This is a genomic window from Phenylobacterium sp. (assembly GCF_030693805.1).
Taxonomy (GTDB): Bacteria; Pseudomonadota; Alphaproteobacteria; order Caulobacterales; family Caulobacteraceae; genus Phenylobacterium.
Genome location: NZ_JAUXZW010000115.1, coordinates 1 through 54,203, shown reverse-complemented (window position 1 = coordinate 54,203; position 54,203 = coordinate 1). Strand labels below are relative to the sequence as shown.

The following is a 54,203-nucleotide window of genomic DNA, read 5'->3' as shown; positions in this document are numbered from 1 at the left end:
TGCGCCCGCCGCATAGGGATCGGTTCGTGCGCCGGTGATCCGCATGGAATCAGCCTTGGTTTTAAGGACCTCGGGAATCTTAGCGGTCCTGGTTGCGGGCGCAAAGCCCCGCCCTATACTCCGCGCCTTTCGTCGCAGGGGCGTAGTTTAGATGGGCGAGACCATCCCCGATCGGGCCGCGCCGGTCGCGATCATCATGGGCAGCCGGTCCGACTGGCCGACGATGCGTGCGGCGGCGGAATCCCTGGACAGCCTGGGCGTCGCCTATGACGCCAGGGTGGTGTCCGCCCACCGCACGCCGCAGCGGATGTACGAGTTCGCCACCACCGCCAAGGCGCGAGGCGTGAAGGTGATCATCGCCGGGGCCGGAGGCGCCGCGCACCTGCCCGGCATGACCGCCTCCCTGACCGAGCTTCCTGTGCTAGGCGTGCCCATCGAGAGCAAGGCGCTCAAGGGCATGGACAGCCTGTTGTCGATCGTCCAGATGCCCGGCGGCGTGCCGGTCGGCGCCCTGGCGATCGGCGAGGCCGGCGCACGCAACGCGGGCCTGCTGGCGGCCCAGATCCTGGCGCTGTCGGACCCGGCGCTCAGCGAGCGGCTGGTCGAACTGCGTCGCCGCCAGACCGCGGCCGTGTCCCACACCGTCGAAGACGCCTGAGCCGCATGGCGTTCGAACCTCTCGCCCCCGGCGCCGTTCTGGGGATCCTCGGCGGGGGCCAGCTCGGCCGCATGCTGGCGTTGGCCGCCGGCAGGCTGGGCTTCGACGTGGCGATCCTCGATCCCGATCCCGACGCGCCGGCCGGCCGGGTCGCCGCCCACCTGATCACCGCCGCCTACGACGACGCCGAGGCGCTGCGCACCCTGGCCGGCCTCGCCCAGGTGGTCACCTTCGAGTTCGAGAACGTGCCCGCCGCGTCGGTGGAAAGCCTGATCGCGCTGGGCGTCGCCGTGGCTCCCGGCCCCAAGGCGCTGGCCGTGGCCCAGGACCGCGTCGACGAGAAGACCTTCCTCAACGCCGCGGGCGTGCGCACCGTCGCCTTCGCCGCCGCCGACAGCGCCGAGGAAGCGAGCGAGGGCGTCGCCCGCCTGGGCGCGCCGGTGCTGATGAAGACCCGCCGAGACGGCTACGACGGCAAGGGCCAGCGCTGGGTGGAGCACGCCGCCGACGCCGCCCGCGTGTTCGCCGAACTGGGCGCGCGGCCAGTGATCCTGGAGGCGCCGGCCGACTTCGTGCGCGAGCTGTCGATCATCGCCGCGCGGGGCCGCGACGGCGCGATCGCCACCTATCCGCTGGGCGAGAACCATCATGAGCACGGCGTGCTGCGCCGCACGATCGCGCCGGCCCGCGCCACCGCCGCCACCCGCGCCAAGGCCGAGCGCATCGCCGTCCAGATCCTCACCGGCCTCGACTACGTCGGCGTGCTGGGGGTCGAGCTGTTCGATCTGAAGGACGGCGAACTGCTGGTCAACGAGATCGCGCCCCGCGTCCACAACACCGGCCATTGGACCCAGGACGGTTGCGAGGTCGACCAGTTCGAGCAGCACGTACGCGCCGTGGCCGGCTGGCCGCTCGGGCCCACGCGCGCGGTGGCGCAGGTGGAGATGCTGAACCTGCTGGGCGAGGAGGCCAACGGCTGGGCGCGGTTCGCGGGCGAGCCCGAGACCCGCATCCACCTCTACGGCAAGCGGGAAGCCAAGGCGGGGCGCAAGATGGGCCACGTCAACCGGGTCAAGCCCCTCGCCTGAATCACCTTCAGGATTGGACGCGTCCGCGGGCCACCACCGCTTCGCGCCGCGCTCCCAGGTCGCCGGACGACAGGGCGTTGTTGTGTTCGTCGGCGCGGGCCGCCTCCAGCGCCAGGGCCTCGCCGAACGGCAGGGCGTAGCCGTCGTCGATCAGCGCCTTGTATTTCGGCAGCATCGCCGGATCGAGCGACAGCATGTCGTCGGCCAGGGCCAGCGCCTCGCTCCTCAGCTCTTCGCCTGAGACCACCCGGTTCACCAGGCCCCAGGCCTCGGCCTTGACGGCCGGTACGAAGTTGCCGGTGAACGCCATCTCCTTGGCGCGCGGCAGGCCGATCATCCGGCTCAGCTTCTGCGACAGGCCCCAGCCCGGCATCACCCCCACGCGGCCGTGGGTGTCGGCGAAACGCGCGGTCTCGCTGGCGATGCGCACATCGCAGGCCAGGGCCAGCTCCAGGCCGCCGGTGATCGCCACGCCGTTGATCGCCCCGATCACCGGGCCGGTGAAAGCCAGCACGGCGGCCACCGGGTCGTCGGCGGCCTCCGACACCACCTTGCTCGAGTCGGCCCCGATCTCGCGCAGGTCGAGCCCGGCGCAGAAACCCCTGCCCGCACCGGTGAGCACCACCACGCGAGCCGTCGGATCGGCGCACAAAGCCTGGAACGCCGCCACGATCTCGCGGCGCAGGGCCGTCGAGAGCGCATTCATCGCCTCGGGGCGGTTCAGGGTGACGACGGCGAGCCCGTCACGGGGGCGTTCGACGAGGACCAGGGCGGCGGTCATTTTACGATTCTCCTGCTTGCCAGCGTGGCTTGCGCTCCCTCAGGGTGTAGGCCGCGAGGTCGCCGCTGTCAGCTTCGCGGCGCCGGGCCGAGGCGCCGCCATCGCGGCGATCCGCCAGAAGAAACCGACAACTCCGCCGATCAGACGGAACGAACCATAAGGGAGACGCCCGATGGACTATGTGCGGCTTGGGAACACCGGACTGAAGGTCTCGCGCCTTTGCCTGGGATGCATGACCTACGGAACCAGCCAGTGGCGGAGCTGGGTGCTGGACGAGGCCGAGGCCATGCCCTTCTTCAAGCTGGCGATCGAGCGCGGGATCAATTTCTTCGACACCGCCGACGTCTATTCGCAGGGCGTCAGCGAAGAAGTCACCGGCAAGGCGCTGCGCACCTACGCCAAGCGCGAAGAGGTCGTGCTGGCCACCAAGGTGCACGGCGAGATGGGCCCGGGCGCCAACCAGCGGGGCCTGTCGCGCAAGCATATCCTGGAAGCCATCGACGCCAGCCTGAAGCGGCTGGGGACCGACTATGTCGACCTCTATCAGATCCACCGCTTCGACTACGACACGCCGATCGAAGAGACGATGGAGGCGCTGAACGACGTCGTGCGCGCCGGCAAGGCCCGCTATATCGGCGCCTCGTCCATGTACGCCTGGCAGTTCGCCAAGATGCTGTCGGTGTCGGAGAAGAACGGCTGGGCGAGGTTCGTCTCGATGCAGCCGCAGTACAACCTCGTCTACCGCGAGGAGGAGCGCGAGATGCTGCCGTTGTGCAAGGCGGAGGGCGTCGGCGTCATCCCCTGGTCGCCGCTGGCGCGCGGGTTCCTGGCCGGGGGCCGCGCCGGTCCAAGACAGGGCAACACCGAGCGGGCGCGCACCGACGCCTTCGCCGATCGCCTGTATTTCCGCGACGCCGACTACGCGGTGGTCGAGGCGGTTAGCAAGGTCGCGCAGGACCGCGGCGCGACCAACATGCAGGTGGCGCTCGCCTGGGTGCTGAACAATCCGGCGATCACTTCGCCGATCGTCGGCGCCTCGAAACTCGGCCAGCTCGACGAAGTGATCACCGCGTCGGACTTCAAGCTGACGCCCGAAGAGGTCGCCGCACTCGAGGCGCCCTACGCGTCCAAGCCGGTGCTCGACCACGCGTGAGCGGTGAAGGAGTCCTGAGCGCGCGCGAAGCCCGCCGGATCGCTCTGGCCGCGCAGGGCTTCGCCGCGCCGCGCCCGAGCGGGCCGGTGGGTCCTGCGCGCCTGCGCCGAGCGATCGACGCGCTGGGCGTGGTGCAGATCGACTCGGTCAATGTGGTGACGCGCACCCACTACATGCCGCTGTTCTCGCGGCTGGGCGCCTATCCGCGCGAGGCGTTGGAGACGCTGGCCTGGGGCAAGCGCCCGGCGTTGTTCGAGTACTGGGGGCACGAGGCCTCGCTGCTGCCGCTGGCCACCCAGCCGTTGCTGCGCTGGCGGATGCAGGATGCGCGAGAAGGGGTCGGCGCCTGGAAGGGGATCGCCCGCTTCATGCGCGAACACCCCGCGCTGCTCGCCGACGCGCTGGCCCAGATCGAAGCGCGCGGGCCGCTGTCGGCCGGCGAACTGGAGCTGGGGACCAAGGGTCGCGGCGGCTGGTGGGGCTGGAGCGACGCCAAGCGCGCCGTGGAATGCCTGTTCTGGTCGGGGGCTCTGACCACCCAGACCCGGCGCAGGACCTTCGAGCGGGTCTATGGCCTACCCGACAAGGTCCTGCCCAAGGCCATCTCAGCCGTCGCCACGCCGCCGCGCGAGGAGGCTCAGCGCGCGCTGATCCGCATCGCGGCGGCGGCGCAAGGCGTCGCCACCGCCCGCGACCTCGGCGATTACTTCCGCATGGGTCCGCAGGAGACCCGCGCACGGATCGCCGAGCTGGTCGAGGCCGGCGAACTGCAACCGGTCGCCGTGGACGGTTGGGGCCAGCCTGCGTTCCTCCACCCAGACGCCAGGCGGCCAAGGCGCATCACCGCCAACGCCCTGCTGTCCCCGTTCGACAACCTGATCTGGTTTCGCGAACGCACCGAGCGGCTGTTCGGCGTGCGTGTTCGGCTGGAAATCTACACGCCTGCGCACAAGCGCACGCACGGCTACTACGTCCTGCCGTTCCTGCAGGGCGAGGCGATCACCGCGCGCGTCGACCTGAAAGCCGACAGGCAGGCGGGCGTGCTGCTTGTGCAGGCCGCGCACGCGGAGCCCGACGCCACGACAGCCACCCCGGAGCTGTTGGCCGCGGAGCTTCGGCTGATGGCTGAATGGCTGGGGCTGGCCGACGTCCGAGCCCAGCCTTCCGGCGATCTCGCGCCGACGCTGTCGCTCGCGCTCAGCGCCGCTTAGGCGTCATCACCAGCCAGGGCGTGGCGAGCGCCCGCCACTCCCAGACCGCCAGAAGCTGGTCGAGATGCGCCGCGCCGCGCAGCCAGGGCGGCAGGGCGTGGCCCTTGCCCTCCTGGTCCAGCCGCAGGACGTCGTGGGTGGCGGCGAAACGCTCGGTGATCCGTTCCAGCACGCCGGGCCGATAGACGTCGTGGGTCTCGACGATGATGTCCATGGCCGCCATCGCGGGCGCGAGTTCGGGGCGCAGCAGATCGTCCTCCGCGCCCTCCACGTCCATCATCAGCAGCACGCGGCGGCCCGCGAACTCGGCCAGTCCCTGCGGCTCGAACAATTCGCGCACCACCACCCGGTCGCCCACGCCGTTCCGCGCGGCGAGCTCGACACAGGCCGCGCGGGCCTTGGCGTTGATGTCATAGGCGTAGACGGTGGCGTTCGGCATGCGCCGCGCCAAGCCGACGGCGTAGTAACCCTCGGCGCACCCCACATCGACGACGCAGTCCAGGTCGGCGGCGATCAGGCGTTCCAGGTGCGGATGCAGCTCCGACTCGTATGAGCCGATCAGCCGGGGTGCGATCGCCCCTTCCGTCGCCTCGCGCACATACTCCATGCCCTCGAACGGGCCCTGGTAGACGATCAGGCCATGGTGGCGGACATAGGCGTCGACCACCACCGAGGCGCGCCACAGCGCCAGCACCCGCAGCGCCTGGCTCAGCTCGCGCGGGTCGGCCAGCGGCGGCTCGCGGTCCAGCCGCTGGCGCAGCCACTGGACCACCTTCTCCATGTAGGTCATGGCCGCAGCGTATAGCCGCTCGCTGCGCCCTTCCACATCACAGGACGACGTGCGTTGAAGGGGGCGTTCCGCAACGCACGTCCACCTCAAGCCCCCTCCGCCACCGCGTGCAGACGCGCGTAGGCGCCGCCCTTTCGCACGAGGTCGGCGTGGCGGCCTTCCTCGACGATGCGGCCTTGGTCGAACACCAGGATGCGGTCGGCGCTGCGGATGGTCGACAGCCGGTGGGCGATGACGATCGTCGTGCGGCCGCTCATCAGCTCCTCGGTGGCCGCCTGCACATGGCGCTCGGTCTCCACGTCCAGCGAGGAGGTCGCCTCGTCCAGCACCAGGATCGGCGCGTCGGCCAGGAAGGCGCGCGCGATCGCCACCCGCTGCCGCTCGCCGCCCGACAGCTTCACCCCGCGCTCGCCGACCAGGGTGTCGTAGCCCTTGGGCAGGTTGGCGATGAAGTCGTGGGCCCGGGCGCGGCGCGCCGCCAGCACCACCTCCTCGTGCGTCGCATCAGGGCGCGCATAGGCGATGTTCTCCGCGATCGTGCGGTGGAACAGCGCCGGGTCCTGCGGCACTACGGCGATCGCGGCGCGCAGGCTCTCCTGGCTGACCTGCGACACGTCCTGGCCGTCGATCAGGATGCGGCCTTCCTGCAGGTCGTAGAGGCGCTGCACCAGCTTCACGAACGTCGACTTGCCCGACCCCGTGGGGCCTACCAGGGCGACGCGCTCGCCGGGCGCGATCACCAGGCTGAAGTCGCGGTACAGCGGCGTCTCCGCGCCTTTGTAGCGGAAGGTGACATGATCCAGCACCACCGCACCCAACCGTCCGCGGAAGGCCTGGGCCTGCGGATGGTCGGCGACCTGCGGCTCGGTTCGGGCGAAGCGGGCCACGTCCTCAACATCGGTCAGGCCCTTCTGCATCATGCGGATGTTCTCGCCGATGTTGCGAAGGTAGCCGCTCATCAGCATGAACGCGGTGATCGCGAAGGCCACGTCGCCGGCGCTGGCCTCGCCCTTGGCCCACAGGCGCAGCAGCAAGCCGGTGAGGCCCGCCTGCAGGCCGACCAGGATCATGTTGTGCCAGAGCCAGACGTTCATGTAGCGCGTCCAGGTGATCAGCGTCGCCTCGCGCCACATGCGCGTGACGCCGCCGATGCGGGCCTCCTCGCGAGCCTCCGCGCCGAACGCCTTGACCGTCGGGTTCGAGGTGATCGAGTCGGCGAGCGCTCCGCCGATGCGCGAGTCCAGCGCCACCGATCGCTGGTTCGCCGGCCGCACGTAGCGCGCCGCCAGGATCAGGTTCGAGGCGATGTAGCCGGTGACCACCACCAGGGCGAAGATCCCGACGCTGGGCCAGCGCAGCACCATGAAGCCTGACAGCCCGAACAGCACCAGTAGGGCCGGCCCCAGCCACAGGACCAGGGCGTCGGACACCGTGTCGTAGCCCCACATCGCCCGGTCAGCCGGCGCACGGTGGCCCCGGCGAAGGTGTCGGCGTGCCAGTCGGCGGCGAACGACTGGACCCGCTTGAAGCCCTCGTTGGTCATCTGCTCCATGTTGCTGGCCGCCAGAGGGTTCCAGAACCGCATGCCGACATTGCGGATCAGCGAATAGACCAGGTAGACGCCGACGAACGCCGCCCAGGCGCGCCAGGCGCCCGAAGGGTTGTTCGGCCCCGCCGCCAGGGCGTCGACCAGCCGCCCCGCCGCCCAAGGCAACGCCAGGTCGAAGCAGACGGCCACGAGCGTCAGGCCGACGGCCGCCCACAGCAGACCGCGCCGCCGCAGCCAGTACCTGGCGATGAAGCGCAGCACCTGGTCGTTCGACAGCACCCGCTGGCGCGTAACGCCGTCTTCGTCCTCGTCTTCGTAGTGGTCCGTCATATCCAGACTTCCGACGGCAGGTTCATGGGCGTGCGCGGGATGGCGCGGGATTTCGCGACGCCCCGGTGGTGGGCTCGGCGGCGTCTTGGTCATGACCATCTCTCCCTGGCCTTCTTGCCGGCGCGGTAGTCCTTGGCGCGCCGGATCCACACCTGGCGGGCCTCGGCCTCGGCGCGCGCGTCCCCACGGCGTTCATGGTGGGCGTTCTCGCGCTGGAGCTTCTGGTAGTTCCGCCAACGCGCGTCGGACAACTCACCGCTGGTCAGCGCCGCCCGCACCGCGCAACCCGGCTCGTCGTGATGTCCGCAGTCGCGGAACCGGCAGCGGGCGGCCAGGGCCTCGACGTCCTGGAACGCTGATACGAGACCTTCGCCGGCGTTCCACAGGCCGAGCTCGCGCATCCCCGGCGTGTCCAGCAGCAAACCGCCGGACGGCAGGCGAACCAGCTCGCGGTGCGTGGTGGTGTGGCGGCCGCGGGCGTCGTCCTCACGGATCGCCTGGGTGGCCATCAGCTCCGAGCCCGCCAGCGCATTCACCAGGGTCGACTTGCCGACACCCGAACTGCCCAGCAACACGGCGGTGCGGCCGGCGCCCAGCAGGGCCGTGAGCGCATCGAGCCCGTCGCCGTTCGCCGATGAAACGGCCAGCACCTCGGCCCCAGGCGCGACCGAGCGCACCTCGCCCAAGGCTGTGGCGACGTCGGCGCATAGGTCTGCCTTGGTCAGCACCACCACAGGCGCGGCCCCGCTCTCCCAGGCCAGCGCCAGGTAGCGTTCGATGCGGCGCAGGTTCAGGTCGTCGTTCAGCGAGGCGACCAGGAAAGCCAGGTCCGCGTTGGCGGCCACCACCTGACCGGCGGCCGCGTCGCCGGCCGTCTTGCGCACGAAGGCGCTGCTGCGTGGCAGCAGGTGGTGGATGGTCGCCGCGCCCTCGGAGGCGCGGGCGGCGGCGGCCACCCAGTCGCCGGCCACGGGGAAGTCGCCGTCCGCCGCGGTATGGGCGAAGCGGCCGGAAAGCTCGGCGTCGAGCTCGCCCACGGGCGTGGCCAGCCGGTAGCGGCCTCGCTGTTGAACGGTCACGCGGCCTGGAACCATGTCGCGGGCCGCGAAGGGTTGGAAGTGTTGCTGGAGCCTCTCGCTCCAGCCGTAGCTGTCGAGCACTTGGAATGTCCTTCGGTCGGAAAGCCTGATCAGGCGCCGGCCGGGGACTACTCGGGTGAGTTAATCGAACCCGGCGGCGACGCAGCGAGGGGCTGTGCGAACAAGATCGATCATGCGGCCCCTCCTTTCCGAGGTTGCGTGGACGTTGGGTAAAGCTAAGCGCCAGCGCAGCGGCGGTCAACCACCGGCGTTTGCGGGGACATCCGGTGCGTGAATGCGCTAGGAGGGCGCCATGAGCGCCCACTTGCCCGACGCCGCCCCCGCCAACTGGGTCGACCGCCGGGCGCCCGTGCGCCTACGGCCTTGGCTGAAGCTCGGACGCTTCGATCGGCCGGCGGGGATCTGGCTGCTGATGCTGCCCGGTTGGCAGGGCGTGGCGCTGGCCGCGGCGATGGGGGGCGGCTGGCCCGACCCCGTGCTGCTCGCCAAGGTGTTCGCCGGCGCCGCCCTGATGCGCGCGGCCGGCTGCGCCTACAACGACATCGTCGACCGCGACATCGACGCCAAGGTCGCGCGCACCGCGGCCAGGCCCGTGGCCTCGGGTCAGATCAGCGTGCGCCAGGCCTGGGGCTTCACGGTAGGCTGCAGTCTGCTGGCGCTGCTGATCCTGCTGACCCTTCCACCCCTGGCGATCGCCCTGGGCGCGGGCTCGCTGGCTCTGGTCGCGGCCTACCCGTTCATGAAGCGGATCACCTGGTGGCCGCAGGCGTGGCTGGGCCTGACCTTCAACTGGGGGGCCCTGCTGGGATTCGCCGCCGCCACGGGCCGCATCGAGACGCCGGCGCTGCTGCTTTACGCCGGCGGCGTGTTCTGGACGCTCGGCTACGACACCATCTACGCGATCCAGGACCTGGAGGACGACGCCCTGGCGGGCGTGAAGTCGTCCGCCCGCCGCCTGGGCGCGTCCGCCCCGAGCGCGGTCGCAGGTTTCTACGCAGTAAGCTTCGCCCTGACTCTGGCCGCGGCCTGGACCGCGGCGCTGTCGCCGTGGTTCCTCATTCCAGCCCTGATCGCCGCTGCGCATTTGGCCTGGCAGGCGGCTCGGGTGCGGGTCAACGACCCACGCGGCGCGCTGCGCCTGTTCAAGTCGAACAGCCTGACCGGCCTGATCGTCTTCGCCGCCTTCGTGGCCGGCCGCTGAACCCATGGACACGCCCGAGAGCCGACGCGCCTTCATCATCGAAAACACGCGCCTGCAGGCGCCGCCCCACACGCCGGAGCTGCGACTGCACCTGGCCGACGAGGTGACGCCGATCTGGCGGATGACCGAGGAGGCGCTGGCCGAGATCGGCCTGCCGCCGCCGTTCTGGGCCTTCGCCTGGGCCGGTGGTCAGGCGCTCGCCCGCTACGTTCTGGACAAGCCGGAGCTGGCGCGGGGTTTGCGCGTGCTCGACTTCGCCGCCGGCTCCGGCATCGTCGGCATCGCGTCGGCCAAGGCCGGCGCGGCCAGCGTGCTGTGCGCCGACATCGACGGCTATTGCGCCATGGCCATCGAGCTGAACGCCGCCGCCAACGCCGTGACCGTCGACTTCACCGACCGCGACCTGCTGGACGCGCCGGCCCCCGACGTCGACGTGATCCTGGCCGGCGACATCTGCTATGAGAAGCCGCTAGCCGAGCGCGTCATGGCTTGGCTGACCGAAGCCCGTCACCGCGGCGCGACCGTGCTGATCGGCGATCCAGGCCGCAGCTACTTCCCTCGCACCGGCCTCACCAAGCTCGCCGAATACCAGGTCCAGACCACCCGCGAACTCGAGGACTACGAGGTCAAGCGCACCGCGGTGTGGACGCTGGCGGAGTGAGGCGGCCTACGACTTCTTCTTCTGCGCATCGTGCGCCGACCTGATCTCGTCGGCGACCGGACACTTCTTCTGGATCGCAGCTTCGGTCAGGGCGTCGTACTGCCCCTTGAGGTTTCCCAGCTCCTCCTTGCGGTCGTTGCCGCCTGCCAGGAAGAACAGCGCAGGCCAGAACAACACCAGTCCGACACCCATGGCGACGGCGTCGTTGCTAGCCTGGTTGCGTTGCGCGCCGGAGACCTCGCGGACCTTGGCGGACAGTCGAACCATCTCGAGACGGATCTGGTCGCAATCGTAGCTGCTGTACTGGATCGGCGAGACGTAGGTCGCACCGATCTTATCGGGCGATGACGCACAAGCAGCTACCGACAGCGCCGCCATCAAGGCGATCGTCTTCTTCATGATGTTCCCCCCCGAGGTTTTGCAGCCTCAGAGGGATATTATCCCGACAACTACAATAAGGCGAGTCGACCGTCCGAAAGAGGCGCGGCCGACGGGTTTAGGGTTTACATTCCACACGCCGCTGTGGAACAAATAACGAACAAAAGAGGGCGGCACATGCGCGACGACGGCAAGCTCGACTATCTGGAGATGCCCGGCGGCGAGCTGCCGGCGACGAAGCGGTTCTACGGGGACGCCTTCGGATGGACGTTCACAGACTACGGTCCGGCCTATGCGGCCTTCGAACAGGGCCTGGACGGCGGCTTCGACGCCGGCGCCCCCTCCGGCCAGGCGCCGCTGCCGGTGCTGTACGCGAGCGACCTGGAGGTCATGGCGGCGAAGGTCGTGGCGGCCGGCGGCAAGATCCTGCGGCCGATCTTCGCCTTCCCCGGCGGTCGCCGCTTCCACTTCCGCGATCCCGCCGGCAACGAACTGGCGGTATGGTCGGAAGGCTGACGCCCCGGAGACCATCCATGACCTACGAGGAGATGCACGCCGTGGTCATGGGCTTTCCGGGGGTCGAGGAAGGCCAGTCGTACGGCGCGCCGGCGTTCAAGGTGGCCGGCAAGTTCCTCACCCGACTGCGCCGCGAGGACCAGAGCCTGGTGCTGGTGGACGTCAGCTTCGACGAGCGTGAGATGCTGATGGAGGCCGAGCCCGCGACCTTCCACATCACCGCGCACTATAAGGATTATTCCAGCGTGCTGGCGCGGATGGAGAGCCTGCACCCGGGCTCGTTCCGCAACTTTATCGAACGCCGCTGGCGCCGCGTCGCGCCGAAGAAGCTGGTCAAGGCCTATGACGCCGAGCGGGCGTGACACGCCGCGGCCCGCGCCCTAGCTTCCGCCCGCACTGAGCTGCGGAGCGCGGAGATCACATGGCCTATCGGTCGTTGCGGGAGTTCATCGGCAAGCTGGAGGCCGCCGGCGAGCTGGTGCGCGTGACCGAGCCGGTGTCGTCCGTGCTGGAGATGACCGAGATCCAGCGGCGCCTGCTGGCTCAGGGCGGCCCGGCGGTGATCTTCGAAAACGTGATCCGAGCCGACGGCGAGCGGTCCTCTATGCCGGCGATGGTCAACCTGTTCGGCACGGTAAAGCGGGTCGCCATGGGCGTGACCCTGGGCGGCGAGGAACGCACCACGGCGGCGGACCTGCGCGAGGTCGGCGAACTGCTGGCCTTCCTGCGCGCGCCTGAGCCGCCGCGCGGGTTGAAGGACGCCTTCGAGATGCTGCCGCTGGCCCGCACGGTGATGGCCATGCGCCCGCAGGTGGTGAAGAAGGCGCCCGTGCAGGACGTGGTGCTGACCGGCGCAGACATCGACCTGACCAAGCTGCCGATCCAGACCTGCTGGCCGGGCGAGCCGGCGCCGCTGATCACCTGGCCGCTGGTGGTCACCAAGGGGCCGTCGGACAGCCGCGAGGACGATTTCAACCTGGGCATCTACCGCATGCAGGTGCTGGGCAAGGATCGCACCATCATGCGTTGGCTTGCGCATCGCGGAGGCGCCCAGCATCACCGGCGCTGGAAGGCGGCCGGTCGGCCCGAGCCGCTGCCGGCCTGCGTGGTGATCGGCGCTGACCCCGGCGTCATCTTGGCCGCCGTGACCCCGGTGCCCGACACCTTGTCGGAGTACCAGTTCGCCGGCCTGCTGCGCGGGGCCAAGGTCGAGCTGGTGGCCGCCAAGACGGTGCCGCTGATGGTGCCCGCCGAAGCCGAGATCGTCATCGAGGGCCACGTCCTGCTGGACGAGTACGCCGACGAAGGGCCGTACGGCGACCACACCGGCTACTACAACTCGGTCGAGCAGTTCCCGGTCTTCCAGGTCAGCGCCATCACCATGCGCCGCGACCCGATCTACCTGACCACCTTCACCGGCCGCCCGCCGGACGAGCCCAGCATCCTTGGCGAAGCGCTGAACGAGGTGTTCATCCCGCTGCTGCGCCAGCAGTTTCCCGAGATCATCGACTTCTGGCTGCCGCCCGAGGGCTGCAGCTACCGCATCGCCGTGGTGTCGATGAAGAAGGCCTACCCCGGCCACGCCAAGCGCGTGATGATGGGCGTCTGGAGTTACCTTCGGCAGTTCATGTACACCAAGTGGGTGATCGTCGTGGACGACGACATCGACGCCCGCGACTGGAAGGACGTCATGTGGGCGATCGCCACCCGCATGGACCCGGCCCGCGACGTGACCCTGATCGAGAACACCCCCATCGACTACCTGGACTTCGCTTCGCCGGAGTCGGGCCTGGGCTCGAAGATCGGCCTCGACGCCACCAACAAATGGCCGCCCGAGACCAGGCGCGAATGGGGCGTCGAACTCGGCATGGACGAAGGCGTGATCGCCGCGGTCACCGAGAAATGGGCCCGCCTGGGCCTGCCCGGCGACGGCGCGCCGCTGAAACGCTGAACCGGCCGCAAGGCTTGCGCTTGAGCGGCGATCGCGCACAACTGCGCGCGGGCGCGGGGGCGAATTGAGGACACCAGGTTGATGGATCCGGCGACATCGGCCAATGCGGCCGCCCTTTGGGTGGGCCTGCACCTCTTCCTGCTCCTGACGCTCTCGGTGCTGGCGGTGCGCCAGCGCAGGCTGCATCACGTGGAGATCGGCGATGGCGCCGGCGAAGCCCCGTCGCTGGCGCGCGCGATCCGCGCATTCGGCAACGCCGCCGAATACATACCCGCCGCGCTGATCGCCCTGGTCGTGCTGGCTGCGGTCGGCGCAGCGCCCCTGGCCATCCACATCACCGGCGTGATCCTGTTCGGCGGCCGCGTCACCCACGCGGTCGGGGTTTCGATCTCCTCGGCGGCGACGCCCGCCCGATCGGTCGGGATGCTGGCGACCTGGATCGCCTACGTCTTCGCCGGTGTCGCGCTGATCTTCTACGCGATCCTTTGAACGTGCTCGCGCGCTTGTGCCGGCATGCGCGCTCCGCCATATGGCGCTGATGGATGAAAACCTGCTTGAAGACGTGGTGAAGGCGGCGCTGGCCGCCGGCGCCGACGCGGCCGAGGCCGTCGGCGCCGATCGCCGCGCCCTGTCGGTGACCGTGCGGCTGGGTAAACTTGAGGAGGTGGAGCGCGAGGAATCCCGCGACCTCGGCCTGCGGGTCTTCGTCGGCCGCCGCCACGCCACCGTCTCCGGCTCCGACATCTCCGCCGAGGCGCGCGCCAAGCTCGTCGAGCGCGCCGTGGCCATGGCCAGGCTTGCGCCGGAGGATCCCTACTCCGGCCTCGCCGACCCGGCACTGCTGGCCCGCGGACCGCTGCCCGACCTCGACCTGTTCGACGCCGAAGAGCCCTCGCCGGAGGACCTGGAGGCCCGCGCCCGCATCGCCGAGGACGCCGCGCGCACCGTCGAGGGCGTGGTCAACTCCGACGGGGCCAGCGGATCATGGTCGTCCAACCAATGGCGGCTGGTGACCAGCGGCGGGTTTTCCGCCCCCCACCGGGCGTCGGCCTTCTCGCTGGGCGCCTCGGCGATCGCCGGCGATGGCCAGGTGATGGAGACCGGCCACGACTATCGCACCGTGCGCTGGCGCGCCGACCTGCCCGCGCCCGAGAGCCTGGGAACCGAGGCCGGCCGCCGCGCGGCCCAGCGGCTGGGTGCGCGCAAGATCGACTCGACGACCGCCCCGGTGATCTTCGAGAACCGCCTGGCGTCGTCGCTGATGGGGCCGCTGATCGGCGCCATCGCCGGCCCGTCGATCGCCCGCGGCACATCGTTCCTGAAAGACAAGCTGGGTCAGCAGCTGTTCGCCAAGGGCGTCAATGTCATCGACGACCCGCACCGCCTGCGCGGCCTGGGGTCCGCGCCGTTCGACGACGAGGGCGTCGCCAACCGCCGCCATGCGCTGATCGACGACGGGGTGCTGACCACCTGGCTGTTGAACTCCAGCTCGGCGCGCCAGCTTGGCCTGACCACAACGGGCCATGCATCGCGCGGCCTGGCCGGCCCGCCCGGCGTCGGCCCATCGAACCTGACCCTGCAGCCTGGCGACGCCGACCGCGCCGACCTGATGCGCCAGGCCAAGGACGGCCTGCTGATCACCTCGATGTTCGGCCCGTCATTGAACGGCAACACCGGCGACTGGTCGGTGGGCTGCTCCGGCTTCTGGTTCGAAGACGGTGAACTCGCCTACCCGGTCACCGAGATCACCGTGGCGGGCAACCTGCTCGACATCTTCGCCCGCATGATCCCGGGTTCGGACCTGGAGATCCGCGGCGCCTCCAACGCGCCATCGATCCTGGTCGACGCCCTGGCGATCGCCGGACGATGACCGCCGCCGCCGACCTCGCCTTGATCCTGGAGGCGGCGAGGGAGGCTGGCGAACTGGCGCTGAAGATGCGCGATGCAGGGCTGGAGATCGCCTACAAGGCCGGCGACTCGCCGGTGACCAACGCCGACCTCGCCGCCGACGCCCTGCTGAAGCGGCGACTGGGCGAGGCGCGCCCCGACTACGGCTGGCTTTCGGAAGAGACCGCCGACGACGATCGCCGGCTGTCCGACCACCGCCTTTTCGTGGTCGACCCCATCGACGGCACCCGCGCTTTTCTGGGCGGCCAACCCTGGTGGGTGGTTTCGGTGGCGGTGGTCGAGGGCGACCGGCCGAGCGCCGGCGTGGTCTTCGCCCCGCAGCTGGACGAGACCTACGCGGCCAGCGCCGGCGGCGGCGCCACCCTCAACGGTCAGCCGATCCGCGTCAGCGACACCGATGTGCTGGAGGACTGCGGCATTGTCTCCAACGCCCGGCTGTTCAGCCGCGACGGCTGGCCGACGCCGTGGCCGCCCATGCGCGTGGCGTCGCGCAACTCCACGGCCTACCGGATGTGTCTGGTGGCGGGCGGGACCTTCGACGCGGCGCTGACCCTGATCCCCAAGCACGACTGGGACCTGGCGGCCGCCGACCTGATCGCCGGCGAAGCCGGCGCGGTGGTCTGCGATCATCTGGGACACCCGTTCGCCTACAACCGCCCGACGCCAAGGCAGTCCAGCCTGCTGTGCGCCAACCCGCGCATCGCGCCGTTGATCCTCGACCGGGTCCGGCATATCCCGGTCGCTCAACCTCGCCCCTGACAATCCGATCCAAAGCCTGGAACACCGACCATGCCCGACTCCCAGCTCCTCCACCTGGTCATCGGCGGCGAACTGAAGGACCTGAACGGGACCACGTTCCGCGATCTGTCCAAGGTCGATCTCGTCGGCGCCTACCCCAACTACGGCGAGGCGCTGGCCGCCTGGCGCGGCAAGGCCCAGTCGACGGTGGACAACGCGCTGATGCGCTACTTCATCATCCACGCGCACAAGCTGTTGAATCCGGACGACGACGACCACGACCACGCGCACTGACCGCTCAGGCGCGGGCGAACCGATCGACCAGGGTCGCGCCCTTCCAGACTTCGACGTGGACGCAGCTTGCGTGCTCGGCCAGCAGGGAGTCCGCCTTGTGTCGCACGGAGGGCATCGCGGCCATCAGCACCTCGATCACCGACGCCACGCCGTCGGCGCGCACCCCGAGCAGGGTGTAATAGTCCTCGCCATCTTCGACGCTCGTCATCATGACGGCGAAGCTTAGTTGGTGCAGTCAACGTGGTCTGTCCACTAGGCGACATCCGCGATCACTCGCGTCGCAGCACCTGGTCTGTCAGCAGCTTGCCCCACCAAAGCGCGCGGAAATCGGCCTTGATGCCGGCTGGGTCATAGGCAGGGCTCTCCACCCACTCGAGGAACGACAACCCCGCAGGCTCGCCGACTTCGAGATAGCGCTCGAAAGTGTAGTCCAGCACCCCCGTCTTGCCGGCCCGCACATGCAGGTAGCGCAGGCCGAGCTGGTCGAGCGCCTCGCGGATCGTCTTGCCCTTGCGAAAGTGCATGTAGAACACGCTCATGATCCCGGCGCGGTCAGCGCCGGACTTGCAATGCATCAACGCCGGGTACTCGAGGGTCTCGAACAGGCGCTTGGCCCCCAGCACCCGCTCGCGGCTCGGGACCTCGCGCGAGGTGATGGTGAAGTCCACGAGGGTCAGGCCCAGCTTCGCGCAGGCGTCCTTCTCCAGGGCGTGGAAGCTCGCGTCGAACCCGCCGCGCAGATTGACGATGGTGCGCACCCCGCGCGCCTTCCAGGCCGCCAGCTGGAACGGCCAGGGTTGGTTGGTGCGCACCAGCTCGTCGCTGATCCAGTGGGCGTTGGAAAAGCCCAGCCGCAGATAGGCGTGGTCGTTCCAGAGATAGTCGAGATAGGTCCGTGTGCGCCCCTCGGGCGTGTTCAGGTCGAACGTCTTAGCCTGCGGCGACATTTCGCCTACCTAAGCGTTTCGTCGCGTGGACGCAAAGACGCCGCTTCCCACGGGCCGCGAGCCTTGTGACAATCGCGGCGCGACGATGCAGGAGCACCCCATGGCCGGTCTGAAGGACAAGCGCGGCTTCATCGACAAGGACCGGCTGGACCTGTCGGAGCGCAAGGCGGTGGAGTTCTGGATGAAACGCTGGGGCGTCACCCGCGACCAGCTCACCGCCGCCCACAGGAAGGCCGGTCGGATGACCAAAGACATCGCCGCCGAGCTCGGCAAGAAACGCTGAGTCGGCCCATGGATATTTAACCGCGCCGGATCGTTATCAGAGTCATGAGCGTCGCCTTCACCCGTGAGGAAGACAGCGAGGCCGCCGCGGCCGACCTGCCCGACCGTCCGATCTCGTCGCACCCGAATCTGGTGACGCCGCAAGGCCTGGCCCAGCTCGAGGCCGGGCTCGCCCAGGCGCGCGCCGCCTACTCCGCCGCCCAGGCGGAAGGCGGTGTCAGCACCGACCGCACGGCCATGGCGCGCGCGACCCGCGACCTGCGCTACTTCGGCGCCCGGCGAGCCTCCGCCCAGTTGATCGAAAAGCCCAAGACTCTGGACCGCGTCGCCTTCGGTTGCACGGTGACGTTCCAACGCGAGGACGGGCGGACGCAGAGCTTTCGCATCGTCGGCGAGGACGAGGCCGACCCCGCGGCCGGCAGCGTCTCGCACGTGTCGCCCCTCGCCCAGGCCGTGCTTGGCAAGGAGATCGGCGACACCGTCATGGTGGCGGGCCGATCGGTCGAGATCACCGACGTCGAGTAGCGGTCAGGCCGCAACTTCCAGCGCCGAAGCGGCGATGTGCGCCTCGAGCAACGTCAGGATGGTTGAATCCACCTCGGCGTCGAACTTGCACGCGAACAGGGCCGGGCCAAACCGGAATGGATCGCCCGCCCTGATCCGGCGGCCTGCCGCCTGTATGGGGACGACAAGGAGAATTGCGAGGGGTGTGTGATGCATTCCGTCACCGATGCCGGCATTCGCGCGGCGGGCCATTGACCCCGCGCACCGATGCGCCGCTTGGATGGGGATGCCCAGGGAAACCGTCTACATCGTCCAGGCTTATATCGCCGGTCGCGGCAAAGGCCTGAGGGCCGAGCAGCAGGTGGGCTGCAAGACGCCGGAGGAGGCCCGCCGCAAGGCCGAGCGGCTCGCGCCGCTGCGTCTGGGCGTGGTGGCCTTCGCGGTGTCGGCGGACACTGAAATGGGCGACTACGACGAGAACCCGACCATCCTGTTCAAGGCCGGTCGCCTGCCGCCGCCATTCGACGACGACTGACGGCGCCCGCGCCTCGGCCGGCTTGACTTCGCGGCTCCGACGTCCGACCCCAGGACGATGAGCGAGAGCGCCCACAGGCCTGCTGACGCCGAACTTTCGGCCCGCGCCCTGGTGGCCCGCGTGTGGAAGGTCTATCTGGCGCCGCGCTGGAAGACCCTGGCGCTGGCGCTGGTCGCCGCTGTCGCCGTCGCCGTTTTCAGCGCCAAGCTGGTGCAGATCCTTGAACCGGCGATCAACGATCTGCTGGTTGACCACAAGCCCGGCGCGCTGGTGATCATCCCCCTGACCATCGCCGCCTATGCGGTCGGCCGGGGCCTCGCCCAGGTGGTGCAATCGACCCTGGTGAACCAGTTGGGCAACGCCGTGGTCGGCGACGTCCAGGTGCAGTTGTTCGGCAAGCTGGTGCGCGCGGATCTCGCCCGCCTGCGCACCCAACACTCCGGCGCACATGTCGCCTCAGTGCTCTACGACGCCGGCCTGATCCGCGAGGCCGCCACCGCCGGCGTGGTCAACTACACGCAGCACCTGTTGATCGTTATCGGCGCGATCACCGTCATGGTGTCGAACGACCCATGGCTGTCGCTGGGCCTGGTGGTCGCGGCCCCGATCGCCAGCAGCATCATGCGCCGTTTCTCGCGCCGCTCCAGCAAGGCCGCGAAGGGGGCGATGGCGGAGACTTCGGCGCTGTCCACCGCGATCATGGAGAGCCTGGACGGCGTTCGGGTGGTCAAGATCGAGAACCGCGAGGCCTTCGAGGAGGCCCGCGTCGCCGAGGTGGTGGCGCGCCGCCAGCGACACCTGGTGCGCGGCGCCAACGCCCGCGCCAGGGCGGCGCCGGCCACCGAGACGCTGATGACCCTGATCACCGCCGGCGTGCTGGCCTACGCCGGCTGGCGGGCGATGAGCGGGGCGACCAACGTTGGCGCTTTCGTCGCGTTCATGACCGCGCTCGGGATGGCTTCACAGTCGCTGCGCCAACTCGCCAACCTGCAGACGGTGATGGCCGAGGGCCTATCGGCGGCGCGGCGGCTGTTCGCCGCCCTCGACGTCGAGCCGGAGGTGCGCGAGGAGCCGGGCGCCACGCCTGCGCCGCGCGGGCGCGGGGCGATCCGCTTCGAAGCCGTGGACTTCTCCTACCGCGACGGCCCCCCGGCGTTGGAGGCGATCGCGATCGAGGCCAACGCAGGCGAGACCGTAGCTCTGGTCGGTCCCAGCGGCGGCGGCAAGACCACCATCCTAAACCTGATCCCGCGCTTCTACGATCCCTCCGCCGGTCGCATCACCCTGGACGGCGCGGACATCCGCAGCATCACGCTCGCCTCACTGCGAGAGCACATCGCTCTGGTGACCCAGGAGCCGTTCCTGTTCGACGACACCATCCGGGCCAATATCGCCTACGCCCGGCCGGCCGCGCCGGCGCAAGAGATCGAGGCCGCCGCCAAGGCGGCCGCAGCGCACGAGTTCATCCTGGCCCTGCCCCAGGGTTACGACACCAGCGTCGGCGAGGCCGGGGCGCGTCTGTCGGGCGGCCAGCGCCAACGCATCGCCATCGCCCGTGCCTTCCTCAAGGACGCGCCAATCCTGCTGCTCGACGAGGCGACCAGCGCCCTCGATGTCGAGAGCGAGGCGCAGGTCCAGGCGGCGCTGGCGCGTCTGATGAGTGGGCGTACGACGCTGCTGATCGCCCATCGCCTGAGTACGGTGCGCGGCGCCGACCGTATCTATGTCGTCGACAGGGGCCGGATCGTCGAGCAAGGCGACCACGCCTCGCTGCTGCGGGCCGGCGGCCTCTATGCGCGGCTGGCGCGGGGCCAGGATCTGGAGGCGGAGACCGCGGCGTGAAGGGATGGCTGCGCAACGCCCGAGTGCAGGCGCTGCTGGGCCTGATCCTGGCCGGCTACCTGAAGCTGATGCTGCGCACCATCCGCTGGCGTCACGAGAACCTGGCCTGCGTGGAGCCGGTGCTGGCCGGCGACAGCGGCGCGCTGGGCCTATTCTGGCACGGCCGTGTGCCGCTGTGCCTGGCGATGGCGCCGCAGTGGTGGCGCAAACGAACCCACGCCCTGATCTCGCCTTCGGCGGACGGCGAGTTCCTGGCCCAGGCCCTGGGACGGGCGGGATTTCCGGCGATCCGTGGCTCGTCGGCCAAACGGGGCGACGCGGCCAAGGCCCGCGCGGTGGTCGCGGCTTTCCGGGAGGCGCTCACCTGGGTGAAGGGCGGCGGCGTGCTGATCGTCACCCCCGACGGGCCGCGCGGCCCCAACGAGGTGATCGCCGCGGGCTCGCTGCAGATCGCCCGGCGGACCGGCGCGCCGGTGTTCCTTGTGGGCATCGCCGCCTCGCCGTCGCTGTCGATGAAAACCTGGGACAGGGTGATGGTCGCCCCGCCCTTCGCGCGGGGCCAGGTGGTGTGGGACGGGCCGCACCACGTGCCGGCCGACGCCGACGAGGACCAGGTTGCCGCGCTGGCCGCCGACTGGTCGGCGCGGCTCTCGGCCGCCACACGGCGCGCCGAAGCCCTGTCCGCCGGCCGCTCGCATTGATCCGACGCACGCGGGGTGAGACATAGGGCGCATGGCGCACGCCCATGACGCTCATGACCATGACCACGCAACCCACCACGCGGGCGATCACAGCCATGCCCATGGCCACCATCATGGGCCGGCCGACACGACGGGTCGCGCCTTCGCGATCGCCGTCGTCCTGAACACGGGCTTCGTGCTGGTCGAGGCGGGCATCGGCTTCTGGGCCGGTTCGCTGGCGCTGCTGGCCGACGCCGGCCACAACCTCTCCGACGTGCTGTCGCTGATCATGGCCTGGGGCGCGATGGCGCTGGCCAGGAAGGCGCCGGCCGGCCAGCGCACCTATGGCCTGCGCAAGGCGACGGTGCTGGCTTCGCTCGCCAACGCGGTGCTGCTGCTGCTGGCGGTGGGCGCGATCGCCTCGGAAGCCGTGCGTCGTTTCGCCGACCCCGCGCCGGTGGCCAGCGGCCTGGTGATGATCGCGGCCGGAGTCGGCGTGGTGATCAACACCGCCACCGCCCTGCTGTTCCTGCGCGGCCGGCGCGACGACCTGAACGTCAAGGGCGCGTTCCAGCACATGGCCGCCGACGCGGCGGTGTCCCTCGCGGTCGTCGCCGGCGCCGCGGCGATCATGTTCACCGGCCAGACCTGGATCGATCCGGCGCTGAGCCTGGTGATCGTGGTGGTGATTGTGCTGGGCACGCTGAGCCTGCTGCGCGACTCCGCCGACCTGGCCCTGGACGCGGCGCCCCGAAACATCGACGTCGCCGCAGTGCGCCACTGGCTGGGCGCTCTACCGGGCGTGGTCGAGGTGCACGACCTGCACATTTGGGCCATGAGCACTACGGAGACCGCGCTCACCGCCCATGTGATCCGCCCGGCGAACGACGACGGCGACGCCTTCCTGCATGGCGCCTGCGAGGGTCTCGCCGAGCGGTTCGGCATCGTGCACTCGACCCTGCAGGTGGAGACCGACGGAGCCGCCTGCCGCCTGGCCCCCGCCGAGGTGGTGTGAGCCCGACGCCTGCGCCGCTCCGGCTGTACGCCGCGGCCAGCGGCCTGCTCGAACCGTTGGCGCCGGCTCTGCTGCGCGCCCGGGCCCGGCACGGCAAGGAGGACGCGGCGCGCCTGCACGAGCGCCTCGGCCACGCGACGATCCCCCGTCCCGCCGGCGACCTCGTCTGGCTGCACGCCGTCAGCGTCGGCGAGAGCCTGTCGGTGTTGCCGCTGGCCCAGGCCCTGGGCGCGCGTCGTCCGGACATCTCCGTGTTGGTCACCTCCGGCACCGTGACGTCCGCACAGGTGCTGGCCGAACGCCTGCCGCCCGGCGCCATCCACCAGTTCGCCCCCGTGGACGGGCCGGCGGCGACGAGGCGCTTCCTCGACCACTGGCGGCCTTCGCTGGGCGTGCTGGTGGAGAGCGAGCTTTGGCCGAATCTGATCCTCGGCGCGGCGGCGCGCGGCGTGCGCCTGGCCCTTGTCTCGGCGCGGATGACCGAGGCCAGCGCGCGCGGTTGGGGTCGAACCGCCAGCGCGGCTCGCCGTGTGCTCAGCGCCTTCGACCTGATCCTGCCGCAGGACGCCGACACCGAGGCGCGGTTGAAAAGATTGGGCGCCGAGGTCGGGCCGAGGCTGAACCTGAAGCAGATCGCCGCGCCTCTGCCCTTCGATCCCGCTGCACTCGCCCACTTGCGCGCACGCCTCGACGGCCGCCGCGTGGTGCTGGCGGTGAGCACCCATCCCGGTGAGGAGGCCATCATCGGTCGCGCCTTCGCCCGCGTCTCCGCATCCCGACCGGACCTGTCGCTGATCATCGTTCCCCGCCATCCGGCGCGCGGAGAGGCGGTCGTGGCCGAGCTTGCGGGGGCGGGTCTCGAGGCGTCGCGGCGGGCCGCCGGCGCTCAACCCGGCGCAGGCGTGTATGTGGCCGACACCCTGGGCGAACTGGGCCTGTTCCTGGGCATCGCAGACCTGGTGGTGATGGGCGGCAGCTTCGTCGACGGGATCGGCGGCCACAATCCGCTGGAGCCGGCCAGGTTGGCGCGGGCGATGATCACCGGCCCCTACGCCTTCAACGCACGTGAGCTGTACGACGAGTTGTTCGCCTGGGCCGGCGCGGTGGAGGCGACCGACGAGGCCGCCCTCGCCCGCCACATGGCCGGGTTCGCAGACAATCCTCAGGTCGCGCGGCGCACTGGCGAGGCGGCGCTGGCCTGCGCCGAACGCCAAGGTCAGGCGTTGGACCGCGCGCTGGCTCTGCTGGAGCCGCTGCTGCCATGAGGCTGGCCACGCCCCGAGGATGGTATCGTAAGGCGCACCCTTCGCTGGCGGCGCGGCTGCTGCTGGGCCCGCTGGCGGCGATCTGGGCCGGGGAGACCCGTCGGCGGATCGCCGGCACCACGCCCGTCGCCCCGCCGATCCCGGTGATCTGCGTTGGCAATCTGACGCTGGGCGGGACCGGCAAGACGCCGGTGGTGCGCGAGATCGTCCAGCGTCTGCGCGCCGCCGGCGTCGAGGCGCACGCCCTGTCGCGCGGGTACGGCGGACGATTGTCCGGCCCGGTGCGGGTCGACCCGACGATCCACGGCGGGGCCGAGGTCGGCGATGAGCCGTTGATGATCGCCGCGAGCCTGCCGATGTGGATCGCCCGCGACCGCCCGGCCGGCGTCGTCGCGGCGGCGCAAAGCGGAGCCGCCGTGGTGGTGATGGACGACGGTCACCAGAACCCGTCGCTGACAAAGGCGCTGTCGATTGTGGTGGTCGACGCCGAGACCCGCTCCGGCGAATGGCCGTTCGGCTCAGGCGCGGTGTTCCCCCTGGGGCCGATGCGGGAGCCGCTGGCGCAGGGCCTTGCGCGTGCCGACGCCGTCGTGCTGCTGGCGCCCGCCGATCTCGACGCGCTGGATCCTGAGCTCGTGGCCGCCTTGCGCGGCCCGGTGCTGCTGACGGCGAGGCTGATCGCCGACGCGCCGCCGCCGGCTGGACCGCAGATCGGCTTCGCCGGCGTCGGCAAGCCGTGGAAGGTCGAGCGCGCCCTGCTGGCCGCCGGTTGCGACCTCGTCGGTTTCGAGGCCTTTCCCGACCACCATCCCTATGCTGAAGCCGACCTGCAGCGACTGGCCGCCCAGGCGAGCGCCGCCGCCGCTGGTTTGGTCACCACCGAGAAGGACTGGGTGCGGCTGCCGCCGCAATGGCGGACGCGGATCGTCGCCTGGACGGTGCGCGCCGCGTTCGATGACCCGGCCGCGCTGGACGCCTTGCTGGCGAACGCGCTGAAAACCTAGAACTTCGCGCCGCTCTTGCGGGCGAAGGTTTCGGCGGAGGCCAGCAGGCCGCCGATGCGCGAGCCCTGGGCGCCGGCCAGCGGGCTGTTGGCGGTGCCGTCTCGCACGCGGCCCACGATGCCCTGCATGATCGCCGCCAGCCGGAAGCTGCTGTAGGCGGCATACCAGTCGAGGTCCGGCATCGAGGTGCGCCCAGTCAGCCGCGCATACTCGGTCGCGTACTCCTCCGTCGTCGGTATGCCGTGGGCCTTCAGGTCCTTGACCGTGGCGACGCCGCCATTGGTCCAGTTCATCAGCAGGTGGGTAAAGTCGGCCAGCGGATCGCCCAGCGTGGCCAACTCCCAGTCCAGCACCGCGGCGACCCGCGATTCCGTGGGGTGCAGCACCATGTTGTCCAGCCGGTAGTCGCCGTGGACGATCGAGGTCCGCTCCTGCGGCGGCACGCTGGCGGACAGCCACTCGCTCAGCCGGTCGAACTGCGGCATCGGCTCTGTCTGCGAGGCGCGGTACTGCTTGGTCCAGCGGTCGACCTGGCGGGCCATGTAGTTGCCCGGGCGGCCGAAGTCCCCCAGCCCGATGGCCTCGTAGTCGGTGTTGTGCAGGTCGGCGAGCGTCTTGAGCTTGGCCATGTAGATGTCGTGGCGCTGCTGGGGCGTGTATTCCGGCAGCGTCTGGTCCCAGAGGATGCGTCCCTCGACCATCTCCATGACGTAGAACATCGTCCCCAGCACGTCATCGTCCGTACACAGAGCGTACGGCCGCGCCACCGGGAAGCCTGTGGGATAGAGCGCGCTGATAACCTTGAACTCGCGGTCCATGGCGTGCGCCGACGGCAGCAGCTTGCCGGGCGGCTTGCGGCGCAGGACGTAGCTACGGTTCGGCGTCACCACCTGGTAGGTCGGGTTGGACTGGCCGCCCTTGAACTGGCGCACCTCGATCGGGCCCTGGAAGCCCTCTACGTTGGCGTCCATCCAACGCGTGAGAGCGCCCTCGTCGAACCGGTGCCGCTCGTCGACGGTCTTCACGCCGGTGTTGAGCTGTTCATGTTCCCAGTCGACGGCCTTGGCCATGATCCACCCTAAGTTTGTTGATCGACCTTACCTCCCTTGCCCGGGAAGGCGAGGCTCTCGTTACAGCGCGCGCCAGCCGATGTCGCGGCGATGGAAGCCGCCTGGCCAGTCGATACGGTCGACGCAGGCATAGGCGCGGTCCACCGCCTGGCGCAGGTTCGACCCTCTGGCGCAGGCGTTGAGCACCCGCCCACCGGCCGCGCGCAGCGTCCCGTCGGCGTCGCGCTTGGTGCCGGCGTGGAAGATGTGCGCCTGCTCGCCGAAGTCCTGCTCGGCCCCGCGGATGATCGAACCGCCCAGCGGATTGTCAGGATAGCCGTCGGCGGCCATCACCACGCAGACCGCCGCCTCGTTCCGCCACGTCGGCCTCGGAAGTTCGGCCAGCCGGCCGGTCGCACACGCCCAGAGATAGGGGACGAGGTCGCTCTCCAGCCGCAGCATCAGCACCTGGCATTCCGGGTCGCCGAAGCGGACGTTGAACTCCACCAGCTTCGGCCCGTCGCGGGTCGCCATCAGCTCGACGAACAGCACGCCCCGATACGGGTGGCCCTCGGCGGCGATCCCGGCGAAGGCCGGCGCGGCAAGGCGCTCCATCGTCTGGGCGATCAGTTCGTCGGTGAACACCGGAGCCGGCGAATAGGTCCCCATGCCGCCGGTGTTGGGGCCCATCTCGCCGTCGAAGGCGCGCTTGTGGTCCTGGGCGTCGCCGAACGCCATCACCGTGTGTCCGTCGCAGATCGCGAACAGCGAGCCGATCTCGCCCTCCAGGAACTCCTCGATCACCACCCGCGCGCCGGCCGCGCCGAACCGGCCGCCCAGCGTCTCGTCGATGGCGGCCTCGGCAGCGGCCCGGTCCTCGGCGATCACCACGCCCTTGCCGGCCGCCAAGCCGTCAGCCTTGATCACGTAGGGCGGAGCAAAGGTGTCCAGCGCCGCCTTGGCCGACGCCACGTCGTCGCAGACCTGGTAGCGGCCGGAGGGCAGGCCGTGGCGGTCGCAGAACGCTTTGGTGAAGGCCTTGGAGGATTCAAGCTGGCCCGCCGCGGCGCTCGGGCCGAAACAGGGAATGCCGGCCGCTTCAAGGGCGTCGGCGAGGCCGGCGGCGACCGCCACTTCCGGCCCGATGACCACCAGGTCGGCGGCGATCTCGCGCGCCAACGCGGTCATACCAGCGATGTCGTCGACCTTGACGTCGCGCACCTCACAGATCCTGGCGATCCCTGGATTGCCCGGCGCGGCCACCATGCGTTTCAGCAGCGGCGATGATGCGATCTTCCAAGCCAGCGCATGCTCGCGCCCGCCGGATCCAACCAGCAGGATGGTGAGAGGAGAGACGTCCATGCGCCCGCGTTTCGCGCGCGGCGACGGCGGGGTCAAGGCTGACGCCCCGGCGCCCTAGCCGTCGAGATCCAGCGAGTAGCCGGCGGAGCGCACGGTGCGGATCGGGTCGGCCTGGGCCTCGTCGTTCAACGCCTTGCGCAGTCGGCCGATGTGCACATCGACGGTGCGCGCCTCGACGTAGACGTCCGAGCCCCAGACCGCGTCCAGCAGCTGCTCGCGGCTGAACACCCGGCCCGGGTGCTGCATCAGATAATCGAGCAGACGGAATTCGGTGGGGCCCAGGTGGACCTCCTTGCCGCCGCGCTTCACCCGATGGGCGACGCGATCGACGATGATGTCGCCGCGGTGCAAGCGGTCCTCAGCCAGGCCCGGCCGTAGGCGGCGCAGCACCGCGCGGATCCGGGCGATCAGCTCGCTCATCGCGAATGGCTTGACGATGTAGTCGTCGGCGCCCGTGTCCAGGCCGCGGATGCGGTCGCTCTCCTCGCCGCGTGCGGTCAGCATGATGATCGGCACGTTGCGCGTCTCAGTGCGCTGGCGGAGCCGGCGGCAGACCTCGATGCCGGAGATCTTCGGCAGCATCCAGTCGAGCACCACCAGGTCCGGCAGCTTCTCCTGGATCTGCAACAGCGCGTCCTCGCCGTCAGGCGACAAAGCGACCAGATAGCCTTCCTTCTCGAGGTTGTAGTGCAGCAGGGTGGCGAGGGCGTCCTCGTCCTCCACCACCAGGATGTTGGGCGTCACTGGGCGGGCCTCAAGGATTCAACGCGTCGGTCTTGGGACGCTTGGAGATCATCTCCTCGCCGGTGATCTCGTAGTGGACGATCTCGGCGATGTTGGTGGCGTGGTCGCCGATGCGCTCCAGGTTCTTGGCGATGAACAGCAGGTGGGCGCAGGCGGTGATCGTGCGCGGGTCGCCCATCATGTAGGTCAGCAGTTCGCGGAACAGGCTGTTGTAGTGCTCGTCGACCTCGTCGTCGCGCGACCACACGGCGACCGCGCGCTCCACGTCGGCGCCGGTGTAGGCGTCCAGCACCTCCTTCAGGCGCAGCACCACCAGGCGGCCCATGCGCTCGATGGAGCGGGTCAGCGGCGTCATCGGCTCTGACTCGACGATCACCAGCGAGCGCTTGGCGATGTTCTTGGCCAGGTCGCCGCAGCGTTCCAGGTTGGTGGCGATCTTCATCGCCGCCACGGTGCGGCGCAGATCGTGGGCCATGGGGCCGCGCAGCGCGATCAGCCGGATGGCCTTGCGCTCGATCTCGGCCTCGAGCGTGTCGAGCCGGTCGTCGCGGCCGACCACGGCGGACGCCAGCGCCTGGTCACGCTTGACCACCGCGTCCAGGGCGTCGGCCACCTGGGCCTCGGTAAGGCCGCCCATGCGGGCGCACTCGGCGGTGAGGGTGTTGAGCTCGTCCTCGAAGGATTTGACGATGTGCTCGTTCATGTCGCGACGCCTGTGATGGGTGGGCTCAGCCGAACCGGCCGGTGATGTAGTCCTGGGTGCGGCTGTCCCGCGGGTTGGTGAACATCTCGTCCGTCGGCCCCGCCTCCACCAGCCTGCCCATGTGGAAGAAGGCGGTCTTCTGGGACACCCGCGCGGCCTGGGCCATCGAGTGGGTGACGATGACGATGCAGTATTGACGGCGCAGCTCGTCGATCAGCTCCTCGATCTTGGCGGTGGCGATCGGGTCGAGGGCCGAGCACGGCTCGTCCATCAGGATCACCTCGGGGCTGACCGCGATGGCGCGGGCGATCACCAGGCGCTGCTGCTGGCCCCCCGAGAGGCTGGAGCCCGACTGGTGCAGGCGTTCGTGCACTTCCTCCCACAGGCCCGCACGTCGGAGCGAGGCCTCGACGACGCCCTCAAGTTCGCTCTTGGACGAAGTCAGGCCGTGGATGCGCGGACCATAGGCGACGTTCTCGAAGATGGTCTTGGGGAACGGATTGGGCTTCTGGAACACCATGCCGACGCGGGCGCGCAGCACCACCGGGTCCAGCGCCTTGTCGTTGACGTTCTCGTCGTCGATCTCGATGCGGCCATCGACCCGCGCGCCGGGGATCGTGTCGTTCATCCGGTTGATGCAACGCAGGAAGGTGGACTTGCCGCAGCCCGACGGGCCGATCAGCGCCGTCACCGCCCGTTCGGCGACGTCCAGCGACACGTCGAACAGGGCCTGCTTCTCGCCGTAGAAGACGTTGACGTCGCGGGCCCGCACCTTGATCTGGCCGGTGGGCGCATGGGCGACCGCGGAGTCCACGGCGATGTGCATGTGCGCCGGCTCGTGGGCGTCAGTGTCGTCGCGGTTGGCGGGCATCGTCGTCCTCGGCGTCTGGCTCGGATAGGTCGTCATGCGGATCACCACCGGCGTTCGAAGCGGCGGCGAAGGATGATCGCCGCCAGGTTCATCAGGATCATGAACGCCAGCAGCACCATGATGGCCGCGGCGGTTCGTTCGTGGAAGGCGCGTTCCGAGGCGTTTTCCCAGATGAAGACCTGCACCGGCAGCACGGTGGCCGCCTGGGTGAAGCCTTCGGGAACGCCGGGGACGTAGGACACCATGCCGATCATCAGCAGGGGTGCGGTCTCGCCCAGGGCATGGGCCATCGACAGGATCGCGCCGGTCATCACACCGGGCATGCCCAGCGGCAGGACGTGGTGGAACACGGTCTGGGTCTTCGACGCGCCGACGCCCAGGGCCGCCTCGCGGATCGACGGCGGCACCGCCTTCAGCGCCGAGCGCGTGGCGATGATCACCGTCGGCAGCGCCATCAGCGCCAGCACCAGGCCGCCGACCAGGGGCGAGGATCTGGGCGCGGCCAGCCAGTTGATGAACACCGCCAAGCCCAGCAGGCCGTAGACGATCGATGGGACGGCGGCGAGGTTGTTGATGTTGACCTCGATCAGGTCGGTCCAGCGGTTCTTCGGCGCGAACTCCTCGAGGTAGACCGCGGCCATCACCCCGATCGGCACGGCCAGCAGGGCGGTGACGATCAACATCATCGTCGAGCCGACCACCGCGCCCAGCACGCCGGCCTGTTCAGGCTCGGTGGAGTCGGACCGCGTGAAGAAGCCGGTGTTGAAGCTGGTGACGATCGCGCCTGAGGACTTGAGCTTGTCCAGCCAGTCGAGCTGACGATTGTCGAGCTTGCGGTCTTCCTCGGCCAAGGCGCGCTTGAGTTCGCCTTTGTAATAGAGCGCTGCGTCCGCGCGCATCGGCCCGGTGACGGATATGGTCTTGCCGATCAGGGTCGGGTCGGCCCGCACCTTGGCCATCAGCTGGAAGCCCAGGTCGTTGGAGATCAGCGCCATGACCTTGGACGAGGCTTCGCCCAGGTCATCGTCACGTTCGCCGACCTTGGCCAGGATCGAGTTGGCCACCAGCATGTCGAAGTTGGCGCCGCCGATGTCGCTGGCGCTGACCCGCGCCGGGTCGATGTAGACCTGGGCCGTGATCCGATAATCGACGAAGGTGGAATAGCCCTGGGCGACGATGCGCACCAACAACAGCGCCAGGAACGACAGCGCCACGACGATGGCCAACTGGCCGTAGAACTTGAACCGCCGCTCCTGCGCATGGCGCGCCTTGAGCCGGGCTTCGACCGAGGCGCGCAGGGTCGCTGCGCGCGCCGCGGTCGGGGAGATGGCCGCGTCAGTCATATTGCTCCCGATATTTCTGCACGATGCGCAGGGCGATGATGTTCAGCGCCAGCGTCACGACAAAGAGGGTGAGCCCCAGGCCGAAGGCCGAGAGCGTCTTGGGGCTGTCGAATTCCTGATCGCCGGTCAGCAGGGTGACGATCTGCACCGTCACCGTGGTCACGGTGTCCAGCGGGTTGAGCGTGGTCTTGGCCTGGAGGCCCGCGGCCATGGTGACGATCATGGTCTCGCCGACGGCGCGCGAGACGGCCAGCAGCATGGCGGCGACCACGCCCGGCAGGGCGGCGGGCAGCACCACCTTCTTGATGGTCTCGGAGCGCGTGGCGCCCATCGCCAGGCTGCCGTCGCGCAGGTGCTGCGGCACGGCGTTGATGATGTCGTCGGACAGCGAGCAGACGAACGGGATCAGCATGATCCCCATCACGCCGCCGGCCACCAGCGCCATCTGGTTCTGCACCTGCATCAGATAGACGCCGAGGTCGTTCAGCGGGCCGCCCGCAAGTTGGGCGCCCAGCGCGTTGAAGCCTGCGCGGAACAGCGGGCCCACGGTGAGGGCGGCGAAGAAGCCGTAGACGACGGTCGGCACGCCCGCGAGGATCTCCAGCAGCGGCTTCACCACGCTGCGGGTCAGCGGCCGGGCGTATTCCGACAGGTAGATGGCGGCGAACAGGCCCACGGGCGCGGCCACCGCCATGGCGATCAGCATGATCAGGAAGGTGCCGGCGAACAGCGGCAGCGCCCCGAATGCGCCCTCGCTGGCGAACTGGTCGGCGCGCATGGCGATCTGCGGATCCCACTCGCGGCCGAACAGGAAGTGGATCGGCGAGACCACCTGGAAGAAGCGCCAGCTCTCCCAGGCCAGCGAGGCGATGATCCCCACCGTGGTCAGCACCGCGACCACCGACGACAGGATCAACACACCGGCGATCCAGCCCTCGACGCGGTTTCGGGCGCGGAACTGGTGCGCCACGCGGCGACGGGCCAGGGCGAATCCGCCGCCGGCCAGCAGGGCGGCCAAGGCCAGCACGCCCAGCCGCATCCCCTGTTCGAGACTGCGCGCTTCGATGGCCTTGTCGGCAAGCGCCGTTTTCAGGCCGCCCTCGTAGACCGTCTGGCTGAGCGGCAGGCCGTGGGACTGGGCGCGAGCGTCGTCGAAGAATACGCCCTGTTGCAACGGGTCCAGCGCGGCGACCGCGGCGGGAACCTCGGCGCGCAGCATCGCCGCCTCGATCCTACCGCCGAACGCGCCGGCCACGATCAACAGCAGCGCGGCGGGCGCGAACGCCCAAAGCGCCACGTAGGCGCCGTGATAGCCGGGCCGCGAATGTGGGCGGCCCTGCGCCGGATCCAGTCCGCGCACGAGCCGTTCGCGGCCGGAGCGGAAAGTGAAGAGCGAGAAGGCGATCAGCGCCGCGAGGGCGACCCAGGTCAGCATCAGGCGTTCGCCATGGCGGTGAGCTTTCGCAAGCGTCCGGTCCCCCCGAGAGACCGAGCCGGAACCTGCCCAGCCTTTGCAGATCTAGCGCGACAGTTTCATGACACTTTTGTCGCAAGCCCCGTGGCGGCGCTGGGCGCGGCCCCTTCGGCCATCGGGAAATAGACGGTGAAGGCCGCGCCCTTTCCGGTCCGGCTCTCCACAGTCAGGCCGCCGCGGTGACGGTTGATGATGTGCTTGACGATGGCCAGGCCCAGGCCCGAGCCGGACCGTTCGCCGCTCTTCTGACCCTCGATGCGATAGAACCGCTCGGTCAGCCTGGGCAGGTGCTCGCGCGCGATGCCTGGGCCGTCGTCGCTGATGCGGACCGCGACAAAGGTCCGAGGGCCGGGGTCGGGCAGCAGCAGGGGAAAGCGCGCCGAGGACTCTCCCCCCGCCATCAGCGCGTCCGCCGGAACGCCAGCCTCGACAGACACCCGCACCTGCCCGCCATCGACGGAGTACTTGATCGCGTTGTGCGCGAGGTTCTGCAGCACCTGGATGATTTGGTCGCGGTCGCCGACCCCCAGCGCCGCGCCTACCGCCGGAACGGCGCGTTCGAAACGCACGCCGCGCTCTTCGGCGAGCGGCGCCAACGCGTCCAGCACATCGCCCACCGCCAGCGTCAGATCCGTCGTCTCGCAGGGCGCATTGTGCTCATTGAACTCGATCCGACTGAGCGACATCAGGTCGTCGATCAGCCGCGACATCCTCGCCGCCTGGGCCTGCATGATCCCCAGGAAGCGCTCGCGCGCCGCCTCGTCGCCGCGTGCATGGCCACGCAGGGTCTCGATGAAGCCGGCGAGCGAGGCCAGCGGCGTGCGCAGCTCGTGGCTGGCGTTGGCCAGGAAGTCGGCGCGGGTGCGCTCGACCCGGCGCATCTCGGTCTCCTCACGGAACACCAGCAACGCCAGCCGCGCGCCGGCGGGCGTCGCCCCGAGCGAGCGGGCGAGCACGCGGAAGATGCGGTTCTGCACCACGCCGGTCTCGTACATCGCCTCGGCCTCGCGGGCGTCGAACAAGGCTGCGTCGACCGCCTCCAGCACCTCGGGCCGGCGCAGCACGGTGACCAGCACGCCTTCGCTCTTCTGCAGGCGCAGCAGGTCTCGGGCCGCGGCGTTGGCGTAGACGAAACGCCGGCCCGTCAGGTCGTCACGCTCCTCGGCGACGACGACGAGCACGGGATCGGGAAGCATGTCGGCGATCACGCCATACGGCGATTGCGCGGTGACGCCGACCAGCGGCGCCGGTCCGCTCAACGCCGGCGGTGTTGCGTCGCGCCGGGCGGCGGCGACGCCAAGGGCGGTGGCCACGCCGGCGATCAGCATTAGGGCGAGGCCCACGCCGGTCGGCGCCGCGCCGGTGATCGTCAGCGCCGCCAAACCCGCAAACCCGGCGCCGCCCGCCACGAGGACGGGCCGGATGTGCGGCGGAGGCGCTTGCGGCGAGGGCACACGAATCTCCCGAACAGGGGCGAATCATCAGCCAAGCGCCTTCGCATGTCACGGAGATGACGGCCCCGGCGCGCCTGTCAGGAATTCTACGGGGCAGGCGAGCCAATCTCTATTGTCTCGATAGGTTTTGTAGGGTCATACCGGCGCAGTACTGCTTTCGAGGACCGAGGGGACTCATCCGCTATGACGTGGAGACACAAATTGATGACCGGGGCGGCTGTAGCCGCTCTGTCATGGCCGGCGGCAGCCGCCGCGGATCCGGCGACGGACGCTCGCATCGCCGCGCTCGAAGCGCAGGTCAATGCGCTGGCAGCGCAGATCGCCGACCTGAAGGCGAGCACCAGCGGCGACGTCGAGACGCTGACCGCGCAGGTGTCCGACCTTAAGACGTCGAGCGCCGCTGACGTGGCCGCGTTGCGTACCGAATCCTTGGCGACCACCGTGTCGCTGGCTAACGGCCGGCCGACCTTCGCCAGCAGCGACGGCGCCTTCAGCGCCTCCCTCCGTGGCGTATTCCAGCTCGACGCCGCCCACTACGACCAGAACTCCCCTGGCCCCCTGGGGGCCGATTTCCGCCGCGGTTCGGTCAATGACGCCGCTGAGAACGACCGCGCCCGCGACCTGAACGACGGCGCCAACTTCCGCCGCGCCCGCATCGGCATCGAGGGCAAGGCGTTCCGCGACGTCGAATACAACTTCCTCTACGACTTCGGCGGCTCCGGCGTCGAAGAGGCCGGCAAGATCAGCGCCGCCTGGGTGCAGTACAATGGCCTAGGCAAGGTGCGCCTGCGCATCGGCGCGTTCTCGCCGCCCGCCGGCCTGGAAGAAGCCGTCTCCACCAATGGCTCTCTGTTCGCCGAGCGCGCGTCACCATCGGAACTCGTACGCGGCATCGCCAGCGGCGACGGCCGCACCGCGATCGGCCTGTTCGCCAACGGTGATCGCTGGAACGTCTCGGGCGCGCTGAGCGGCAACGTCATCGGCGCCCAGACCTTCGACGAACAGCTGGCGTTCGTCGGCCGCGCGGCCTTCGTGCCGTTCCTGCGCGATAACGCCATGATCCACCTGGGCGTGAACACCTCGATCGTGCTTTCGCCCGCCGCCACCGCGCCGGACGTAGCCGGAGCGGCGCCGACCACGCTGCGTCTGCGCGACCGGCCGGAACTGCGCGTCGACGGCACGCGGCTGGTCGACACCGGCAATATCGACGCCGACGGCCTCGTCGAGATCGGCGCCGAACTGGGCGGCCAGTACAAGAATTTCTACGGCCAGGCCGAGTACTTCGACATCAAGCTCGACCGCAAAGGCGCGCTGTCCGATCCAAAGTTCAAGGGTTGGTACGTGCAAGGCGGCTGGACGATCACTGGCGAGAAGCGCCGCTACGCCATCGCCAGCGCGACCTTCGACAGCCCGCGCCCCGACAAGCCGTTCAATCCGAAGGACGGCGGCTGGGGAGCCTGGGAGCTCGGCCTGCGTTATTCCAAGCTGGATCTGAACTTCAACGAAGGCGCTCCGGGCACGGCGGCCGTGGCCTCGGCGATCCGCGGCGGCGAGCAGGAGATCCTCACCGTCGGGCTCAACTGGTACCTGAACACCGTGCTGCGCTTCCAGGCCGCGGTGCAGGACGTGAAGGTCGACCGGCTGTCGGCCGGCGGCTCGACGTTCATCGCCGGCTCCACACCGCCAGCGGGCGCCCAGGTCGGACAGGACCTGCGCATCTATTCTCTGCGCACCCAGTACGCGTTCTGACATCCGCCTCGTGACAACGAACAAGACCGGACAATCGACATGATCGACGACCTCAACACCCCTTCGCGGCGCAGGCTGCTCGGCGTGGCGGGCGCAGGCGCCGCAGCGCTGGCGGCTCCCGCCGCCCTGCTTGGCGCGCCGGCGCAGGCCCAGAACAAGGCGTTGACCCTGCTCAACGTCAGCTACGACCCGACGCGCGAGCTCTACAAGGACATCAACGCCGCCTACGCCGCCTACTGGAAGCGCCGCACCGGCCAGACGATCACCATCAATCAGAGCCACGGCGGTTCCGGCCGTCAGGCGCGCTCGGTGATCGACGGCCTGCAGGCCGACGTGGTCACCCTGGCGCTGGCGTCCGACATCGACGAGATCGCCGCCAAGGCCAAGCTGCTGCCGGCCAACTGGCAGTCGCGCCTGCCCAACAACTCGACGCCCTACACGTCCACGATCGTGTTCTTGGTGCGCAAGGGCAACCCGTGGAAGATCCGCGACTGGGGCGACCTGATCAAACCCGGCATCGGCGTCATCACACCGAACCCGAAGACCTCGGGCGGCGCGCGCTGGAACTACCTCGCGGCTTGGGCCTGGGCGCTGAAGCAACCCGGCGGCAGCCCGGCGACGGCGCAGGCCTTCGTCGAGAAGCTGTTCCGCCAGGTGCCGGTGCTGGACACCGGCGCGCGGGGTTCGACCACCACCTTCGCGCAACGCCGTCTGGGCGATGTGCTGCTGGCCTGGGAGAACGAGGCCTACCTGTCGTTCGACGAGTTCGGTCCGAACTTCGACATCGTCTATCCGTCGCTATCGATCCTGGCCGAGCCGCCGGTCGCGATCGTCGACAAGGTTGTCGATCGTCGCAAGACCCGCACCCTGGCTGAGGGCTATCTGAACTTCCTCTACAGCCCGCTGGCGCAGGACCTGATCGGCAAGCACCACTATAGGCCGCGCGACCCGGCCGCCCTCGCCAAGTACGCCAAGACCCTGCCCAAGCTCCCGATGGCGACCATCAACGACACCTTCGGCGGCTGGAAGAAGGCCCAGGCGCTGCACTTCAGCGATGGCGGTGTCTTCGACAAGATCTACCGCCCGCGTTGACCTCCCCGCGCAAAGGCGAACTTGAGAGGGCGCGGCTTCGGCTGCGCCCTTTTTTTGCGCCTCGCCGCAGCCGCCGCAACCACGGCCGTCCCGCGCCGTTGTTGCCCAGAATGCGGGGGTGAGACGTGGCGCAGGATCTGATCGTCAGCATCGTCGGCACAGGCGCGGCCCTGTGCTCGATGAGCAGCTTCATCCCGCAGATCGCCAAGATCTGGCGCGAGCGCGACGCCTCTTCGGTTTCGCTCCGCATGTACGTGGTCACGGTCACCGGGTTTATTCTGTGGATCATCTATGGAGTGATGATCGCCAGTTGGCCGGTGACGCTGTCCAACATCGTCTGCCTGGCGCTGTCGGCCACGATCCTGGCGTTGAAGTGGAAGTTCGGCCATGGAGCCGCGACGGCTTAACCAAGTTCCCTAACGCGTCCGCAAACCGGTCATGGCATGGTCGGGCGCATGGAACTGGCTGACGCGCCCAGGGTGCGCCTCCTTGGCGGGGAATTCGACCTGGTGACGCCGGCGCAGGTGCTGGCCGTGACGCAACAGGTGATCGAGACCCGCGGCCTGGCGGTGATCGCCAACCACAACGCCCACAGCCTCTATCTCTGCCGACGCTCGGCGGCGATGCGCGCCTTCTTCGCCCAGGCCGACCTGATCGAGGTGGATTCGACGCCGGTGATCGCCTGGGGCCGACTGCTGGGCGCTCCCGTCAGCCGGGCGCACCGCAGCACCTATCTGGACTGGCGCGAGGATTTCTGGCGGCTGGCCGACGCCCACGGCTGGCGCGTGTTCTATCTCGGCGGCGCACCGGGCGTCGCTGATACGGCGATCACCAGGCTGAGCGCCCGATGGCCTGGGGCCCGTCTCGCCGCTCAGCACGGCTATATCGACGCCGCGGCAGGCTCTGCTGACAATGCAGCCCTGTTGGCCCGCATCGCCGCGTTCGACCCCGACGTGATCTTTGTCGGCATGGGCATGCCGCGCCAGGAGCAATGGATCCTCGACCATCGCGCGCAGCTCGCGCGAGGCGCGGTGTTCTCGGTCGGCGCGGCTTACGACTACGAGGCCGGCGTGCAGTCCGCCGCGCCGCGATGGATGGGCCGCGCGGGCGTGGAATGGCTTTACCGGCTGGCCACCCAGCCGCGTCGTCTGGCGTTCCGCTATCTGGTCGAGCCGTGGTTCCTGGCGCCCGCGGCCCTAGCCGACGTCCGCGACCGGCTGATGGGTCGCGGCTCTACCGGAGCCGCGACACTAGCCAGAGCGCGCCGCACATCTTAAGGCTTTCGCCGCGTAGGCGCGGTCGCGCGCGACGCGAATCCGGAGGCGGCGAATGGACGACAGGCTGCTGGCGGCGGACGCCGCTCTGAAAGCCGGCAAGGCGTCCGAAGCCATCGACCTGCTGTCGACGGTGTTGACCGAAGACCCCGCCCAGACCCTGCAGGTCTACCGGGTGCTGAGCCTGAAGCTCTACGAGGCGAAGCGCTACGACGAAGCGGCCGAGTGGGCCGGCAAGACGGTCGCCCGCTTCCCCAAGGAGTTCGAGCTGTGGAACCTCTACGGGGTCATTCTGCGCCGCGCGCGACGCTATGACGACGCGATCAAGGCGTTGGATCAGGCCCAGAAGCTCAATCCCAAGTCCAACGCGCCGTTGATCAACAAGGGCAACATCTACAACGACCTGGCCAACGGGCCAGCGGCGGAGGCGGTGTTCTCCAAGCTCGTGCGCCTGGACCCGCGTAACGCCGAATATCAACGCGGCCTGGGACGCGCCCTGATCAACCAAAAGCGTTACGACCAGGCGGCGGTACGTTGCCGCCAGGCGGTGACGCTGAAGAAGGACTACGTCGACGCCTGGATGGACTGGTCCGGCATGGAGTGCGAGCGGCTCAACTTCGACGCCGCCGTCGACATCGCCGAGCGCGCCGTCGCGGCCGCCCCCGGGGAGCGGCGCCTGCTGGAGGCCAAGGCCTCGATCCTGCGGCGGATGGGCCTGGCCCAGGCCACCGAGGACTTCCTGACGTCGCTGTTGCCGACCTACGGCGACGAGGCCTGGCTGCAACACGCCCTGGGCGCGTCGATTTCCGACCGCGACCGGGCCCGCGCCAACGACCATCTTGGCCGCGCCGTCGCGCTGGAGCCTGACAACCTCGAATACCGCATGGCGATGGTCGAGAGCCTGGAGCGCTCACGCCACGGCGACGAGGGCGCCAACATCGAGGCCGGCTACAAGCTGCTGCAGGAGACCCTGGCCCTGAAGCTCGGCGAGCCGACGCCGAAGTTCAATAAGGTCGCCAACGAGGTGCTGATCCGCGTCTGCGCCTTCGAGGAACTCGACGCGCTGGGGAGCTTCCGCGACCTCGGCCGCGGCTGGGCGGAGTCGGGCCGCCATACGGCGCTGCTGAAGCATCTGGCCAGAGTGCAGAACGATGAAGACCGCTACGAACTGCTGGAACAGCACCGGATCTGGGGCGACGCCGCTCTGGTGCTGGCGGCCCGCACGCCGGTCAAGAAGGCCAAAGCCCGCCGCGAGGGCGGCAAGATCCGGCTGGGCTTCATGTCGTCGGACCTGCGCAGCCATCCGGTGGGCTACTTTGCCTATCCGCTATTCGAATACCTCGACGACGAGCGCTTCGAGGTCTTCTGCTATTCGTTCTACCAGGGCCAGGAAGACGTGGTTCAGAAGTACATCGCCTCGCGCGTCGCCGGCTATCGGTGGAACCCGGACATCTCCGGCTACGCCGCGGCGCAGATGATCGCCGACGACGACCTGGACATGCTCATCGAGCTGGGCGGTTCGACCCATATGAACAAGCTGGAGGTGATGGCCTACAGGCCGGCCCGGCTGCAGGCGAGCTGGCTGGGCTATCCGCACTCGGCGGGCCTGAGCGCCATCGACTACATCGTGCTCGATCCGAACCTCGTGCCCGAGGACCCCAAGCTGCTGATCGAAACGCCGATGGTCATGCCCAAGACCTGGCTGGCGCTCGGGCGGCGCGCATTCTCCGAGAACTACAAGATCAACGAGGGCCTGCCGCAGGACGCTGCTGGCTGCATCACCTTCGGCACCGCCAACAACCCGCACAAGTACAGCGAGGCCGTGCTCCGCGCCTGGGCCAGGGTGGTCGCCGCCGTCCCTGGCTCGCGCTTCCAGTTCGTGCGCCCCGAGGGCGGGTCGGAGACATTCCGCAAGAACATCGAAAAGTACTTCGCCGCCGAGGGCGTCTCGGCCGATCGCATCGTCCACCGTGTCGTGCGTGGCCTGCATATGGCCTACTACAACGAGATCGACATCACCCTGGACCCGTTCCCGCTGACCGGCGGGACCACCACCTGCGAGGCGCTGTGGATGGGCGTGCCGGTGGTCAACCTGCGCGGCAAGGCGCTGTTCGAACGGCTCAGCGGTTCGATCCTGACCAACCTCGGCCTCGCCCACCATATCGCCGACAACCTCGACGACTTCGTGAGGATCGCGGTGGACCTGGCCGCGGACCGGGACCAGCGCCTCGCGCTGCGCCACAGCTTGCGCGAGCGCATGCGTGCAAGCCCGCTGGGCCAGAACGAACAGTTCGCCAGGGACTTCTACGACCTGGTGGCCAGCACCGTCCAAAGCCGCTTGGGCGTGCGCGAGACGGCGTGAGCCGATGACCCCGCCAGGCGACGCCGAGCCGGCCCTGGCGGCCGGTGATCTGGCCGGCGCCGCGCAGGCGCTGGACGCGGCCCTGGCCGCCGGCGAGCCAGTGGCCGCAGGGCTGATCGCCCGTCTCTGCGCCGGCTTCATCCAGACGGGACGCGCCGATGCAGCCGAGACCTGGGCGCGGCGCGGGCTGGAAACGCTGGGCGAGGATTTCGACCTGCGGCAAGCGCTGGGCGTGGCTCTGCGGCGCCAACGCCGCTTCGACGAGGCGGTCGAGGCGCTGACGACCGCCCACACCCTTCGCCTGGGCGATCCGGGACCGCTGTACAATCTGGCCAACGTCCACAACGACCGCGGTGACGGCGCCGCCGCCGCCGAGATTCTCAGCCAGTTGCTGGCGGCCCATCCCGACGACGCCCAGTTGCACCACATGATGGGCCGCGCTCAGCGTCACCTGGGCGAGTTGGAAGCGGCCGACGCGGCGCTCGCCGAAGCCCTGCGCTGCGATCCCCGGTTCATCGAAGCCTGGCGCGATCGCGCGATGCTGGCCAGCGAGCGCCAGCGACACGAGGAGGCGCTGTCCATCCTCGACGCCGCGCAAGCGCCGCTGCCGGATGCGCCGCGGCTGGTGGAACGGCGCGCCGAGGTCCTGATCCGCGCCGGCCGGGCCGACGAGGCGCGTGCCTGCCTCGAGGCCGCGCTGCGCACCCGGCCCGACGCGGCCTGGGCGCATCTGCAGCTGGCCCGGCTGCTGCTGGACAGCGACCTCGCAGCCTCCCTCGCGCATGCCGAACGTGGTGTCGCCGCCGCGCCCAACTCCGCCCTTCATCGCCTGGCGCTGGCGCACGCCCAGTCGCGGGCGGCGGGGGTCGGACGGTCCGACCTTCTGCAGCCGGCCTATGAGGCGGCGCGCGCCATGACGGCGCGTGGCGGGCCTGCGCCCGTGGAGCATGCCTTCGTCCTGCGCGGCATCCTCGCCCAGGCCGGCGACGTCGACGCCGCCGAAGCGGTGGGGGGCTTCGAAACGCTCGGTCGCTACTGGGCGCTGAACGGCCAGCACGCCGCCCTGCTCTCGCAGTTGCCACGGGTGCGCACGGCGCAAGATCGGCGGGAGCTGCTGCACCAGCACCGGATGTGGGCGGCCCCGATCGAGCGACGTGCGGCGCGCAATCCGGTGGAGCGCCGACCCAGGGCGCCGCGCGAGAAGCTGCGGATCGGCTTCCTATCCTCGGACCTGCGCCGCCATGCCGTCGGCCATTTCGCGCAAGGGCTGTTCGAGCATTACGACCGCGACCGGTTCGACCTTTACGCCTACTCGTTCTTTCCCGGCGAGGCGGATGCGGTGCAGGCGCGCATCGCCGGCCAGATCGAAGGCTTTCGGGTCATGCCCGGCGCGGCCGAGCGCGACGCGGCCCAGGCGATCGCCGCCGACGGCCTCGACATGCTGATCGAGATGGGCGCCACGACCCGCTGGAACCACGTGCAGGTGATGGCCTATCGCCCGGCCCGGGTTCAGGCGAGCTGGCTGGGCTACCCTCATTCGGTGGGCCTCGCCGACATCGACCACCTGATCCTCGATCCGCACCTTCGGCCTGGCGATCCGGGGCTTCTGGTCGAGCGTCCGCTGATCATGCCCAGCACCTGGCTGGCGCTGGGCGCCCAGGCGTTCACCGATCACCCACCGGTCGGCGCTCCGCCGCAGGACGCCAACCGCTTCATCACCTTCGGCACAGCCAACAATCCGAACAAGTACACCCGCCCGATGCTGCAAGCCTGGGCGCAGGTGGTGGCGCGCACGCCCGACGCCCGCTTCCTGTTCGTGCGCCCGGAAGCCGCCGCGCCGGCCTTCCGCGACAACATGCGCCGCGCCTTCGCCGAGGCCGGGGTCGCGGAGCAGCGCCTGCTGTTTCAGCCGTCGTGGGGCGACCACCTGCAGCACTACGGGCGCATGGACGTCTCGCTCGACACCTTCCCGCTCACCGGCGGCACCACCACCTGCGAAGCGTTGTGGATGGGCGTTCCGGTCATCTCCCTACGCGGCGAAGCGGTGTTCGAGCGGCTCAGCCACTCGATCCTGACCAACGCCGGGCTGGGCGAACTGTCGAGCGTCAGCGTAGCGGAGTTTGTGGAGACCGCCGTGGCCCTAGCGGCCGATCGCGCGCGGTTGGCCGGGCTGCGCTCCGGTCTGCGCCAGCGTCTGCGCGCCAGTCCGCTCGGCCAGGGCGAGACCTTCACCCGTGACTTCTTCGATCTGATCGCCAGCGCCGTTCAGGGCTAGCAGGGCGCGGGAACCGGCGTCAGGGCGTTAATCGTTCAGGCGCCTCACTCGCCCTATAAGCGAGTTCATGCGTTTAGCCACCATCACCAACTGGGCCTACGGTTGCACAGTGGCGCTCGCCCTCGCCTCCTGTTCGACCATGCTGCTGGCGTCAGCCGCCCAGGACCGCGAGCGAGCCGCCGTCGCCCAGCGCTACGAACTCGATCACGCCACATCGATGATCTCCGAGGAGGTCTTCGCCTTGAGCGCATTGGCGCGCCAATACGCGGTCGCCGGCGACGCCTCGGCCTTGGCGGCCTACCGCCACGAGCTCAAACGTCTTCGCGTGGTCGAAGATCGCGTTAAACACATCCGGGACGCCGGGGCGGGTGCGGACGAGCTGAATGCGCTCCGGGATGCGCTCCGCTGGACGGACGCTCTGCAGGATGAGCAGCAGCAGGCCCTCACCGCAGCCGAGACTGGCGATCGCACCACCGCCATCAACATCCTCTTCGCGTCCGAATACGAGCGCGAGCTGGATCGTGTCCGCAGCGATATCGAGCGCTTCCAGTACCGGATCGATCAGCGCACCGACGCCGAGGTGAAGGCGGCGATCAGCACGTCGAAACTCTGGCGCACGGCGTCGGAGGTCGTGCTGGGCGGCACAGGCTTCCTGTTCCTTTGCGTGCTGTTCTTCGTGTTCCGCCAGCGCGTGCTGCGTCCCGTCGTCAAACTCAGCGACGTGGTGAGCCGTCTGGCCGCCCAGGACTATGCCGCCGAGCCGCCCGAGTACGAACAGATCGACGAGATCGGCGACATGGCCCAGGCCCTGCGCGTGTTCCGCGAGAACGGCATCGAGCGCCAGCGGCTGGAGCAGGAACGCGACGCGGACCGCGCGATGCGCGACCTGATCTCGCGCATGACCCAGCGGATGCAGCGGTGCGACACCCTGGCTGACCTGGAGGGCGTGATCCAACGCTTCGCCCCCGAGGTGATGCCCGAACTCGCGGGCCGCCTCTATCTGCTCGACAGTTCCCGCAACGTCCTGGTCGAGGGCTGCTCGTGGCTGGACCCCGTGCATTCGCGCGCCGAGTTCTCGCCCCTGTCATGCTGGGGGCTGCGGCGTGGCAACGAGCACCGGGCGAGCGACGGCCATGTGGATGTCCCCTGCGGGCACCTCGAATGGTCGGGAGACCACGTCCCGGAAAGCCTCTGCATGCCTCTGACCGCCCAGCAGGGCGCGTTCGGCCTGCTGTACTTCGAGCCGCTTCCCGGCAGGCGCCTGTCGGACGGGCGCGACGTCTATCTCAAGATGCTCGCCGAGAACATCGCCCTGGCCTTGGACAACCTGCGCCTGCGCGACGCCCTCCGTGACCTGGCGATGGCCGATCCCCTGACCAAGCTCGCCAACCGGCGACAGCTCGACACCATGCTGGAGGTCCAGCTCACCGAGTCCGAGCGCCACGGCGCTCCGATCAGCTGCGCCATGATCGACATCGACCATTTCAAGCGCTTCAACGACGACCACGGCCATGACGCCGGCGACGCTGTGCTGCGCGCAGTGGGGGCGACCCTCCAGCGATCGATCCGCGAAGGAAACCTGGTGTTCCGTTATGGCGGCGAAGAGTTCCTGATGCTCATGCCCGGGATGGATGTCGACCAGGCGGCGGAACGCGCGGAAGAGGTGCGCACACGCATAGCCGCACTTCATGTCGTCCACGACGGCAAGGCGCTTGGATCGATCACAGCGTCTGTCGGCGTCGCCACCGCGCCTGTTCATTGTCCGCGCGATCGCCTGACCCAGACGGCGGACGCGGCGCTTCTGCGTGCAAAGCAGGGCGGACGAAACCAGGTGGTCGTAGCCGCGACGCGGATGGACGAACGCCCGGCCATCACCGCGTCAGCTTAATCGCGGAAGTATTGCTTCAGCAGGTCGGCGGGCGCAGGCCGAAAGGCGAGTTCGCCACGCTCCGCCGCGAACACCATGGAGCCGGCGGGCGCTGTACGGTTGATCACCCGCACGCCTTGCGACAGCACGGCGCCGTCTTCGATCACTGCGCGGCCGACCACCGAGCTGTCGGGATAGAGCACCACCCGGTCGCCGATCACCGGGATGTCGGACAGGTGACGGCCGACGTTGACGTTCTGATAGAGCACCAGCCGGTTGCCGTAGGTCGCCTTGGCCAGGACGATGCCGACGCTGTGACCGATGTAAAACTCCTCCGGCATGGCGATCTCGTAGAACAGGTCGATGCCGTTCAGCGCCTTGTTCATCAGGAACAATCGCGTGGGCGCGCCGGTGTCGCCGGACCGCCGCCAGATCGTGTTGGCGAGGTAGTAGAGGTAGATGCAGTACTGCGACGACTGCAGATAGTTGAACTGGTCCGGTCGCCAGGGTGCGCAGGCGTTGATGCAGCGATGCAGCCGCTCCAGCGCCTCGTCGAGATGGGCGTCGACGATGTCGCGGAACGCCTCGGTGCGACCATCGGGGATCAGGTTCGCGCACTGGGCGGCGGTATAGTCCACGAGACTGGAACGTGTGTGGTCGATCAGCTTCACGCCAGCGCCTCCGTACGCAGATAGCCGCGCACCACATCCTTCACGCTGCGAGGGATTACGCCAAGCGCCCGCAGGCGGGCGATGTCGGCGTTGGGCGGCGCGGGCGGGTTGGCCTGGCCGGTAAAGGTCACCCGCCAGCCCTCCTCGGCGAACTGCGCCGCGAGCTCGGCGTTGGTGGTGAGCGCGCCGCCGGCGACGTTGATGACGCCAGGTTCCGGCGCTGCAACTATGGCGATCAGAGCTTCGACCACATCGTCCACATGGATGTAATCGCGCGCGATGTGCGGGCTGGATTGCAGGGTCAGCGCGCGGCCGCCGCGTGCGGCGACCAGCCATTCGGAGAGGAACCCTGGGTCCCCGTCACGCCAGCCGAACACGTTGGACAGCCTGGCGACGCCGCCGCGTCCCGTCATCTGGGTCAGTGCGATGTTCTCGCCCAACGCCTTGCTGAGGTCGTAGATGTGGCGCGGCTCGGCCGGCCGCAGCGCCAGCGGCAGATCCTCGTGCATGTCGCCGCTCCCACGATCGGCGGCGTCGTAGAGCCTTGTGGAGGACGTGTAGACGAAGCGCTCGAAGCTCGCCCGGGCGGCGATCTCGGCGACCAGCGTGGCATGCGCCTCAACGGTGTCGAACGGCCGCTGGGCGTAGTCGGCGGTCAGGCCGGCGCAGTAGTAGACGACGCCAAGGTCGCGCTCGAACAGCGTCTGGTCGCCCTTGGCGGGGGTGAAAACCTCGACGCCCTCGCGCTCCAGCCTCTCCCTCAACCGGCCGCCGACGAAGCCGGCCGCGCCGACGATGGTGGCGCGAGCGGCCACCGCCCTAGAGGCCGCCGATCGGGTGGTGCAGCGCCGGGTCCTTGTGGCGCAACAGCTTCGGGCTCACGTCCCGGCAGATCAGGTAGCGGTCATTGTCGAACACCGAGGCGTCCTTCACCGCCACCATGTTGAAGCCGTGCGGCGGGCCTTCCAGGTGGATCGCGCCCAGCGGGATAAGCTCGATCGGCCGGCCGGCCAGGTCGTAGTTGGAGTTGAAGTCGCGCAGCGCGAACAGCTCGTAGCCATGCCCGGTCAGGAACCTGGCCAGCGGCGTGTTCTCCAGCCCGACGCTCCAGTCGACGTAGTGGCGATGCACCTCGAACAGGATGTCCGGCGCCTCACCCTTCGGCTGGGCCAGGAACGGCTCGGCGCCCTTGAGCGCCGCCATCTCCGCCCCCTCGATATCCAGCACGATGAGGTCGAGCGCGTTGACGCCCGCCGCCGCCAGATAGTCGGAGATGGTGATGGTGCGGAAGCCGTCGTCAGCGCCCTCTGCAGTCACTTCGGCGCTGGCGAAGGAGTCGTAGCCGACCAGCTTCAGGTTGGTGGAGCTGTCGTCCCACAGGCCTTCCGACCGAGGCCTGATGTTCGTCAGGCCGTTCAGCTCGGCGTTCCGCTGCAGCATGGCGCGCTGTTCGTTGTTCGGCTCGAAGGCGTGCACCACGCCGCCGCCGGCGGCGACTTCGCGGGCGATGAGGATTGCGTGGTCGCCGAAGTAGGCGCCGCCGATCACCACCTGCTTGGCGCGCCGGGCGAGGTCCACGAGGATGCGGCTGGTCTGCGGTTCCCAGGCGTGGTCGGGCGTCTCCGGCTGCGACATCACGAAGTCGCGGGCGATCTTCGAGCGGTAGAGGAACTCGAAGGTGACGCCGTTCGACAGCGTCTTGCGCACCACCTGGTCGTCGTCGAACAGGGCGTCGACCAGCGGTCCAGTCACCTCCTCGCGGATGTCGACGCCGGGCGTGGCGATCTCGGCTTCCAGCGCCAGGATCTGGCGGATGAAGGCGCTGCGCCAGGCCGGCTCGGCGGCCAGTTGGCGAAGCGACGACAAGGCTTTTTCGTCGGACATTCCGGTAGTCCCAATCCACTCGCCGCGCGCCGCGCGGACATCTGACAGTGCGATCGCGACGTCAGCGATCGTATGAAGCATAGGCCGCGTCGCGCGGAGAGATCACCCGCGGCGACTGCGGCCACGCGATCGCAAACGCCGGATCGTCCCAGCGCACGCCCGCGTCGTGGCCCGGCTGATACATCTGGTCGATCTGGTAGACCACGTCGGTGTCAGCCTCCAGGGTGAGGAAGCCGTGCGCGACGCCGTGCGGGATCAATAGCGCGCGGCCGTTGTCGGCGGAAAGCTCGGCCGCCGTCCAGCGTCGGTGCGTGGGACTGTCCTCGCGCAGGTCGAGCGCCACGTCGAAAGCGCGTCCGCGGGTCACCCGCACCAGCTTCACCTCGGCATGGGGCGGCGTCTGATAGTGCATACCGCGCAGGGTGCCGGCCTGTGCGTTGTGCGACAGGCTGGATTGCACAGGCGCGAACGGATGGCCCGCCGCCTCGAATTCCTGCGGGCAGTACAGCCGGGCGAAGAAGCCGCGCTCATCGCTCGCCGGTTCGATGTCGACGCTCACCACGCCGGCGATCGCGGTCGGGCTGAAGCGCATCAGGGCCAGACCTTGACGTTCGGCGCGGCGGTCACGAACCGCCCTCCCCAATCTCGCACGTAGGCGAGCTGGTCGATGATCTCGTCCTTCAGGTTCCAGGGCAGGATCAGCACATAGTCGGGCCTCACCACCTCGACCTGCGCCGGCGCCTGGATCGGGATATGGCTGCCCGGCAGGAAGTGGTCCTGCTTGTGCGGATTGGCGTCGAAGGCGCTGACGATGTCGTGGGCGCCGACGCCGCAGTAGTTGAGGAAGGTGTTGCCCTTGGCCGCCGCGCCATAGGCCGCGACGCGCGCGCCCTCACCCTTGGCCCGCGCCAGGAACGCCAGGAACCCGTCGCGCACCGCCTCTACCTTGGGCGCGAAGCCGCCGTAGGTCTCGATGCGCCCCAGCCCCGCCGCCGCCTCGCGCGCGCGCAGGTCGCGGAGCGCCTGGGTCTCTACATGGTTGGACGCCTGGTGCGCGCAGAACAGCCGCAGCGACCCGCCGTGGGTGGACAGCAACTCCACGTCGAAGGGCCGCAGACCGTTAGCCGCCAACACCTGCTCCACCGAGGTCAGCGACAGGTAGGAGAAGTGCTCGTGGTAGATGGTGTCGAACTGCACCTGCTCGATCAGGTTCAGCAGGTGCGGAAACTCGAAGGTCAGCACGCCCTGCGGCTTCAGCACGTGGCGGAAGCCGGCGGCGAAGTCGCCAATGTCCGGCACATGGGCCAGGACGTTGTTGGCGGCCATCAGGTCGGCTTGCACGCCACGTTGCGCCAACGCCTGACCGGTCGCGGCGTTGAAGAAGGCGACCTCGGTGGGCACGCCGCGCTCGACCGCGGCCTGGGCGGTGTTGGCGGTGGGTTCGATCCCCAGCACCGGCACGCCCGCTTGCGCGAAGTGCTGCAGCAGGTAGCCGTCGTTGCTGGCCACCTCGACCACCAGCGATGAGTCGCCGAGACCGAGCCGCCTGGTCATCGCCTCGGCGTAGGCCTTGGCGTGCGCGACCCAGCTCGGCGAGTACGACGAGAAATAGGCGTAGCCGCCGTCGAAGATCTCTTCCGCCGACACAGGATCATCGACCTGCACCAGGAAGCAGCGGTCGCATACCCGCGCGTGCAGCGGGTAGCGGCGCTCGGTTCCCGCCGCCAACTCGGCCGCCGTCAGGTAGCTGTTGGCCAACGGCTGGTCGCCCAGGTCCACGAAGGTGTGGGTGAGCGGAGCTGAGCAGAATCGGCAGGTGGGCGCGCGCGTCATCGGCCGCCTTCGTAAGCCGCGATCTGCGCTTCGCAAAGCCGCAAGGCGTCCTCGCCCGCGCCCTGTCGGCGATACCACTCCATGGTCAGGGCGACGGCGCCCGGCGCATCCAGCCGACTCTCAAAGCCCAACACGCGCCGCGCGGCGCTCGCGTCCACCGCCAGGGTCTTGGCTTCAATCGAATGCGGGTCGGGCTCGTGGCGCCACGGCTTCGCGCCCAGCGCCTCGACCGCCAGGCTGGCCAGTTCGCCGACGCTGACCTCGGGTCCGCCAGGCGCCGGGCCGAAGTTGAGCGCGCGGGGGGTATCCGCCCGCAACGCCAGGGCCTCGGCGTAGACGAGGTAGCCGGCCAGGCAGTCCAGCACATGCTGCCAGGGTCGAGTGGCTTCCGGGTGGCGCAGCGCCACCGCCTCGCCGCCCGCCGCCGCGCGGACGATGTCGGCGACCAGGCGGTCGCGGGAGAAGTCGCCGCCGCCGATCACGTTGCCGCCCCGCGCGGTGGCCAGCGGCACGCCGGCATTGTTGAAGTAGCTGCGGGCAAAGCTCGCGGCGACGATCTCCGCCGCCGCCTTCGACGCCGAATAGGGGTCCTTGCCGCCGAGCGCGTCGGCTTCGCAGAAGGCGCGACCCTGGTCGGCGTTGGCGTAGACCTTGTCCGAAGTGACGACCAGGATCGCCTGCAGGCTGTCTTGCCGACGCAACCCCTGCAGCAGGTGGGCCAGTCCCATCAGGTTGGTCGCGAAGGTCGACACCGGATCCTCGATCGCGGTGCGCACGATCGGTTGGGCCGCCAGGTGCAGGACGATGTCGAAGGGCTCTGCGAGGCTTGCGTCCACCGCGGCCTGGTCACGCAAGTCGACGATGCGCGAGGCGACCAGGTGATCGACGCTGGCCAGGTCGAACAGGCTGGGCGCCTGGTCGGGCGCCAGGGCGAGACCGGTGACCTGCGCGCCAAGGCGGTGCAGCCAGATCGCCGCCCATGATCCCTTGAACCCTGTGTGGCCGGTCAACAGGACACGCTTGCCGGCCCAGAAGCTCGGGTCCGGCGTCCTCATGTCCACTGGCGCCAAGGCGCTTCGCCAGACGCCCACAGGGCCTCCAGGTGGTTCTTGTCGCGCAGGGTGTCCATGGCCGCCCAGAAGCCCTCGTGGCGGAAGGCCATCAGCTCGCCGTCGCGGGCCAGGCCCTCAAGGGGCGCGGCCTCGAACGGCGTGGCGTCGTCGGCGACGCGAGAGACGACCTGCGGTTGAAGCACGAAGAAGCCGCCGTTGATCAGGCCGTTGTCGCCGGGCGGCTTTTCCATGAACCGCTCGACCCGGTTCTCGGCGATCTCCAGCGCGCCGTAGCGGCCGGGCGGCGCCACGGCCGTCACCGTCGCCTGCCTGCCGTGCGCCCGATGGAAGGCGGCCAGCGCTGTCAGGTCCACGTCGGCCACGCCGTCGCCATAGGTGAAGAAGAATGGCTCGCCGGGTTCCAGATACCGGGCCACCCGCTTCAGCCGGCCGCCGGTCATCGTCTCGGGGCCGGTATCGACCAGGGTCACGCGCCAGGGTTCGTGATTGGTGGCGTGGTACTCGACCGAACCCTTGGCCAGATCGACGGTCAGATCGGCGTTGTGGAGTACGTAATTCGAGAAGTACTCCTTGATGATGTAGCCCTTGTAGCCAAGGCAGACGACGAAGTCGTTGAAGCCGTGCGCCGAGAACATCTTCATGATGTGCCAAAGGATCGGCCGCCCGCCGATTTCGATCATCGGCTTTGGGCGCAGGTGGCTTTCCTCGGATATCCGGGTGCCCAGGCCGCCCGCCAGAATGACCGTCTTCATGGTTTCGTCCGCCGCGGGCCGCGCACTTGCCGCGGCCAGTCCCCGTCTGTAACTGGACCCTGCATATCGCGTGTCCTGGGCGCGATGAAAGACGTATCGCGCGCCTGCGGCTCTCTGCTGCGGCGCTCCGGCTGAACGAGGCGGCATGGATCGGGATCGGCGCGTGGATTTCATCGTCGTCGGCGCCCAGAAGGCCGGGACCACGGCGATGTTCGACTTCCTGTCCGATGACCCCGCCCTGGCGCTCTCCGACGTCAAAGAAGTGCATTTCTTCGATGACGAGACACAGAATTGGTCGGCGCCGGATTTCGACGCCTACCACGCGCACTTCGGCGCGCGGGACGGCCTGCGCGGCGAGGCCACGCCCATCTACGCCTACTGGCCGAACGCGCTGGAACGCATCCGCGCCTACAATCCCGACGCCAGGCTGATCCTGATGCTGCGCGATCCGGTGCAGCGCGCCTGGTCGCAGTGGCGGATGGAATATTCGCGCGGCGTCGAGACCCATCCGTTCAACTGGTGCATCAGAGAAGGCCGCCAGCGGCTGTTCGAGGCCGAGCCGTGGGGCGTGCACCGCGAGTTCAGCTATGTCGAGCGCGGCTTCTACGGCGAGCAGGTCGCACGGTTGCTGACCCTGTTCGCGCGCGAACAACTGCTGGTGCTGCGCGCCGAGGACCTGCGCGCCGATCCGAACCCGTCGCTGGCCGCGGTCCGCGAATTCCTGGGCGCCCCGCAACGCGCGGCGATCCCTGCACGCGACGTGCATGTGGGGCGCGAGATGGCCTATGGCTCCGACCTCGCGACCAGCGACATTGAACACCTGCGCCGGGTCTATGCCCGCGACGCCGAGCGCCTGGGCGATCTCACCGGCATCCGCTTCGGCTGAGCCGACGCCATATTTCCGGCGGCGCGCGCCCGTATTGGGAGCGATCGAAAAGCCGGGAAGTCCTGATGCGCATAGCCGTATTGGCCGTTCTGCTCGCCCTGGGCGCCTGCGGTGACGCGGGTGATTCGACGGCCGCGCCCAAGGCTGCGCCGCCACACGTCGCCCCGCCCGCTCGCGAGGGCCCGGAGTTGTCGTTTCCCCTGGACTGCACCATCGGCGCCGGGTGCGAGGTGCAGCAGTATCCCGACCACGATCCCGGTCCCGACTACCGCGACTACGCCGGCGGGCGGCAAAGCTATGACGGGCACGGCGGAACGGACATCCGTATCGCCGACATGGCCGCCCAGCGCGCCGGCGTCGCCGTGCTGGCGGCGGCGCCGGGCCGGGTGATGCGGCTGCGCGACGGCGTGCCTGACGTCTCGATCCGCGCGGCCGACGCGACCACGACGACGGGGCGCGAGTGCGGCAACGGCGTGGTGATCGACCATGGGGGTGGCTGGGAAACCCAGTACTGCCACCTGGCGCAGGGCAGCCTGACGGTCAGGCCGGGCGAAAGCGTCGTCGCCGGCCAGCCGATCGCGCGCGTCGGCCTGTCGGGCGCCACCGAATTCGCGCATCTCGAACTGGACGTACGCCACGCCGGGGTTTCGGTGGATCCCTTCGCGCCTGCCTCGGGCGGGCCGCTATGGAGCGACAAGGCGCGGGCGGCGATGGCCTACAAGCCCGGCGCGGTGCTGAACGCCGGCTTCGCCGCCCAACCCGTGACCTTGCAGCAGGTGGAGGACGGGAGCGTCGCCCCGCCCACCGCCGATTCGCCGGCGCTGATCGCCTATGTCCGGGCCATCGGCCTGAAGGCCGGCGACGAGATCGAGATTGCGCTCAAGTCCCCGGACGGCGGCGTGCTGGCGCAGGACCGCTCAAAGCCCCTCGACCGCGACAAGGCGCAGCAGTTGGTCTTCGTCGGCAAGCGCAGGCCTGCGGCGGGTTGGCCGACGGGGGCCTACCGCGGCGAGTATCGGGTGTTTCGGGCCGGAAAGGTCGCCCTGACCCGCAGCTTCGACATCCGCATCTGAACCGTCAGGCGAGGCGCACGACGCCGAACTTCGCTAGCCAGCCCAGGCCGCGCTCAAGGAAGTAGCGACGGCCGGCGGGAAAGTCAGCGAGCAGGCCGGAGACCGTGAGCGGGACTTCGGGCGAAAGCCGGCCGACGATCGCCTCCACTTCGTCGGGCGTCGGGAAATTGTAGGCCACCAGTGAAGCCATCGGGCTCTTCAGCACCGCGATCGCCGAGGCGGGCGTGACGCCGGGGGACAGGACCACCTGCGTCGCCGCGGTGATGTGGCGCGTCGCGTAGCCGGCGAACGCCCGGAAGGGGTCCATCCGCCAGGGGTTGTCGGGGTTGGCCGGCGATGGAGCCGCCGCCGCGCGCCGCGCCGCGAGGTCCGCCCACAGCGCCTGGTACCTGGGAATGATCACCGACCAGTCGAACTCGGTGCGCGCATGCGCCTGGGCTGCTTCGCCCATCTCGCGCGCGATGCGCGGGTGGCGGATGAGGACGGCGATCGCATCGGCGGCCCTGGCGATGTCGACGGCGGTCGTCTGGGCGGCGAGGCCGACATAGCTGCTGTAATCGATCCAGCCGTTGGCGTAGCCGAACGCCAGGTCGCGCCCCTGGCCGGGCGACGGCGCCCAGGTCGGGATGCGGAATCCATCGACGTTGTCGCGCACCGTGTCGCGATAGCCGTCCCAGTCGCTGACCACGCTGGGCAGGCCGGCGGCCATAGCCTCCAGCGGGGTCAGGCCAAAGGTCTCCTGCACATTGTCAGACAGGCTGATGAACACGTCGGCGACGGACCAGATAGAGAAGCGGGTCTCCGCTGGGCGTCCGTCGACCACGACGTAGCGTACCGAGGGACAGAGCGTGCGGGCGCCGTCGTGGTAGCGCGCCTCGGCCTGCGCGTCCTCCGCCCAGCCTGACAACACCCACCAGACCTCGCGGCCGGTCTCGCGGGCGGCGGCCTCGAGGGCCAGGGCCATGACGCCCGGGTTCATCTTGCCGAGTGCGCTGAACCGGCCGACGTAAAGCGCGACGACGGCGTCTGCGGGGATACCCAGCCGTTCGCGCCAGGTCGCTCGCTGGGCGTCGGTGCGGGCGAAATCGGCGGTGTTGATCCCGAGCGGGATGGTGACGCGCTGTGGTTCCGGCGTGCGCCTCGGCCCGAACTGGAAGGCCAGATAATCGCGGATGGCGTCGAGCTGCGCCTCGACCGCGGCGCGCACCGCCTCTGAGGTGCAGATCAGGGCGTCATGCGCCTGGGTCGGCGCGACCAGCAGCTGGCCGATGTCGGCCTGGATCTCGGCGCTGGCGGTGGTGTGGGTGATCCCGCAGATCGAGTAGGCGTTGGCGCCGAACGGCGAGCGTTGCCAAGCCTCGCGGCCGACGAAAGGACCCGGCAGATAGACCGCGCCTGCCTCGCCCAGTCGTCCCCGGTCGCGCATGCCGATCCAGCTACGCGGGCGCGCGTCGCCGTGCAGCGCGTCGACCATCGCCTCGAGTTCCGGCAACGGTCGGGCTGCCACGTTCCAGAACCGGAAGCCGTCGACATCGCCGTGCCGCAGGAAGCCGCGCAAGAAACTCTCGCCCGCCGAATGGCGTCCCATGAGCACGTCGCCGCTGGTCAGGTAGGCTTCCGGATCCAGGTAGATGGCGGCGTTGGACATCTTGAGGCTGCACGCTCGGCGGGATCGCAGGGAGACCCCAAAAGAAAAGGGCCGCCCCGAAGGACGGCCCTTAAACTCAGTCTTACCGGAAGCGAACCTTAGACGATGTTCGTGTCCGAGATGTCGTTGACGCTGCGGCCCACCAGGACCACCGCATCTTCATAGGTGCCGTTGTCGGCCGCGTTATCGGTGAAGATCACCACGTCGGTCCCCACTTGCACTGCGACCACGTCCACACCCGCCGCGATTTGGGCGTTGGCGAAGGTTTCCGCCGTAGTGAAGTCCGCCTGGGTGCTTTCCGTGTAGGACACGCCAGCGCCGCCGAAGTCGAGGCGATCGGTGGCTTCCCAGTCGTTGATCAGGTCGAACGAGCCGACGGTCGA

Annotated in this window: 56 protein-coding genes; 30 read left to right on the top strand and 26 right to left on the bottom strand. The window is 69.4% G+C overall.

Annotated features, from left to right (window positions below; all coding sequences use genetic code 11):
• Positions 1-151: 151 nt before the first annotated feature.
• Positions 152-658 carry a 5-(carboxyamino)imidazole ribonucleotide mutase gene (gene purE / locus Q8M88_RS05235; protein WP_305595190.1) on the top strand — a complete coding sequence of 169 codons (507 nt, stop codon included), beginning with the start codon at positions 152-154 and terminating at the stop codon, positions 656-658.
• A gap of 5 nt (positions 659-663) precedes the next feature.
• Positions 664-1,746, top strand: a complete 1,083-nt coding sequence (locus Q8M88_RS05230; protein ID WP_305595189.1) for a 5-(carboxyamino)imidazole ribonucleotide synthase — start codon at positions 664-666, stop codon at positions 1,744-1,746.
• Between the two features lie 7 nt (positions 1,747-1,753).
• Here Q8M88_RS05230 and Q8M88_RS05225 read toward each other — a convergent pair whose 3' ends face one another.
• Positions 1,754-2,527, bottom strand: coding sequence for an enoyl-CoA hydratase (locus Q8M88_RS05225; RefSeq protein WP_305595188.1), 774 nt, complete (start codon positions 2,525-2,527; stop codon positions 1,754-1,756).
• A 172-nt stretch (positions 2,528-2,699) separates the two neighbouring features.
• Here Q8M88_RS05225 and Q8M88_RS05220 point away from each other — a divergent pair, with 172 nt between their 5' ends.
• Complete coding sequence (locus Q8M88_RS05220; RefSeq protein ID WP_305595187.1) at positions 2,700-3,680, top strand: aldo/keto reductase; 981 nt, start codon at positions 2,700-2,702, stop codon at positions 3,678-3,680.
• On the top strand, positions 3,677-4,891 hold the full coding sequence (locus tag Q8M88_RS05215) for a winged helix-turn-helix domain-containing protein (protein WP_305595186.1): 1,215 nt from the start codon (positions 3,677-3,679) through the stop codon (positions 4,889-4,891). Before Q8M88_RS05220 ends, Q8M88_RS05215 begins: the two co-directional genes overlap by 4 nt.
• Here Q8M88_RS05215 and Q8M88_RS05210 read toward each other — a convergent pair.
• The 4 genes from Q8M88_RS05210 to rsgA all read right to left on the bottom strand — a co-directional run bounded on the left by Q8M88_RS05210 (position 4,878) and on the right by rsgA (position 8,720).
• Positions 4,878-5,681: a methyltransferase gene (locus Q8M88_RS05210; RefSeq protein ID WP_305595185.1), complete on the bottom strand. Its 804-nt coding sequence runs from the start codon at positions 5,679-5,681 to the stop codon at positions 4,878-4,880. The two genes, Q8M88_RS05215 and Q8M88_RS05210, sit on opposite strands and share 14 nt — an antisense overlap.
• Positions 5,682-5,767: 86 nt before the next feature.
• Positions 5,768-7,069 carry an ABC transporter ATP-binding protein gene (locus Q8M88_RS05205; protein WP_371132633.1) on the bottom strand — a complete coding sequence of 434 codons (1,302 nt, stop codon included), beginning with the start codon at positions 7,067-7,069 and terminating at the stop codon, positions 5,768-5,770.
• Positions 6,973-7,653, bottom strand: a complete 681-nt coding sequence (locus Q8M88_RS17685) for a hypothetical protein (RefSeq protein ID WP_371132632.1) — start codon at positions 7,651-7,653, stop codon at positions 6,973-6,975. Before Q8M88_RS17685 ends, Q8M88_RS05205 begins: the two co-directional genes overlap by 97 nt.
• Complete coding sequence (gene rsgA, locus Q8M88_RS05200; protein WP_305595184.1) at positions 7,650-8,720, bottom strand: ribosome small subunit-dependent GTPase A; 1,071 nt, start codon at positions 8,718-8,720, stop codon at positions 7,650-7,652. The genes Q8M88_RS17685 and rsgA overlap by 4 nt, the downstream gene beginning before the upstream one ends.
• 232 nt (positions 8,721-8,952) lie before the next feature.
• Between rsgA and ubiA the strand changes: the two genes are divergently transcribed.
• Both ubiA and Q8M88_RS05190 read left to right on the top strand, forming a co-directional pair.
• The gene (ubiA, locus tag Q8M88_RS05195) at positions 8,953-9,861 is read left to right on the top strand and encodes a 4-hydroxybenzoate octaprenyltransferase (protein WP_305595183.1); all 909 of its coding nucleotides are present in this window, start codon (positions 8,953-8,955) and stop codon (positions 9,859-9,861) included.
• A 4-nt stretch (positions 9,862-9,865) separates the two neighbouring features.
• Positions 9,866-10,522, top strand: coding sequence for a methyltransferase (locus Q8M88_RS05190; RefSeq protein ID WP_305595182.1), 657 nt, complete (start codon positions 9,866-9,868; stop codon positions 10,520-10,522).
• Positions 10,523-10,528: 6 nt separating this feature from the next.
• On the opposite strand, the gene Q8M88_RS05185 is transcribed toward Q8M88_RS05190, so the two are convergent.
• The gene (locus tag Q8M88_RS05185) at positions 10,529-10,921 is read right to left on the bottom strand and encodes a hypothetical protein (protein WP_305595181.1); all 393 of its coding nucleotides are present in this window, start codon (positions 10,919-10,921) and stop codon (positions 10,529-10,531) included.
• Positions 10,922-11,077: 156 nt separating this feature from the next.
• Between Q8M88_RS05185 and Q8M88_RS05180 the strand changes: the two genes are divergently transcribed.
• The 7 genes from Q8M88_RS05180 (at position 11,078) to Q8M88_RS05150 (ending at position 16,307) form a co-directional block, all read left to right on the top strand.
• Positions 11,078-11,416, top strand: coding sequence for a VOC family protein (locus Q8M88_RS05180; RefSeq protein ID WP_305595180.1), 339 nt, complete (start codon positions 11,078-11,080; stop codon positions 11,414-11,416).
• Positions 11,417-11,433: 17 nt separating this feature from the next.
• Positions 11,434-11,778 carry an MmcQ/YjbR family DNA-binding protein gene (locus tag Q8M88_RS05175; protein ID WP_305595179.1) on the top strand — a complete coding sequence of 115 codons (345 nt, stop codon included), beginning with the start codon at positions 11,434-11,436 and terminating at the stop codon, positions 11,776-11,778.
• 59 nt (positions 11,779-11,837) lie between these two features.
• The gene (locus Q8M88_RS05170) at positions 11,838-13,367 is read left to right on the top strand and encodes a UbiD family decarboxylase (protein ID WP_305595178.1); all 1,530 of its coding nucleotides are present in this window, start codon (positions 11,838-11,840) and stop codon (positions 13,365-13,367) included.
• A gap of 81 nt (positions 13,368-13,448) precedes the next feature.
• Positions 13,449-13,856 carry an MAPEG family protein gene (locus tag Q8M88_RS05165; RefSeq protein WP_305595177.1) on the top strand — a complete coding sequence of 136 codons (408 nt, stop codon included), beginning with the start codon at positions 13,449-13,451 and terminating at the stop codon, positions 13,854-13,856.
• 49 nt (positions 13,857-13,905) lie between these two features.
• A complete protein-coding gene (locus Q8M88_RS05160; RefSeq protein WP_305595176.1) occupies positions 13,906-15,237 on the top strand; it encodes a TldD/PmbA family protein in 1,332 nt (443 codons plus the stop codon).
• Positions 15,234-16,034, top strand: a complete 801-nt coding sequence (locus tag Q8M88_RS05155) for a 3'(2'),5'-bisphosphate nucleotidase CysQ (RefSeq protein ID WP_305595175.1) — start codon at positions 15,234-15,236, stop codon at positions 16,032-16,034. The genes Q8M88_RS05160 and Q8M88_RS05155 overlap by 4 nt, the downstream gene beginning before the upstream one ends.
• Before the next feature lie 30 nt (positions 16,035-16,064).
• Positions 16,065-16,307, top strand: coding sequence for a DUF4170 domain-containing protein (locus Q8M88_RS05150; protein ID WP_305595174.1), 243 nt, complete (start codon positions 16,065-16,067; stop codon positions 16,305-16,307).
• A gap of 4 nt (positions 16,308-16,311) precedes the next feature.
• Here Q8M88_RS05150 and Q8M88_RS05145 read toward each other — a convergent pair whose 3' ends face one another.
• Both Q8M88_RS05145 and Q8M88_RS05140 read right to left on the bottom strand, forming a co-directional pair.
• Positions 16,312-16,518, bottom strand: a complete 207-nt coding sequence (locus Q8M88_RS05145) for a hypothetical protein (protein WP_305595173.1) — start codon at positions 16,516-16,518, stop codon at positions 16,312-16,314.
• A 58-nt stretch (positions 16,519-16,576) separates the two neighbouring features.
• On the bottom strand, positions 16,577-17,254 hold the full coding sequence (locus tag Q8M88_RS05140; RefSeq protein WP_305595172.1) for a protein tyrosine phosphatase: 678 nt from the start codon (positions 17,252-17,254) through the stop codon (positions 16,577-16,579).
• 100 nt (positions 17,255-17,354) lie between these two features.
• On the opposite strand from Q8M88_RS05140, the gene Q8M88_RS05135 reads away from it, so the two are divergent.
• Complete coding sequence (locus Q8M88_RS05135; RefSeq protein WP_305595171.1) at positions 17,355-17,537, top strand: DUF3606 domain-containing protein; 183 nt, start codon at positions 17,355-17,357, stop codon at positions 17,535-17,537.
• 44 nt (positions 17,538-17,581) lie between these two features.
• Positions 17,582-18,061 carry a transcription elongation factor GreA gene (greA, locus tag Q8M88_RS05130; protein WP_305595170.1) on the top strand — a complete coding sequence of 160 codons (480 nt, stop codon included), beginning with the start codon at positions 17,582-17,584 and terminating at the stop codon, positions 18,059-18,061.
• Positions 18,062-18,064: 3 nt separating this feature from the next.
• On the opposite strand, the gene Q8M88_RS05125 is transcribed toward greA, so the two are convergent.
• Positions 18,065-18,292, bottom strand: coding sequence for a hypothetical protein (locus tag Q8M88_RS05125; protein WP_305595169.1), 228 nt, complete (start codon positions 18,290-18,292; stop codon positions 18,065-18,067).
• A gap of 34 nt (positions 18,293-18,326) precedes the next feature.
• Here Q8M88_RS05125 and Q8M88_RS05120 point away from each other — a divergent pair, with 34 nt between their 5' ends.
• Genes Q8M88_RS05120 through lpxK form a run of 6 tightly spaced genes read left to right on the top strand, consistent with a single transcriptional unit; the run spans position 18,327 to position 24,381 of the window.
• Positions 18,327-18,575, top strand: coding sequence for a hypothetical protein (locus tag Q8M88_RS05120; RefSeq protein ID WP_305595168.1), 249 nt, complete (start codon positions 18,327-18,329; stop codon positions 18,573-18,575).
• A gap of 57 nt (positions 18,576-18,632) precedes the next feature.
• Positions 18,633-20,417, top strand: a complete 1,785-nt coding sequence (locus Q8M88_RS05115) for an ABC transporter ATP-binding protein (RefSeq protein WP_305595167.1) — start codon at positions 18,633-18,635, stop codon at positions 20,415-20,417.
• Complete coding sequence (locus Q8M88_RS05110) at positions 20,414-21,118, top strand: lysophospholipid acyltransferase family protein (RefSeq protein ID WP_305595166.1); 705 nt, start codon at positions 20,414-20,416, stop codon at positions 21,116-21,118. Before Q8M88_RS05115 ends, Q8M88_RS05110 begins: the two co-directional genes overlap by 4 nt.
• Before the next feature lie 31 nt (positions 21,119-21,149).
• Positions 21,150-22,112: a cation diffusion facilitator family transporter gene (locus Q8M88_RS05105; RefSeq protein WP_305595165.1), complete on the top strand. Its 963-nt coding sequence runs from the start codon at positions 21,150-21,152 to the stop codon at positions 22,110-22,112.
• A complete protein-coding gene (locus Q8M88_RS05100) occupies positions 22,109-23,377 on the top strand; it encodes a 3-deoxy-D-manno-octulosonic acid transferase (RefSeq protein ID WP_305595164.1) in 1,269 nt (422 codons plus the stop codon). Before Q8M88_RS05105 ends, Q8M88_RS05100 begins: the two co-directional genes overlap by 4 nt.
• Complete coding sequence (lpxK, locus tag Q8M88_RS05095; RefSeq protein WP_305595163.1) at positions 23,374-24,381, top strand: tetraacyldisaccharide 4'-kinase; 1,008 nt, start codon at positions 23,374-23,376, stop codon at positions 24,379-24,381. The genes Q8M88_RS05100 and lpxK overlap by 4 nt, the downstream gene beginning before the upstream one ends.
• Here the strand turns inward: lpxK and Q8M88_RS05090 are convergent.
• From Q8M88_RS05090 to Q8M88_RS05055, 8 genes are all read right to left on the bottom strand, one after another.
• Positions 24,378-25,451, bottom strand: a complete 1,074-nt coding sequence (locus Q8M88_RS05090; RefSeq protein WP_305595162.1) for a phosphotransferase family protein — start codon at positions 25,449-25,451, stop codon at positions 24,378-24,380. The genes lpxK and Q8M88_RS05090 overlap by 4 nt on opposite strands.
• A 60-nt stretch (positions 25,452-25,511) precedes the next feature.
• Positions 25,512-26,792 (bottom strand): phosphoribosylamine--glycine ligase, encoded by a 1,281-nt coding sequence (purD, locus tag Q8M88_RS05085; RefSeq protein ID WP_305595161.1) that lies wholly within the window; start codon positions 26,790-26,792, stop codon positions 25,512-25,514.
• 54 nt (positions 26,793-26,846) lie between these two features.
• Positions 26,847-27,536, bottom strand: coding sequence for a phosphate regulon transcriptional regulator PhoB (gene phoB, locus Q8M88_RS05080; protein WP_305595160.1), 690 nt, complete (start codon positions 27,534-27,536; stop codon positions 26,847-26,849).
• A 10-nt stretch (positions 27,537-27,546) separates the two neighbouring features.
• On the bottom strand, positions 27,547-28,239 hold the full coding sequence (gene phoU / locus Q8M88_RS05075; protein ID WP_305595159.1) for a phosphate signaling complex protein PhoU: 693 nt from the start codon (positions 28,237-28,239) through the stop codon (positions 27,547-27,549).
• Positions 28,240-28,264: 25 nt separating this feature from the next.
• Complete coding sequence (pstB, locus tag Q8M88_RS05070; RefSeq protein WP_305595191.1) at positions 28,265-29,065, bottom strand: phosphate ABC transporter ATP-binding protein PstB; 801 nt, start codon at positions 29,063-29,065, stop codon at positions 28,265-28,267.
• A gap of 86 nt (positions 29,066-29,151) precedes the next feature.
• On the bottom strand, positions 29,152-30,453 hold the full coding sequence (gene pstA / locus Q8M88_RS05065) for a phosphate ABC transporter permease PstA (RefSeq protein WP_305595158.1): 1,302 nt from the start codon (positions 30,451-30,453) through the stop codon (positions 29,152-29,154).
• On the bottom strand, positions 30,446-31,888 hold the full coding sequence (gene pstC / locus Q8M88_RS05060) for a phosphate ABC transporter permease subunit PstC (protein ID WP_305595157.1): 1,443 nt from the start codon (positions 31,886-31,888) through the stop codon (positions 30,446-30,448). The genes pstA and pstC overlap by 8 nt, the downstream gene beginning before the upstream one ends.
• A gap of 98 nt (positions 31,889-31,986) precedes the next feature.
• On the bottom strand, positions 31,987-33,381 hold the full coding sequence (locus tag Q8M88_RS05055) for a cell wall metabolism sensor histidine kinase WalK (protein ID WP_305595156.1): 1,395 nt from the start codon (positions 33,379-33,381) through the stop codon (positions 31,987-31,989).
• 204 nt (positions 33,382-33,585) lie between these two features.
• Here Q8M88_RS05055 and Q8M88_RS05050 point away from each other — a divergent pair, with 204 nt between their 5' ends.
• The 7 genes from Q8M88_RS05050 (at position 33,586) to Q8M88_RS05020 (ending at position 44,021) form a co-directional block, all read left to right on the top strand.
• On the top strand, positions 33,586-35,130 hold the full coding sequence (locus Q8M88_RS05050) for an OprO/OprP family phosphate-selective porin (RefSeq protein ID WP_305595155.1): 1,545 nt from the start codon (positions 33,586-33,588) through the stop codon (positions 35,128-35,130).
• Positions 35,131-35,169: 39 nt separating this feature from the next.
• Positions 35,170-36,222 carry a sulfate ABC transporter substrate-binding protein gene (locus Q8M88_RS05045; RefSeq protein ID WP_305595154.1) on the top strand — a complete coding sequence of 351 codons (1,053 nt, stop codon included), beginning with the start codon at positions 35,170-35,172 and terminating at the stop codon, positions 36,220-36,222.
• Between the two features lie 125 nt (positions 36,223-36,347).
• A complete protein-coding gene (locus Q8M88_RS05040) occupies positions 36,348-36,629 on the top strand; it encodes a SemiSWEET family sugar transporter (protein ID WP_305595153.1) in 282 nt (93 codons plus the stop codon).
• Between the two features lie 48 nt (positions 36,630-36,677).
• A complete protein-coding gene (locus tag Q8M88_RS05035; protein WP_305595152.1) occupies positions 36,678-37,499 on the top strand; it encodes a WecB/TagA/CpsF family glycosyltransferase in 822 nt (273 codons plus the stop codon).
• A gap of 52 nt (positions 37,500-37,551) precedes the next feature.
• Complete coding sequence (locus tag Q8M88_RS05030; protein WP_305595151.1) at positions 37,552-39,858, top strand: tetratricopeptide repeat protein; 2,307 nt, start codon at positions 37,552-37,554, stop codon at positions 39,856-39,858.
• 4 nt (positions 39,859-39,862) lie between these two features.
• On the top strand, positions 39,863-42,133 hold the full coding sequence (locus Q8M88_RS05025; protein WP_305595150.1) for a glycosyltransferase family 41 protein: 2,271 nt from the start codon (positions 39,863-39,865) through the stop codon (positions 42,131-42,133).
• Between the two features lie 67 nt (positions 42,134-42,200).
• Positions 42,201-44,021, top strand: coding sequence for a sensor domain-containing diguanylate cyclase (locus Q8M88_RS05020; protein ID WP_305595149.1), 1,821 nt, complete (start codon positions 42,201-42,203; stop codon positions 44,019-44,021).
• Here Q8M88_RS05020 and Q8M88_RS05015 read toward each other — a convergent pair.
• From Q8M88_RS05015 to rfbF, 7 genes are all read right to left on the bottom strand, one after another.
• The gene (locus Q8M88_RS05015; protein WP_305595148.1) at positions 44,018-44,671 is read right to left on the bottom strand and encodes a hypothetical protein; all 654 of its coding nucleotides are present in this window, start codon (positions 44,669-44,671) and stop codon (positions 44,018-44,020) included. The two genes, Q8M88_RS05020 and Q8M88_RS05015, sit on opposite strands and share 4 nt — an antisense overlap.
• Positions 44,668-45,486 (bottom strand): NAD(P)-dependent oxidoreductase, encoded by an 819-nt coding sequence (locus Q8M88_RS05010; protein ID WP_305595147.1) that lies wholly within the window; start codon positions 45,484-45,486, stop codon positions 44,668-44,670. Before Q8M88_RS05010 ends, Q8M88_RS05015 begins: the two co-directional genes overlap by 4 nt.
• A 4-nt stretch (positions 45,487-45,490) precedes the next feature.
• Positions 45,491-46,555, bottom strand: coding sequence for an FkbM family methyltransferase (locus Q8M88_RS05005; RefSeq protein WP_305595146.1), 1,065 nt, complete (start codon positions 46,553-46,555; stop codon positions 45,491-45,493).
• A gap of 61 nt (positions 46,556-46,616) precedes the next feature.
• On the bottom strand, positions 46,617-47,147 hold the full coding sequence (gene rfbC / locus Q8M88_RS05000; protein WP_305595145.1) for a dTDP-4-dehydrorhamnose 3,5-epimerase: 531 nt from the start codon (positions 47,145-47,147) through the stop codon (positions 46,617-46,619).
• Positions 47,147-48,388 (bottom strand): class I SAM-dependent methyltransferase, encoded by a 1,242-nt coding sequence (locus Q8M88_RS04995; RefSeq protein WP_305595144.1) that lies wholly within the window; start codon positions 48,386-48,388, stop codon positions 47,147-47,149. The genes rfbC and Q8M88_RS04995 overlap by 1 nt, the downstream gene beginning before the upstream one ends.
• Entirely contained in the window at positions 48,385-49,443 is a 1,059-nt protein-coding gene (rfbG, locus tag Q8M88_RS04990; RefSeq protein ID WP_305595143.1) for a CDP-glucose 4,6-dehydratase, read from the bottom strand. Before rfbG ends, Q8M88_RS04995 begins: the two co-directional genes overlap by 4 nt.
• Positions 49,440-50,213 (bottom strand): glucose-1-phosphate cytidylyltransferase, encoded by a 774-nt coding sequence (rfbF, locus tag Q8M88_RS04985; RefSeq protein ID WP_305595142.1) that lies wholly within the window; start codon positions 50,211-50,213, stop codon positions 49,440-49,442. Before rfbF ends, rfbG begins: the two co-directional genes overlap by 4 nt.
• Before the next feature lie 163 nt (positions 50,214-50,376).
• On the opposite strand from rfbF, the gene Q8M88_RS04980 reads away from it, so the two are divergent.
• Complete coding sequence (locus Q8M88_RS04980; RefSeq protein ID WP_305595141.1) at positions 50,377-51,099, top strand: sulfotransferase domain-containing protein; 723 nt, start codon at positions 50,377-50,379, stop codon at positions 51,097-51,099.
• Between the two features lie 65 nt (positions 51,100-51,164).
• Positions 51,165-52,172 carry a M23 family metallopeptidase gene (locus Q8M88_RS04975; protein WP_305595140.1) on the top strand — a complete coding sequence of 336 codons (1,008 nt, stop codon included), beginning with the start codon at positions 51,165-51,167 and terminating at the stop codon, positions 52,170-52,172.
• A 4-nt stretch (positions 52,173-52,176) separates the two neighbouring features.
• On the opposite strand, the gene Q8M88_RS04970 is transcribed toward Q8M88_RS04975, so the two are convergent.
• Both Q8M88_RS04970 and Q8M88_RS04965 read right to left on the bottom strand, forming a co-directional pair.
• Positions 52,177-53,820, bottom strand: a complete 1,644-nt coding sequence (locus Q8M88_RS04970; protein WP_305595139.1) for a glycosyltransferase family 4 protein — start codon at positions 53,818-53,820, stop codon at positions 52,177-52,179.
• A 98-nt stretch (positions 53,821-53,918) separates the two neighbouring features.
• Positions 53,919-54,203 (bottom strand): hypothetical protein (locus tag Q8M88_RS04965; RefSeq protein ID WP_371132631.1); only part of this gene is annotated, 285 nt, incomplete at its 5' end.

What these genes read in the sequence shown, in the direction of transcription:
- purE (WP_305595190.1), top strand. Translation starts at nt 152, where the DNA reads ATGGGCGAGACCATCCCCGATCGGGCCGCGCCGGTCGCGATCATCATG.
- Q8M88_RS05230 (WP_305595189.1), top strand. Translation starts at nt 664, where the DNA reads ATGGCGTTCGAACCTCTCGCCCCCGGCGCCGTTCTGGGGATCCTCGGC.
- Q8M88_RS05225 (WP_305595188.1), bottom strand. Translation starts at nt 2,527, where the DNA reads ATGACCGCCGCCCTGGTCCTCGTCGAACGCCCCCGTGACGGGCTCGCC.
- Q8M88_RS05220 (WP_305595187.1), top strand. Translation starts at nt 2,700, where the DNA reads ATGGACTATGTGCGGCTTGGGAACACCGGACTGAAGGTCTCGCGCCTT.
- Q8M88_RS05210 (WP_305595185.1), bottom strand. Translation starts at nt 5,681, where the DNA reads ATGACCTACATGGAGAAGGTGGTCCAGTGGCTGCGCCAGCGGCTGGAC.
- Q8M88_RS17685 (WP_371132632.1), bottom strand. Translation starts at nt 7,653, where the DNA reads ATGACCAAGACGCCGCCGAGCCCACCACCGGGGCGTCGCGAAATCCCG.
- ubiA (WP_305595183.1), top strand. Translation starts at nt 8,953, where the DNA reads ATGAGCGCCCACTTGCCCGACGCCGCCCCCGCCAACTGGGTCGACCGC.
- Q8M88_RS05190 (WP_305595182.1), top strand. Translation starts at nt 9,866, where the DNA reads ATGGACACGCCCGAGAGCCGACGCGCCTTCATCATCGAAAACACGCGC.
- Q8M88_RS05185 (WP_305595181.1), bottom strand. Translation starts at nt 10,921, where the DNA reads ATGAAGAAGACGATCGCCTTGATGGCGGCGCTGTCGGTAGCTGCTTGT.
- Q8M88_RS05180 (WP_305595180.1), top strand. Translation starts at nt 11,078, where the DNA reads ATGCGCGACGACGGCAAGCTCGACTATCTGGAGATGCCCGGCGGCGAG.
- Q8M88_RS05175 (WP_305595179.1), top strand. Translation starts at nt 11,434, where the DNA reads ATGACCTACGAGGAGATGCACGCCGTGGTCATGGGCTTTCCGGGGGTC.
- Q8M88_RS05170 (WP_305595178.1), top strand. Translation starts at nt 11,838, where the DNA reads ATGGCCTATCGGTCGTTGCGGGAGTTCATCGGCAAGCTGGAGGCCGCC.
- Q8M88_RS05165 (WP_305595177.1), top strand. Translation starts at nt 13,449, where the DNA reads ATGGATCCGGCGACATCGGCCAATGCGGCCGCCCTTTGGGTGGGCCTG.
- Q8M88_RS05160 (WP_305595176.1), top strand. Translation starts at nt 13,906, where the DNA reads ATGGATGAAAACCTGCTTGAAGACGTGGTGAAGGCGGCGCTGGCCGCC.
- Q8M88_RS05155 (WP_305595175.1), top strand. Translation starts at nt 15,234, where the DNA reads ATGACCGCCGCCGCCGACCTCGCCTTGATCCTGGAGGCGGCGAGGGAG.
- Q8M88_RS05150 (WP_305595174.1), top strand. Translation starts at nt 16,065, where the DNA reads ATGCCCGACTCCCAGCTCCTCCACCTGGTCATCGGCGGCGAACTGAAG.
- Q8M88_RS05145 (WP_305595173.1), bottom strand. Translation starts at nt 16,518, where the DNA reads ATGATGACGAGCGTCGAAGATGGCGAGGACTATTACACCCTGCTCGGG.
- Q8M88_RS05140 (WP_305595172.1), bottom strand. Translation starts at nt 17,254, where the DNA reads ATGTCGCCGCAGGCTAAGACGTTCGACCTGAACACGCCCGAGGGGCGC.
- Q8M88_RS05135 (WP_305595171.1), top strand. Translation starts at nt 17,355, where the DNA reads ATGGCCGGTCTGAAGGACAAGCGCGGCTTCATCGACAAGGACCGGCTG.
- greA (WP_305595170.1), top strand. Translation starts at nt 17,582, where the DNA reads ATGAGCGTCGCCTTCACCCGTGAGGAAGACAGCGAGGCCGCCGCGGCC.
- Q8M88_RS05125 (WP_305595169.1), bottom strand. Translation starts at nt 18,292, where the DNA reads ATGGCCCGCCGCGCGAATGCCGGCATCGGTGACGGAATGCATCACACA.
- Q8M88_RS05120 (WP_305595168.1), top strand. Translation starts at nt 18,327, where the DNA reads ATGCCCAGGGAAACCGTCTACATCGTCCAGGCTTATATCGCCGGTCGC.
- Q8M88_RS05115 (WP_305595167.1), top strand. Translation starts at nt 18,633, where the DNA reads ATGAGCGAGAGCGCCCACAGGCCTGCTGACGCCGAACTTTCGGCCCGC.
- Q8M88_RS05105 (WP_305595165.1), top strand. Translation starts at nt 21,150, where the DNA reads ATGGCGCACGCCCATGACGCTCATGACCATGACCACGCAACCCACCAC.
- lpxK (WP_305595163.1), top strand. Translation starts at nt 23,374, where the DNA reads ATGAGGCTGGCCACGCCCCGAGGATGGTATCGTAAGGCGCACCCTTCG.
- Q8M88_RS05090 (WP_305595162.1), bottom strand. Translation starts at nt 25,451, where the DNA reads ATGGCCAAGGCCGTCGACTGGGAACATGAACAGCTCAACACCGGCGTG.
- purD (WP_305595161.1), bottom strand. Translation starts at nt 26,792, where the DNA reads ATGGACGTCTCTCCTCTCACCATCCTGCTGGTTGGATCCGGCGGGCGC.
- phoU (WP_305595159.1), bottom strand. Translation starts at nt 28,239, where the DNA reads ATGAACGAGCACATCGTCAAATCCTTCGAGGACGAGCTCAACACCCTC.
- pstB (WP_305595191.1), bottom strand. Translation starts at nt 29,065, where the DNA reads ATGCACATCGCCGTGGACTCCGCGGTCGCCCATGCGCCCACCGGCCAG.
- pstA (WP_305595158.1), bottom strand. Translation starts at nt 30,453, where the DNA reads ATGACTGACGCGGCCATCTCCCCGACCGCGGCGCGCGCAGCGACCCTG.
- pstC (WP_305595157.1), bottom strand. Translation starts at nt 31,888, where the DNA reads ATGCTGACCTGGGTCGCCCTCGCGGCGCTGATCGCCTTCTCGCTCTTC.
- Q8M88_RS05050 (WP_305595155.1), top strand. Translation starts at nt 33,586, where the DNA reads ATGACCGGGGCGGCTGTAGCCGCTCTGTCATGGCCGGCGGCAGCCGCC.
- Q8M88_RS05045 (WP_305595154.1), top strand. Translation starts at nt 35,170, where the DNA reads ATGATCGACGACCTCAACACCCCTTCGCGGCGCAGGCTGCTCGGCGTG.
- Q8M88_RS05035 (WP_305595152.1), top strand. Translation starts at nt 36,678, where the DNA reads ATGGAACTGGCTGACGCGCCCAGGGTGCGCCTCCTTGGCGGGGAATTC.
- Q8M88_RS05030 (WP_305595151.1), top strand. Translation starts at nt 37,552, where the DNA reads ATGGACGACAGGCTGCTGGCGGCGGACGCCGCTCTGAAAGCCGGCAAG.
- Q8M88_RS05025 (WP_305595150.1), top strand. Translation starts at nt 39,863, where the DNA reads ATGACCCCGCCAGGCGACGCCGAGCCGGCCCTGGCGGCCGGTGATCTG.
- Q8M88_RS05020 (WP_305595149.1), top strand. Translation starts at nt 42,201, where the DNA reads ATGCGTTTAGCCACCATCACCAACTGGGCCTACGGTTGCACAGTGGCG.
- Q8M88_RS05005 (WP_305595146.1), bottom strand. Translation starts at nt 46,555, where the DNA reads ATGTCCGACGAAAAAGCCTTGTCGTCGCTTCGCCAACTGGCCGCCGAG.
- rfbC (WP_305595145.1), bottom strand. Translation starts at nt 47,147, where the DNA reads ATGCGCTTCAGCCCGACCGCGATCGCCGGCGTGGTGAGCGTCGACATC.
- Q8M88_RS04995 (WP_305595144.1), bottom strand. Translation starts at nt 48,388, where the DNA reads ATGACGCGCGCGCCCACCTGCCGATTCTGCTCAGCTCCGCTCACCCAC.
- rfbG (WP_305595143.1), bottom strand. Translation starts at nt 49,443, where the DNA reads ATGAGGACGCCGGACCCGAGCTTCTGGGCCGGCAAGCGTGTCCTGTTG.
- rfbF (WP_305595142.1), bottom strand. Translation starts at nt 50,213, where the DNA reads ATGAAGACGGTCATTCTGGCGGGCGGCCTGGGCACCCGGATATCCGAG.
- Q8M88_RS04975 (WP_305595140.1), top strand. Translation starts at nt 51,165, where the DNA reads ATGCGCATAGCCGTATTGGCCGTTCTGCTCGCCCTGGGCGCCTGCGGT.
- Q8M88_RS04970 (WP_305595139.1), bottom strand. Translation starts at nt 53,820, where the DNA reads ATGTCCAACGCCGCCATCTACCTGGATCCGGAAGCCTACCTGACCAGC.